Here is a 55,897-nt window from a genome sequence, read left to right on the forward strand (position 1 = left end):
CGTCGCCATCACCCTGGGGTGCGGTTCGATCTCGGTTCCATGACGGACCTCGCCTTGGCTGACGCCTCGGTGACCGGCCTGGTCGCCTGGTACTCACTGATTCACATTCCTGACGACGAGATCAGCTCGGTTCTTGCGCATTTCCGTCGAGTGCTTCGGCCCGGTGGGCCGTTGCTGCTCAGCTTCCATGTCGGCGATGAGTCGCGGTTGAAGACCGAGGGCTATGGCGGGCACCCGATGAAGGTCTATGTCCATCGCCGGCAGCATGACCAGACGATTGAGTGGCTCAACGAAGCCGGCTTCGCCGTCGAGACGCACAGGACTCTCACTTCTGCCCAGAGCAAGCTGGGAGGGATTATCCTCGCGCGTCGTCAGCCTTGAGCGTCTCCGCCGGTCGCCTGACGGAGACGGGGATCAGGTGGCTCGTACGGCGATCTTGAGGAAGGCCGGAATCCCAAGGTTGACGGTCGTAGCCCGGCTTCGGCGGTCGTCGAGCTGCGCGACCTTGTTCTTCGTGGCGGCAAGGCTGACGCGCGAACCTACGGCCTCGCCGAGCCATCCTTCGCGTTCGGCTTCAGCGATCCGGTCGTCCAGATCGCTGCGGATCTTCCAGACGGAGCCGCTGAGCAGGGTCGATGCGGAGAAGTGGGCAGCGGGCGCAGCGGACTTCGTGAACTACTACAAGCACGAGCGACCACACGCCGCGCTCGGCGGCCGACCGCCGATCAGCCAGACCGCCGCGAGCGACTTCCGGCTCACCTTCGACAACTTCGTATAACCAACGTCCCGAGACACCACACCTAGGGTCTTTCGTTTGGATCAGGCCGGATCAGGGAGCGGGGTCTGGTGGAGGGGGTCCCTCCCGTGCCGTTCAGGCTACGGGGGAGGATCGCAAGGCTGCCTTAAGCGTGCGCATCACGTCACCCCCGAAACTGAAACGGCGTCCGCTCGCCCCCGCCCCCGCAACTCCCGCAGCACAATACCCGCGTGGGACACCCCGGCCGCCTCCAGCACCGCAGCCGCTCAGAGCCGGTGCGGGGTCTGCTCTTACGGGACCGCACCGCGCGCCGGGAGCACACGGACTGCCCCACGGGTACCGACCGGCAGGACGGCGCGGCGTCCCGACCCCCTGACCGCCCGGCTCGCATGAAGGGCACGGACCGGCGAAAGCCGACCACGTCACCCGGTTACCGGTCTTCAGGCGGGCCGAGTACGCCACGCTCACGCAACAGCGCGAGGCCTTCCAACTCGCCGGGCCGCGACAGCGGGGCCGTCTCAACAGCGGCTTCGGCTTCGGCTGCCCGGACGCGGCGGCGACCCGTGAGATCTGCCGGAGTGGGCGCTGAAGGTACGGGCCGGGGGCCGCTCCCCAGCTGACGGCGCACAGTGCTCATGCGCTGACCGTAGGCCGGTGCCAGGCGCTCCAGGGCACGGATGACGTCGGCATGCCTGCCGCGTTCGGCGCGCGCGTCGAGGGACGTCACGAACCTGCATCGACGGCCATTCGTTCCACCCACTCACGCACGCTCACTGCTCGCTCGATGTGGCTGCCACGGAGGACCGTGCTGTTCGTCGTCGGCCGACCGCTTCCAGCTCGGGCACATTCAGCTCGTCCAGGGCGTGGGCGTAGTTCGCCACCGCCTGCTGGAGTTCTGCGATCATGAGGTCACCGTCAGCACGATCTTGCCTTGGAGGTGGCCCCGCGCGGCTCGCGTGTGTGCGCTGCCCGCCTCGGGCAGCGGGTAGGTGCTGTCCACGCCGACCTGGAGCTTGCCCTCGTCGAACAGGCGCCCGATCTCGGCGAGCTGGGGGCCGTTGGAACGCACCTGGATGTTCGAGACTGTGATGCCCAGACTCACCGTCTCTTCGGGGTCGTACCGGGCGAAGAACACCGGAAGCATGGTGCCGCCGCGCTTGAGCACGGTCAGGAAGCGTGAGCTGTCCGGGCCACCGACGGTGTCGATCACCAGGTCGACACCGCTGACCACGTCCGCGGCCCGCGTCCTGGTGTAGTCGATGAACTCATCGGCGCCGAGCTTGCGCAGGAACTGCTCGTGCCGGCCCGAGGCCACCGCGATGACGTGTGCCCCCTTCCATTTCGCCAGCTGCACCGCGAAGTGGCCCACTCCACCGGCGGCCCCGTTGACCAGCACGGTCATCCCTGGCGTGATCGGCACCGGCTGGTGCACCTGACCGGTGAAAGGAGACGGCACGTCGTGGCCGAGATCAACCAGGTACTGCCAGGCCGTCAGCACGGCCATGGGCGCCCCAGCCGCCTGCACATGGTCGATACCGGCCGGCTTGTGAGCCAGGTCCGAAGCCGGCGCGGCCACGTACTCGGCGTACGTCCGGCCGTCGAATCCGGGGAACCGCAGCATGCCGAAGACCTCGTCACCGACGGCGAATCCCCGCACGTCCGGAGCGACCGCCTGGACCACGCCCGACATGTCCGTTCCGGGGATCAGGGGGAACTCCAGCGCCGGCCTCATCTCGGCCGGCATGACCTTCATCCCCTCACGCAGGTACCAGTCCGGCGGGTTGATGCCCGCCGCGTGCACCCGGACGAGCACCTCGCCCGGGCCGATCTCGGGAACCGGCACCTCGTCATACCGAAAAACTTCCGGCCCGCCCGCTTCGTGGAACTGGATCGCCTTCATCGCGCCTGTCGCTTTCTCGGGGAAACGTTGCTCCTTCAGTCAAGGCCCAGGACGGCATGGCCGTCCAAGACCGGTTCGGCAACCTCATCATTCCGAAACGGCATGACGCGTACGCTGGGAGAGTGAACGATCTCGGACAGGACCTGGAACTGCGGCTGGTGCGCTACTTCACCGTGGTGGCGGCGCACCAGCACTTCGGCCGGGCCGCCGCCGACCTGCACGTGGCCCAGCCGGCGTTGAGCCGCCAGATCCAACGGCTCGAGAAGTATCTCGGCGCACGGCTGCTGGACCGCGAACCCAAGGGCACCCGGCTCACTCCGGCCGGCCAGAGGTTCCTCCCGCGGGCCCAAGCCCTGTTGCGGACCGCCCGCCAGGCCGAGCTGGCCGTGCGTGAACAAGCCGAGACCGAACGAATCGCCATCGGCTACGTCGAAGACCTGGTGATCACTGCCGCCGTACGGGAACTGCGCCGCCGTTACCCGGACGCCGAGATCGCCACCCGGTACCTGAGCTGCCGCGACGTCGGGGCACTGTCCGACAAGCGCGTCGACGCCCTGATCGCGCGGGCCCCGCTGCCGCTCGCCGCCGACGACGTGTTCACCACCCCGCTGTACGAGGAGCCCCGGATGCTCGTGGTCCCGCGCGGCCATCCCTTGGCCGACCGCGCGTCGGTGACCGCGGAAGAACTGGCCGGCGAGGAGGCGGCGCCGTGCGCGTTCGAGACCGCGGACTGGACTTCCTACCGGATCCTCGGGGCCGGCGTGCCGCCGATCGAGAGCTACGAGGACAAGCTCGAACTCGTCGCGAGTGGCAGGGCGATCGCCGTGCTACCGGTCGGCGATCGGCGTAGCTCACTGCGTCCCGACCTCGTCACCGTCCCGATCGAAGGCGCTCCCCCCAGCCAGGTCGTCCTGGTCAGCCGTAAGGGCGACCAGAATCCGATGATCAGGCATCTCCGGCGGGCGGCCAAGGCCGTCCTGACCGCCCCGGCACCCTGACCGGGGCCGGCCGAGCCGCTTGGCTCCGAACTGCACCGAGCGGTGCTCACGCGCGCCGTGTTCGTCGCGCATCTGCCGGTATCGCTCGGGGTCAGGTTGTGCCGGCTCAGCGTCCGGCCCTATGGAACGGCGATCAAGCACGCCGTCTCGACCAGGAACCGTCGCCGTATCGCGTGGGAGCGCTGCCTGTCGCGAACTGCGGCCCGGCAACGCCCAGATCAAATTCCTGGCGTTGGTTTTCGCTGGAAGCTCCCGGGCGCCCTGGGGTGCGTTTCGAAAGTGGATCAAGCTAGTGTGCCCCGGTGACAGAGACGCGACAACGCCGCGACATAGGCCCTCCTGACAGCGGATCCGACGAGAAGTCGACATTGCTTGCGTTCTTGAACTACGTCCGCGAAGCAGTGGCCGGAAAGGCACAGGGCCTTGACGACGGGCAGGGACGAACGCCCGGAGTACCCTCTGGCACCAGTGTTTTCGGCCTGGTCAAACATCTGACGGCGGCAGAGCTCTACTGGTTCGCCTGGGCCTTCGAGGGCGCCGATGACGAGCATCCGGACTTCGGCATGGATCTCTCCGAGAGGGACAGCGCGGACAGTCTCCTCGCTGCCTATCGCAGTGCCATCGAACGGTCCAACGAGATCATCGAGCGCTGTGCCGACTTGAGCCATCCCTCTGCTCGGGCGGCAGGCAAAGCGGGCACCGTGCGATCGATGCGGTGGGTCCTGGTGCACATGATCGAAGAGACGGCTCGCCATGCCGGCCACGCCGACATCCTCCGTGAGCAGGCTGACGGCTCCGTCGGCAGGTAACGCACTGCTTCGCTCACCGGATCGAATCTCGGTGGCCGACCACCGGAGGAACCCTGCTTCTTCCGGTTGCGCGCCTGGCCGGCCTTGATCGGGATGGTGCACGGATCCCGCGACGGCGCAGGCAGGCGCGGCCCTCGCGGGAGGCGTACGTCTCGTCAGCCCGCACGCGATGGGACGGACGCGCGGCCGGCCCGCCCCGATCCGAGGCACGCGGACCTCCTTCAGAACGGGTTCGAACTGCGGTGAGTCCCCGCACTGCCCTGCCGTGATGACGATCGACAAGAGCTTCCGGCCCAGCTCGACGGCCAGGTGCACCTTGGTGGCAAACCCACCGCGCGAACGTCCCAGCCCGTGATCTCCAGGCTCGGTGAACACGCCGCCCGGCGGTTCCTTCTGCAGGTCACCGTGCTTCCTGGCTCCCGCCGAGAGCTTCGACGAGGAGACCGGACCCCTCCACCTGCGGTCCGTATCCCCCGCCTACCGCACCCAGATCGACCTCTACCAGCGGCGGATCACCGCGAAGAGCAACGCCATCGTCGGCGACGACACCGTGCGCCACGCGTCCCCGCAGCCGCCCGGACGATCCCGGCTGAGGAAATGCCAGGACGGTGAGAGGAAACACCCATCCACGCCGTGAGACAGCGGGAAGCTGCTCAGCGCCTCGTCTCGTACCTGGTCAGGACCACGCCGCCGGGAACCGTCCGCGTCTCCACCAGGTGCAGGTTCACCCAGCTGTCCAGCGCGGTGAAGAACGGCGTGCCGCCGCCCACCAGGACCGGATGGGTGGCGATCACGTACTCGTCGATGAGCCCGGCGCGCATGGCCGCCCCGGCGAGCGTTGCGCCGCCGATGTTCATCGGGCCGCCGTCCTCGGCCTTGAGCCGGGTGATCTCGGCGATCGCGTCGCCGGTGACCAGGCGGGTGTTCCAGTCGACCTTGTCGATCGTCGAGGAGAACACCACCTTCGGCGTGTCCCGCCAGTTCCGCGCGAACTCGATCTCCGCCGGAGTGGCGTTGGGCTGCTGGTCGCCGGTCGGCCAGTAGGAGCTCATCGACTCCCATAGTTTGCGCCCGTACAACGACAGGCCACTCGCCTGCTCGTGGCCGAGCCACCACTGGAACAGCTCGTCGCTCGGCGGTCCGCTCCAGCCGATGTCGTCGCCGGCCGTGGCGATGTAGCCGTCCAGGGTCAGGTTCATGCCGTAGATCAGTTTCCGCATGGCGCAGCCTTCCGTCCGTGGGTGTCCGGCGTATAGACCAGCGCGGCGCGGGAAACTCATCGGTGCGCGATCCGGGCTCGCCGGTAGTCCTCGTGCTCGGGGCTCAGCGTGGTGTACTCGGCCGACACGGGCAAGCCGCCTGATCCCGCCCTCGCCCTCGCCCTCGCGAGGAATGCGCCGGAGTTGAGACTGATCATGGATGACAAGGCCGTGAGACAGCCGATGTCCTGTCGCATTGGAACTGTCGGCTTCCCACCCGTTCTCGTTCGTGGGGTCCGATTCTCATCCGGGCACGTACCGAGGGCCGCCGCCCGCTCCGTTCGTAGAACCTGTACTCACTTCGCCGGGACCTGACGAAACGCGGACGGCGACGGCGGCAGGTCGGCGAATGAAGTCGGCCACGCGACGCCGTCGATCGCCAGCCATGGCGCAGCGGCCAGGGCGGTGGGCGTCACCCCGGTAAACGCCTTGACCTCGCGGTGCAAGTGGGACTGGTCGGCGTAGCCGCTTGCGGCCGCCACCCGAGCGGTGGCCTCACCCGCCGCGAGAAGGTGAGCGGCGTGGTCGAAGCGCACCAACTGGGCGGCGCGCTTGGGAGTGAGGCCGATCTGGGACCGGAAGCGGGACCACAGGCGCTTACGGCTCCATCCCACCTCGTTCGCCAGGCCGTCGACCCGCACTCGTCCCCGGCTGGTGAGCATCCGCCCCCAGGCGGCAGCGATCTCCGGATCGAGCGGTGGCCGGGCGTCCAGCCGTCGGCCAAGGACATCCGCCGCGATCGTGAACCGTTCGTCCCATGACGTGGCGGCGCGCAGCCTGTCCTCGGCTCGCCCGGCGTCGTGACCCCAGACGTCTTCCAGGGAGACCACTGTCCCGACGAGCTCGGTCGATGCGCTGAGCATTGCTGCCGCCACGACCGGCGACAACCGAATCTGGAGGCACTGGTCTCCCTCGGCCGTCCGGCCGCTGACCCGAAGGTCGCCCGGGATCAGTCCTACGACCACGCTGCCGCGTTCACGCCGGCCGTGGACGTCGTAGACGAGGCCGTTTCCTTCGCTGAGGTCTACGAGCAGGGTGACCGATGGGTGCGCGACCATGGCGATGTCCGCGAGCGCCGGGGCACGTTGACCGAACCCGGCCATGCTGATCCCGGGCAGCCGCTGTGACTGCCGCGGGACTGCGACCTCCACCGCCGTCCAGTCAGGTGATGACTCCGGGGCCCGCACAGCGCCAGGGTAGCGATCGGTGTCAGCGGCCTGCCCTCGCGAAGGCCAGCAGCAACTCGCTGGTCGTCTCCGGTGCTTCGAGCATGGGGAGGTGACCGACACCGGGCAACTGCTCGACGCGCGCGTTCGGCACCGTGCCGTATTGGTGTGCCGAAGACGGATCCCAGCGGCGGTCGGCAGCGCCGAAGATCACCAGGATCGGGACGTCAAGGGCGGTGAGGCGCTCGGGCACGCTCCGCTCGGCGATGTATGCGGTGTTTCGGTGCAGCACCGTCCTGAACGTGCGATAGCCGATGCCCCGGACCCCGGCGACCAGGTCGTCCGGGACGTCCACCGGGCGGTTGCACACCGCGGTCACTCCCCTGCGGAGCATCGCGTCCGAACGGATCGACCAGAGGAGCGGGCCCAGCGGCGGGGCAATCAGCGCGCGAAGGAGGACGGGCTGCGGAAGGAGTGCGTCGGGACTCGGGCCGCTGCTGATCAGTGCGAGCGAACCGACCAGGTCAGGGCGCTGCTCGGCAAGCGCGGTGGCGATGTATCCACCGCTGGAGTGCCCGACCGCGGTAACCGGACCAAGGCCCAGACCGTCGAGTACCGCGGCCAAGCGGCCCGCCTGCCCGGGCACGTCGTACGACGGCACGGGCGAGGACTGGCCGTGACCCGGGAGGTCGACTCGGATGACGTGATATTCGTCGGCGAGTGTCGGCACCACCGGGTTCCAGGAGCCGCCCGAGGATCCCGATCCGTGGATGAGCACCAGCGGCGGCGCCTGCCGCGGGCCGTAGTGGACCACGTGCATCCCGTGCATGTGCGTGACGTCGTCATGTCCCATGTACGGGACGATGCCTGCGCTGCCGGCTATCGGTCTTGTACAAATGTCGTCGTGAGCTGACGCTCGCCCGACACGTCCGTCTCCACGGCGAGCGGGACTTCCGCGAAGGCCAGACCGTTTGAGAACGTCAGCCATCGGCAGCCTCCAATCGTCTGGCGGTCAGGCCCTCTCGCGATCCGATGGGGTCACCGAGTGTGTTGTGGTCGATCTGGGGCCTGTCCGGCGGATCAGCCCAGAGCCGCGCGTCAGACCTCGGCGTGCACCCCGATGGCTCGCAGCAGCCGGACGGCCGCGACCCGCTGGTGGCGCGGACGGTCCTTGGCCAGGAGCCCGCGCAGCAGATCGTGCGGTACGCGGTCGGCCCACGGCAACAGGGCCGCGGTCGCCTGCCGGACCACCGCCGCCGAGGAGTCGTCCAGGAGCGGTCGTACGTCGTCGACGTGCGCCGACTCCAGAGCCCGCAGCCCGGCCACCGCGCGGGCGCGCACGCCGGCGACCGGGTGAGTGAGGAGTGCCCGGACCAGGCCGACGTCCTCGCGCATCCCGCACTCGCCGAGGCCCACCGCGGCGGCGGGCCGGGGCCCGGGGTCGGCGCACAGCGCGCGATACAGCGGCACAGGGTCTGTGCCACCCCGCCGCAGTACCCACCGAGCGCACGCCCGCACCACGGCGGACTGATCGGTGAGGTACGGCTCGGCGTCGGCGTGCCGCCCGACCCGGCGCAGTGCGGTCACTCCCGCCGACCTCACCCGGGAATGCCGGGATCCCAACAGCACCGGTGAACCCGTCCGAGGCGCCCTCGACGAGGGCTGCCACGGCCGCTTCGGCGCACAGGTCCTGCACTACGACATCGCGGTGGCGCGCGGCAGTCCGAGCGAGCCGCTCCGCGGGGAGCAGCCTCCGCTCGACGGCGACGCGGTGCGCGAGGCGGGCCGTGGACCGGTCGCCGCTGTCGAGCAGCACCTCGACGTGCGCGGCCGGGCCCGCGCGCAGCACCCCGGTCAGCAGCTCCTGGGCGAATCCGCCTCGGGAACGGCGGCCGACCCGCAGGATCAGCGCGGCGTGCGCGGCAAGCAGGGGCGGGGGCGCCTCGGACAGGAGTGCGCGGGCCCGTTCACGTACCGGCTCCGCCCAGTCCGCGCAGCGGATGATGACGAGCGCAAGCAGCGCGGGCCGCTCCTCGGCGTGGTCCAGCGCCGCCTCGCGGATCCGGCCTTCGGGGTGGCAGAGGGCAAGGGCGAGTTCGGCGTCACCGGGCTTCCGGCGCCAGACGACAGTGGGCAGCGACGCGCCCCGGTCCCAGCTCAGCCTCCGCCCGGACGGCGACGCGTTGGAGTGGAACAGCTCCGGCCGCTGCCAGGCCAGTTGGCGTACCCCGAAGTCGAGGCCGATCCAGGATTCCGGGTCCGTCACATCGAGCGCCTGGCCCGGAGCAACTCCGGCGGCCAGTTGCCTGACGGCCTCGTACGACTCGTCTTCGCTGGTCAGCATTGGTAAAGCCTCAAGTAAAGCCTCATAACTGTCCGGCGGATCGCACCGGACGCGCCGCGGTGGTCAAGGCCGGACGGCGCCTCCGCCGGAGGACGGCGAGCCCCGACGGCCTGCTCTGGCGGTTTCCGCGATGCGCGGCCTCGGGGTCAGCGCCGCGCGCAGTGCCGGGGCAAGGACCTGCCGGGTCTCGGCCCGAGTGAGGGCGGCGGGGGTGGGAAGGGGGTTGAGGTAGCGGGTGTAGATGAGGCCGCCGAGGATCGTCACCACGGCCGTGGCGCGGGCGGTCGCGTCCCGGCCGCCCAGAAATTCAACAAGCCGGGCCAGCAGTTCGTGTTCCAGGTATTCGCGGATCACCTCGGCGGCCTCGTCGCCCTGGGCGGTGAGCCGGCGGAAGTCGGCGTCCTCCCACAGGTCCGTCACCGCGTCGATCAGACGGTCGGGGAGGGTGGCCGGGTCGCCGCCGAGGACGTCGTCCACCGCCAGCGCGTTGGCGCACTGGAACTGCATCACGTCCGCGAACAGGCCCTTCTTCGAGCCGAAGTGGTACGCGATGAGCGCCGGGTCGACCCCGGCGGCCCCGGCCACCGCGCGCAGGGTGGTGCGCCGGTAGCCGCGCTCCAGGAACAGTGTGCGGGCGGCAGAGACGAGCGACTCGCGGGTCGGCGGCTTGCCTCGTGGGCGGCCTCGGGTACGGGCGGGGGCAGGGGCGGCGTTATTCATCAGCGTTGAGCCTGCATTTCGTGATCGGCAAGGTCAAGGGCGTTCCGCACACCACTCGAAGGGATGCCCCGACATCATGCGTATCGCAGTCTTCGGCGCCAACGGACCGACCGGCCGCCACCTCACCGGCCAGGCCCTCGCGGCCGGCCACGAGGTCGTCGCCGTGACCCGCCGTCCCGGCTCCCTCCCCGCGCGGGCGGGCCTCACCGTGGCCGTCGCCGACGCCACCGATCCGGCGGCCGTCGACGCCGCGATCGGCGGGACGGACGCCGTGCTCTCCGCGCTGGGCGCGCGCTTCAGCAAGGAGACCGTCACCACGTACTCGGCGAGCGCCACCGCCATCACCGGGGCCATGGCCCGCCACGGCATCACACGGCTGCTCACCGTCAGCTCCAGCATCGCCGACCCGAACTGGCGGCCCACCGGAGCGCACTTCTTCAACCACGTGCTCGACCCCCTGGTGAACCGACGCCTCGGCCGCACCCTCCACGAGGACATGCGCCGTATGGAGGGCGTGATCCGTCGGACGGACCTCGACTGGACCCTCGTGCGGCCCTCGGGCCTCTTCGAGCACTCCGCCATCACGGACTACCGCACCGCCGAGACCAGCGCCGACGGGGTCTTCACCGCCCGCGTGGATCTCGCCGCGAGCATGCTGCGCGAGCTGGAGGAGGAGCGGTACAGCCGCACGGCCATGGGCGTCATCACCACGGCCGTGAAGCCGAACATCGCCAAGCTGATCTGGAACGAGGGCGTGAAGAAGAGGTGAGCCGGGCCACCGTCGAACTCCCCCTCGGCACACGGACGTTCCTCGCCCGCCTCCACACAGCCACCCTCACCACGCTTCGTTCCGACGGCACCCCGCACGTCACCCCCGTCCGCTTCACTTTCGACGCGGCCACCGGCCTTGCCCGGGTGACCACCAGGGCCGGGGCCCGCAAGGCCCTGAATGTGGCGGCGGGCGGCCCGGCGGCCCGCGTCGCGCTCTGCCAGGCGGACGGCTTCCGCTGGGTCACCCTCGAAGGCCGGGCCGCCGTCACCGACGACCCCGCACGCCTGGCCGAAGCGGTCCGCCGCTACGCCGCCCGCTACCACGCGGCCCCGCCCACCCCGCCGGACATGGTCGTCGTCGAGATCTCCGTCGAACGCGTCCTGAGCCTCAATCTCTGATCATCCCCCTGTACGAAAGCGACGTGACACCGCGATGCCCACCCTCCCCGTCCTCGACTCCACCCTCCACTACCGCGAGTCCGGCGACCCCGACGGGCTGCCGTTCGTCTTCCTCCATGGCAACCCCACCTCCTCCCACCTGTGGCGGAACGTCCTGCCGGGCGTGGCTGCGCCCGGCCGCCGACTTCTGGCCCCCGACCTCATCGGCATGGGCGACTCCGGCAAGCCCGACCTCGCCTACTCCTTCGACGACCACGCCCGCTACCTCGACGCATGGTTCGATGCCCTCGGTCTTGCCGAGGCCGTGCTCGTCGGCCACGACTGGGGCGGCGCGCTCGCCTTCGACCGCGCCGCGCGCCTCCCGGGCCGCGTCCGCGGCCTCGCCTTCACCGAGACCATCATCAAACCGCTGGTCGGCGACGAATTCCCAGCGGCCGGAAGGAAGTTGTTCGCCCTCCTGCGTACCCCTGGGGTAGGTGAGGAGATGATCCTGGAGAAGTCGCTGTTCATCCAGGGGCTCCCGGACACGCTCGCCACCCCACTCGACCCCGTTGACCTGGAGATCTACCATCGCCCCTTCCCGACCCCGCACAGCCGCCGCCCGGTACTGGCGTGGACGCGCATGATGCCGCTGGACGCCGAGCCCGCCGACGTCGTGGCCCGTGTCGAACGCTACGACGCCTGGCTGGCCGCCAGCCCCGGAGTCCCCAAACTCCTCGCCGCGTTCGAGCCGGGCCCCGGTGCCATGACCGACCAAGGAGCCGTGGCTTGGTGCGAGGAGCACATCGCGGGCCTGGAGGTCTCCCGCCACGGCCCGGCCGGCCACCACTCCCCGGAGGACCGTCCCGAGGAACTGGCCGCAGCGATCACCGCTTGGGCCGACCGTCACGGACTGACACGCCGATAGGCGCCCTCGATCACGGCGATGCCGCTCGCCCCGGGCCAATCACACTGCCACCGACGGACGTACGGACGACATCCGGTCCGTGCTCGGCTTCATCGCGCCCACCGCCGCGACCTGGGTCGCCGACGCCTCCCCCATCGACGACGTCCTCGCCCGCCGCCCCTGCCCCGGTGTCGTCACGAGAGGGGGGAGGCCGCGGCGGCCTGGATCCGTTGGTTCAGTCGACGGCGTCGTGCAGCAGATCCCGCAGTGTCAGTGCCGCCGGTAGTGGGGCAGCGGGCAGCGCCACATGGACGGTCCGGCGCAGGGCCGGGTCGGTGAGGCGGCACAGGACGAGTTCGTCGGGGACCGCCCGTGCGGCTAGCGAGGGGACCAGCGCCACCCCCAGTCCGGCGGCCGCGTAGCCGAACTTGGCGGACCATTCCGCGATCCGGATGATCTTCCTGGGGGTGAAGCCCGCCCGTGCGCAGGCGTCGGCGAGCATCGTAGGACGGTCGCCGTACGCGCTGTGAAGCCATGCCTCGTCGTGCAGTTCACGCAGGTCGACCGTCAGGGCTCCGGCCAGGCGGTGCGCGCGCGGGAGGGCCACGAACAGTTCGTCCTCGCACAGCTCGGTCGTCGTGACACCGTCGGCCGACGGCAGACCGGACGGGTAGTCGCTGACGACAGCGAGGTCCAATGCCCCGTCCGCGAGGCGTTCCATCAGCGTGTCGGTCGTGCCCTCGACCGCGATGACCTCGACATCCGGCCTGGCGTGCTGGAGTGCCCGCAGGGCGGTGGGCACGAGCGAGATGTTGGCGGTGGCGAAGGCTCCCGTGTGCAGCAGTCCGCCGTTCCCCGCATTGAGCGCGGCCAGCTCCCGTGCCGCCCGCGAGAGCCGGTCGAGCACCTCCATGGCGTGCCGGTGCAGCGTACGGCCGGCGGGATTGAGCCGTACGCCCCGAGGGAGCCGTTCGAACAGCGGTCCGCCGGCCTGCTGTTCCAGCGCGGCGATACGCCGGGACACCGCGGACTGCGTGTAGTTGAGCCGGACCGCCGCCTTGGTGAACGATCCGGTCTCTGCAACGGCCACGAGCAGCCGAAGCGCGTCGACCTCGAACACGTCCCTCCCCCTTCACGATCCCCCGGGCGCCGCCAGTCGTCCCACGACCCACGACCCACGACCCACGACCCATTCTCCAGCTGCATGGATCCTATGCAATCCAGTCGCTGGTGGAATGCCTTGGCCCGCCCTAACGTCGTTCACACGGCGGGACTTCGCAGGGGGAACGGCCCCGCCGCACCGCTGCCCATGAAGACCGAGGGGGAAATGTGTCGTCACGACGGGAAGCACGCCGGGGAGTTGGCATGGGACGGGACCGATGACCCGGGGAGCCGCTGTCACGCTGCCGGCGATGCTGGCCGATCTGGAGGAACTCGTGCGCTGCGAGTCCTTCTCGGCCGACCACGCGGCGGTGGCGCGAAGCGCCGAGGTCGTGGGCGCACTCGGGAGGAGGCTGTTGGGAACCGGGCCGGAGACGATGGTGATCGACGGTGTGACCCATCTGCGGTGGACGTTCGGCACCCCGCGGGTCTTGCTGGTGGGACACCACGACACGGTGTGGCCCATGGGCTCGATCGAGAGCCACCCCTGGTCGGTGGCCGACGGGATCGCCCGCGGCCCCGGGGTCCTGGACATGAAGGCGGGCCTGGTGCAGATGTTCCATGCCCTGGCCTCGCTCCCGTCCCTGGACGGGGTGGGCGTACTGGTCAACGGGGACGAGGAGGTCGGCTCGGCGACCTCCCGGCAGCTGATCGAGGACTCCGTGCGAGGGTGCGCGGCCGCCTTTGTCCTGGAAGCGTCCGCGAACGAGGAGGGTGCGCTCAAGACCGCCCGCAAGGGCACTTCGCGGTACGAGGTCGTCGTGCACGGCAGGGCGGCGCACGCGGGTCTCGAACCGCGAAAGGGGATCAACGCCGCGGTCGAGGCCGCTCACCAGGTGCTGTCCATCGCCGGTCTCGGGGCCGCGATGGGTGACGTCGACGGCGCCGACTCCGTCCTGGGCTCCGCGACCGTCACGCCCACCCTGCTGTCGGCCGGCAGTGCGCGCAACACGGTGCCCGCGCTGGCGCGGGTGTCGGTGGACGTGCGCGTGCCGACCGCGGTGGCGCAGGACCGGATCGACGCGCTCATGCGGGGGCTCACACCGCGGGCGCCCGGCGCCCGGCTGGAGGTGCTGGGCGGCAGCCAACGGCCGCCCATGGAGCCGGAGTCCTCCGCCGAGCTGTTCGCCCTCGCCTCCCAGATCGCTGCGGAACTGGGCCAGGAACCGCTGCGGGGGATCGCCGTCGGCGGTGCCTCGGACGGCAACTACACCGCGGCTGCGGGCTGTCCGACGCTGGACGGCCTGGGCGCCGTGGGCGGTGGAGCTCACGCGGACAGCGAGTACGTCGAGGTCGGGCAGATGGTCCCCCGCACCCGTCTGCTCGCTCAACTCATCATGCGGACGCGGCTCATCATGGGGACACGGCGCCGGCCCGGCCGTGACCGGCGTGGCTCTGTGTGAAACGCGGCTGGGACTTTCTCTCAGCCCCTCGAATCCGGTGATGCCGTTACCGCTGCTGCTGCCGTCCCGTCAGCCGCACCTTGATGGCTGATGGCCGGTCCGAATCGATGGGGAGATCATGGCTGTGCTCCAGGGGAGACGATTCATCGTGCGACAGGGTGTGGGCGGGCTCGGCCTCGGCGAGAAGCTCGGCAGTTATCCCATAGCGGGGGTGGGAGGCGGCCTGGCGCAGATGGCGCGGCGGGTCGGCGTGATGTTGTACGTCGTCATCATCGTCTGCTTGATAGCCATCACGCCCCCGGCGGCGTTCGCCAAGGGCGCCGTCATGACAGCGGTGGTGGTCGTCCTGTTCGGCCTCATGCTGGCATGGCGTCGTACGTCCGCCAGATTCGGACTGAGGCGGTGCTAGCTCTACACGGACGGCCTGGTCGTCACCAATCTGTTCGGCGGCGTGCAGGACGCGGTGGCGTGGAGCGAGGTGACCGAACTGAACCGGCTCAGCGGCGCGTCCGTCTTCATGACCTTCCACCGGGTCGAGATCGCACGGCACGGCCTCAGGCCCCTGGCGTTCCTGGCGCCGGGCGTGAAGCCACCCCTGGTGGAGGCTCTGCTGAACCAGCTGGCCAAGAACGGTATTCGCTGAGAGCGGCACGTGCCGACCGAGTCGACGCCCTGGCGGACCTCGATGAGACGTGGCCGCAGCCGCTGCGCCCGCAGCCTTGTCGCCGGACAACGAGTTCGTCCCACCGCGCTGTCCCTTGGGCCGGACAAAGGCCACCGTCAACGAGAAAGGGACAGTGGGGAAGCGACCCTACAGCGCGGCAGGAACCGTCCATGCGCTGCGCTCTGCTCACCCGTCCGCCGTGGGCCGGGGCAGACGCGGTGTGGGCCAGGCCGGCTCCCACTTCCAGGCAGCCCACCGCTGCGCGTGCGCGAAGACACCGGCGCGGTCGTCGAGCATCGCCAGGACCTGGGCGCGGGCATCGTCGACGGCCCGGTGCTCGGCGTCGGAGACGATGCCGAGACGCCGCACGTGCGCGTACTCGTCCTCGTCCTTCCACTCCCAGCGGGTGAGGTCGGGCGTGACGACCAGGTCGACGGTGAGGTCGAAGGTGTCGAACCCGGCCTCGCGGCGACGGGTGGGGTGCTCGAAGTTCACGTACCAGTTCCGCAGCCGGCGCCCCTCACCGTCGGGGACGAAGAAGGCGTTGATGCTGAACCAGGCCGCCGGCGGCTTCCACAGCAGCAGGTCGGTCTCCTGCCACACCGTGGCCGCCAGCTCCCACCGGCCACTCGCCATCGCCTCGAACGCCTCCGTGCGCACCGAACGCTCCCCGTCCGCGCGGGCCTTCGCGTACAGGGCGGGCCACCGGGCCTCCGCTCCTGGCGTGCACGCGGTCACCAGCGCCTGGTCGGTGTCGGCGACGACGCGCAGGGCCAGTTCGGTCCACACCCGGCCGCTGCGGTGCACATCGCGCCGCACGACCGTTCGCCCTGCCTCGAATGCATGCACCGTCTCCTCCTCCATCCCGGCCGGGACACCCGGCACGGCAGCAGCTCAACGCGATCCCGGACCCTGGGCAAGCCACCACGCGCGGGCCTGCCCAGGAGCACCTTGGGCTTGCCCGGGTCAGGCGCGGAAGCGGGAGAACCGGCTGCCTCGACCGGGACTGCTGCTTCGCGCGGGCTTCGGGATGTGGCTACTGACTGTCGATGACGCGCCAGTAGTGACGGCCGCGTTCCTTGTTGACCGCGAGCCCGACCGTGCTCAACCAGTCGGAAGGGAAGGCGGTAAGCACCTGCCCCGGGTACATCCTGCTCTCGATCAGGGTCTCCCCGCCCGGCGTGGCGTTCAGTTTCCACCTCTGCGGCTTACCGGGGTTGGCCGTGCAGGGCACCAGTTCGGCCTTGTCGGCGGCCACCGCCTTGAGGCAGTTGTCGGTCCCGTCCCGTTGGATCTGGTACACGACCCCTCCGGTTCCCGCCATCGGCTTCAGTCGCCACGCATCCAGCACGCGGGCCTCGGTGAACAAGCCGTCCTTGGCGGTCCCGGCCAGATACTGCAGGTTCGCCTGATTCTGGAACTGGCGAAAGAACGGAGCCTGGGCACCGGCCGGAACGCCACCGAGGGCACCGGCCGGAACGCCACGGCCGCAGCCGCTGCCACCCAGGCCCTCTTCAGACCGCCCATTGTGTCCACCATTCCCCTCGAAAGAGTCCCCCGCCGCTACCGGCGGCCCCGGCCGGGCCGGGTGTCCAGCCGCCCAGCCAAATACCCCGCACGCGGCGCCTCCCGCATTCACCCGGTCGTGGGCGCGGCGGTAGAGGGCCCACGTCAGGCCCGGCCCGGTTTGAGAACGTGACCTTCTCGCGCGTCGTAGACGATGCCGCATGGTCAGCTCGAGGCCCTCGTGGCGGGGGATCGGCACGACTCGCCTCTCCCCGGCTGGAGTGGGCTACGGCGTAGCCGCGTGGGACGTGCGGAGGGTCCGTACGGGAAGGCGGCACGGACCCTCCGCGTGGTCGCTGTCCTCAGGTGCTGTCGTGCTCCATGGCGTACAGCTCGTAGGAAATGGCGGTTCCGTCGTCGCTGTGGCGGTCGGACGTGCCGACGTGGGTGAATCCGGCTTTGATCAGGACGCGGCCGGAGGCTGGGTTGTCGGGGTGGTGCATGGCCTCCAGCCGGTTGAGACCGGCGGTGGTGAAGGCGACGGAGACGACCTGGTTGGCAGCGTCGGTGGCATAGCCGTGGCCCCAGCTGTCTTCCCTGAGGATGTAGCTGATGGTGCCCATGGACCGGGTTCGTCGTCGCAGGGCGATCAGACCGATCAGGCCGGCTTCGTCGAGGATGCCCCAGCTCCACTGCGCGCGCGGGGTTTCGGTTGCTCGGGCGAGGGCGGTGCGGATCTTCTCGTGGGCCTGGTCAAGGGTGAGAGGTTTGCCGGTGGTGTGCCGGATGGAGGCCCCGCGGTAGATGCGGGTGAGGGCTGGGGCGTCGTCGGGGCCCAGGGCGCGCAGGGTCACCATGCGGTGATCAGCTCCTTCGCGGTGAATCGGTCAGCAGGGATCGGGGGCCGGGCACGCGGTGATGGCGTCCTCGAAGCCGGGGAACGGCCATGGCCTGCTCCCGGGCGATGAGAGGCCGGATGCCGGCCGACGGCGGCCTCCTGGAGCTCCGCATACACCGGTCTCCAGCAGACGAGTTGCCCACCCGGCAGCGGGCCGAACCGGAAGCACATGGTTCGGGCTGGGGTGACGGTCGCGGTGTACGGGGCTTCCTCCGACGGTGGTGTCTTCGTCCAGGGACGGGCGACCTGCCAACCGTCCTTCAGCAAGGCACGGTTCGCGGTGTCGCTGTCGAAGGGTTCGTCGGGGCCGACGCCGACGGACACCGTAGGACGCGCGGCGCTCCGGGAGTCGCTGTTCGGGCGGTTCAGGCCCGTCACCAAGCTCCCCGTGGCGGTCGGCAGCGACGTACGTACGCGATGAGCGCTCCGGGTCGCCGGACATGGCAGGTCCAGCAGTGCTCACGGGCTGTCGCCTTCCCGTTCCCACCGCTGCGGAACTGTTTACGGTGGGGTCATCACCACACCCTCCGACGACGCAGCGGCACCGGTGCCGTGCCGGCCGGTCGGTCGGTCGGTCGGCCTAAGAGGGCGGCACCTTCCGCATCTACCACCGGATGCCGGCCGCCAACGGGGAGCCCGAGCTGGTCAACTGGGGTGACTTCAAGGTCGATTGCCTGACCAGCGGTGGCCCCACCGCCACCGTGACCGGGCGCCTCGTGCGCACCGGAGGGAACGCCGGTGCCTGGGACGACTACCTGAAGCGGCATGTCCGCATGGGGATCAGCTTCTACGTGGCAGAGGGCAAGGGCAGCGGTCCCAGCCGCATCGGGCTCTCCGGAGGCACCGAGGACGGCGAGCCGCTGCTGAGCACGTGCATGACGCCGGCCGCCGACGCCGAGGTGATCAAGGGCGGCTACGACCTCACGGACAGAGCGCCGGCCCGATAACAACCGTCCGTGGCAACGGCTGGGGCCACGACGCTGATCCGCCGGACAGGCCTGTATGGGTCAGAGTTCGCTGCGGATCGTATGTGGACTCTGGCATGGGCGCGTCGGTCACGGAGTCGCTGCACGCAGAGCAGGCGTTGTGCTCCATCGCTCCGATGAAACCATCGTCCCCGACGACGACCTCGGTCTGCGGCGAGCAACTCGGTCCCCCCGTAGCCGACTTCGCCGCCGACTTGGACACGAAGTGCCTCGTAGCAGATGAATCGGTGTGGTTCTCGAGGTCATCCACAGCTGCTGAGGACTCCGAGGGTTCCCACCATGATCCACACTGCGCGGAGGGCAATGCCTCTCGTCCAGCTCAAAGGAAGACGCTGGTCAAGGCAAGAAGTGGCTTGTCCCGAGGCAGAGTTGGGTGGCCCGCCATTCGGCATGCGGTGGGCGCGTGGCTTTGTCTGAGAAGGCTCTCGGGTCGACCATGGGGCAGCCAGGGCGACCGCGGGCCGCTGCCTGACAAGGCGGCGGCCCTCTGCTGTCACAGGAGGCCGCCGACGGTGGTGAATCCGGTCTCCCACGAAGGAGCCTTCTTCATGGACCAGGCTAGGGCGGACAACGAGGGGCGCCCACCCCAGCTGGGCTCAGGCCGTGTTTCAGGTCCCGGGTGAGTCTTGGGCGGAGAGGTCTTCGGCCAGTTCCATACAGCGCAGGCGGGCCGGGGAGAAGTCGTAGGGCATCTTGCCGATGGCTTCGAACGCGCTCATGGAGTCAGCCTCCCGCCTGCCGGAGCTGAGGTCGGTCTCGTCCTCGCCGTCATCGGCGGCAGCGGGGTGCAAAGTGTCCCAGGCGTCGAAGAGGGCATCGTCGTCCTTCCCCAGGCCGGACTCCTCGATGACGGCATGCAGGGCGTTCTCGAAGGCGTGCCGCTCGACGGCCACTTGAACCACCCGCGGATCGTCGACGGCGACGCTGTCATCGAGTGCATCCTCGGCGTCATCGATGCGGTCGGAGTCCTCCCGCAGAGTGGGATGCGTGGCCAGGACGACGAAGCGGGTGGCCTGGACGGCCGCACCGAGCGGGCCGAAGATCCGCTCGGTGACCAGCAGACTGTCCAGGTCCGCCTGACGCAGGGAGCCCTCGGGCAGGCTCTTGAGGCGGTCGGTGACGAAGTCGGAGAGCAGGCCCATCCGGCTGCCTTCGGTGCGCATCCGCTGCACGGCGGTCCGCTGCCGCCGCAATTCCGCCTCCTGCTCGGCGAGCGTTTCCTCCAACCGCTCCAGGATGCCCGCGATACCGTCTGCGCTGTCCGCACCGGCACCGTCTGCGCTGTCCGCACCGGCGGAAGCCGTGCCGGGGGTAAAGGCGTCACGGATGTCGTCCAGGGCGATCCCGGCGTCGGCCATCTTGCGAATCCACAGCAGGCGGATCATGTCCTCGTACCCGTAGCGGCGGCGGTCATCGCCGCCCCGCTCAGGCTCGGGGAGCAGGCCGATCTCGTGGTAATGGCGAATCGCCCGCGGCGTGCTGCCGACGAAGGCCGCCGCGTCACCGATCTTGACCTGGCGGGGTGGCATGAAGGACGAATGCATGAGCAGGGACCTTTCCTCAAGGGACCGGGACGTAGGTCCACAGGACCACATGCCGCTACGGAAGGTGCAACCCCATCCACACCGCCCGCGCCAATGCCAGGAAACGCGCCCTTCCTCCGCAATAACCCCAGGCCCGTCCTTTCCTGCCGGGGCATCCACACGACGGCAGACCGAGGGTTCACAGCCACTGACGAATCGCCGCGACCCGAACCGTCGCCTCGAACCGAACCGCAAGTCTGTCGAACCGGGTCGCCTCCCCATCCAGTCAGGAACCTTCTCTGCACCATGTCAAGCGGAACCAGCAGCCGAGGTGGCTTGGTGCCCAGTTGTCAGTGGCGCAGGTTGTGTCCGGCCGAGCGGTGTAGCGGATCACACTCCGCTTTGGGGTGGTGCTGACCGGGCCTGAGGACCGTCACAGCCCCTGAGGCCGTCGAACAATCCCGTGCCGTGCCACCGGTGGACGGGCCGACTCGCCCCATGGCGGACATGAGAGCGTTCCAGGATGCGGTCACCAGCCGGGCGACGGGCGGTCCCGACGGGCCGGCGCGCGATCTGGCGGAAAGCCTGGCGGCACGGACCGCGGTACTCCTGGAAGGGCTGAGCGATCTCGCGGCCATTGTGGCGCTGGCCGCCCGACGTGGCCGGGACCTGGCCGCCGGGGGAGTATGTGTCGTGCCGATGGGCGGGGCGATGAGCGTCGGCCGCTATGCCGGCCTCCTCGGGCCAACCGGCCTCGGTCTGCGCGACAGGACTCTGTGACGAGGGCGAACAGGGCTTCTACAAGCGCGGCCTGACACGGGCCCAGGCACCGCTCCAGGACATCTACGTATGCACCGCGGATCTGGAGGACGAACTCATCCGCGCGCTCGGCACGGCAGGAGTCGAGGAAATCCTCCGCGCCGAGGGCGACTTCCGCGCCTGGCAGACCTTCCAGCGCCAGCCCGCACAGCACGACCGGCGTCGGCATCAGCAGGTGAGGCGCTTCCTCGGCACAAAGAAGGGCCGCAAGATCCGCTACGGCCGTCTCCTTGTGGAGGCCCCTCGCACCCGGACCGGACACCGGCCCCGCTCGACGGCCTCTTCGCGAACTTGTGAGGGCGTATACGGACTCCCGTTTCGAGCGTGCTCGACGGCAGACGAGCGCGGGGCTTAATCAGTTGACCGGGTGGCAACGGCTGGGCAGGCTCCAGCACGACCCGCCTGCCCCTACCGGGAGATCTACGGATGACTTCTCACCTGCACGCGCTCTGCTTCGATGCGTACGACCCGCTCCGTCTCGCGCGCTTCTGGGCGGACTTTCTCTGCTGGGAGACGTCCGATGACACCTCCGACGGCATCACACTGCTTCCCAGCGATGACACCGGGTTCCGGCTCCGCTTCCTCCCGACCCAGGAGCGGAAGACAGGCCAGAACCACATGCACTTCGATCTGACGAGCACGTCCCTCGACGACCAGAAACAGGTGGTGGAGAGGGCGATCCAACGCGGCGCCCGGCACATCGACATCGGCCAACGCCCGGAGGAGGGACATGTGGTGCTCGCCGACCCCGAGGGCAATGAGTTCTGTGTCATCGAGCCGGGTAACAGCTTCCTCGCCGAGTGCGGATTCATCGGAGCGCTGGCGGGCGATGGTTCGCAGGAGACCGGGTACTTCTGGAGCCGAGCGCTGGGCTGGCCGTTGGTCTGGGACCAGGACCAGGAGACCGCGATCCGCTCACCGCACGGTGGTCCGAAGGTCACGTGGGGTGGTCCACCCCTGATGCCGAAGACGGGGAAGGAACGGCTGCACTTCGACCTCGCTCCACCGGCCGGCAGTGACCAGCAGACGGAGGTCGACCGGCTCGCCTCCCTCGGGGCAACGCGCATCGACATAGGCCAAGGGGACGTCAACTGGGTGGTGATGGCCGACCCCGACGGTCACGAGTTCTGTGTGCTGACCCCCCGATAAGCCCCGGAGCGGGGGCACGTCGCCGGGACAGCGAGCTGCGTCCCTGCTCCGCCCGAAGGACACTCCATCCACCGCGACGAGCAGTTGTGACTGAGCACTCCCGTCGGAGAGTTGAGCGGTGTGGTTGGCGAGCGAGCTGATCGCGACCCGACACACAAGCTCTCGCCGCCCGGATCGACCGGGACTCCGCAACCCGCCCACCCGGAGTGGTGGCGCATGAGCACACGAGGTTCAGGTGTCGGGGTGTGGACAAGGCTCCGCGTCAGGACCGGGCGAGGACACAGAACTCGTGGCCCTCCGGGTCGGCAAGACACGTCCACGGGACGTCGCCCTGGCCGACGTCGAGATCGGTCGCACCGAGAGACCCCAGCCGGGCCACCTCCGCTGCTTTGTCGTCACCGGGCTCCGGCACCAGGTCAAGATGGACGCGGTCCGGCACAGTCTTCACATCGGGCGAGCGGAGGAACTCAAGATACGGGCCGACCCCCTTGGCGGACCGCCACACGGCATGGTCGTCGGTCACCTCGTGCAGGGTCCAGTCCATCGCCTCGTCCCAGAACCGGGCCATGGCCCGCGGATCCGCGCAGTCGACCACCACCCGGGCGATCGGCCCGGTGTCCCGGTAGATCTCCCGAGGCTCCAGCACGCAGAACTCATTGCCCTCCGGGTCGGCAAGGACCATCCACGGCACATCGCCCTGGCCCACGTGGGCAGGCTTCGCACCGAGAGCCTTCAGACGTGTGACCAACTCCGTCTGATGGGCCGCGGAGGTGGTGGCGAGATCGAGGTGCACACGGTTCTTTGTCGTCGTCTTGGGTTCCGGAACGGCAACGACGTCAACGCAGACACCGACCGGGTCCAGCCAGTCGAAGCCGACGGGTTCGGCGGCGGTCGCGCCCGACCCCTCACCGGCGACGCTCCAGCCGAGCGCCCCCGCCCAGAACCGGCCGACCGCCGAGTCGTCAAGCGCCTTTATGTTCACCAGGACAGGTCGCAGTGTCATGCCGGCGATCCTATGCACCGCTCGCAACGACATCCGCAGGCACCGTCGCCACACAGAGGTCAACCCGCCCACCAGCCGCAACGCTCAGCTCGCCAACTCGGTGCTGTCCGGCCGGTCATGACCGGCCGACCGCCGGACGGCCTGACGGGCGTGGGGTGATCATGGTCGCGGACCAGCCGACGGAGACACAGCCGACGAAGACACAGGGATAAGGGGTAGGGGAATCATGGTCGCGTTCCACATGTCCGCGCTGGACGGAGTCGCCCGCAACGCGGCGCTGCCGACACCGCTGCTGCTGCGCTTGCTCGCCTTCGACGGCGGCGGTGACGGCCCGCCCCGTCACGCCCTCCAGCGGGCCGGACTTCCCGAGCCGGCCGTCGCGGTGATCCTGGCACACCCGAATCCTGGCGCGCGGATCGACTTCGCGATGAGCGCCAGGGCCGAGCCCGCGCAGCGGGCCCGGCTCGCGGACGACCCCTCCGCCGAGGTGCGGGCCGCTCTCGCGTACGGACCCGAGTGGCGCGACCCGCGTACGACGGTCGCGCCGCTGCCGGACGACGTGTGCGCCCGCCTGCTCGACGACCCCGACCGTTCCGTACGGGCGGCCCTGCTGGACTCGCCCCATCTGGTGCCGTCGTTCTTGGCCTCGCTGGCCACGCACCGCGACCCGGCGGCGCGCCGGAGCGCGGTGCGCGCGTGGGAGAGACTGCCGCCGGGCGAGCGGTCGGCGCTGCTTGCCGACCCCGACCCCGAGGTGCGGCAGGCCGCCGCGCTGAGGGAGTGCCGGGGGGACGCACGCGTCACCGCCGAACTCCTCCGCGATCCGAAGTCCGCCGCCGAGGCGCTGCGACGTGGGCTCCTCCACCGCGCCGACGCCGAACGGTGCGTCGCCGAGCGGACGCACCTGGCCGCCCTCGCCGAGAACCCGTCGCTGCCCACCGACCTCGTGGAGCGGCTCGCCGTCGACCCCGAGGAGGCCGTACGGCTCGCGGTCTCCCTCAGGCCGGAACTGGACGAGACACGACGCATGTCGATCGACTTCACAGTGGAGGCCTTCGCCAGGGGGGACGTGGAGTGGGTACGGGACGGCCTCGCCGACCCCGAGGTGCTGCGACGGGCCGCGACCTCCGCCCACCCGCTGCTCCGGCGCACCGTCGCCCAGAGCCCCCACCTGCCACCCGACCTCATGCACCTGCTCGCACGCACCGAGGACCCGCTGGTGGAGGACCTCCTGGGCATGTACCACCCCGTTACCCCGGAGGAGGTCCTGATGCGTGTGTACGCGCGGCTCGGTGGCACGTTCTCCGCCTGGATGGCGGAGACGCACCCCCGCTTTCCCCGCGAGGGTCTCGCCGCGCGCTACGCGGACCACCCGGACGGCAACTACCGCCGGCTGGCCGTCCGGGATCCGGCCGCCTCGCCCACGCTGATCGAACGGCTCAGCCATGACCCCGCGGTCTGGACACGCCAGGCGGCGGCCGGTGATCCGCGCCTCCCGTTCCACCGGCTCCGTGAGGCGCTTCATGTCCCTGAACTGGCCTCCAGCGCGGGAGCCAACCCGGCGCTCCCCGAGGACGAGATGGCCGCTGTCCTTGACCGGGCCGGCGTTCCCGACTGACCGCCGAGCAGAACGCCCGGCCCCTGCACCGCCCGCCGACACGACGGCACGCTGCGGCTGATCGTCTTCATGGGAGGGGCCACCTGCGCCACACTCACCCTCGGTGGTGGCGCCCGGCTCGCGGGTCTGCTGTAGCGATGCTGAGGCGCGATCCAGAATTTTCGGAGTCCGGCGGTCCGCGGATGTCGAGAACGTGCCACCGGCTCCGTCCCAGGGACATCAGCGGCCACCACCGGCCGCACGAGGAAGAAGAGGAAGAAGGAGAAACCAGCATGGCGATTCAGCGGATGGACAACGTCGGCATCGTCGTCGAGGACATGGATGCCGCCATCGCGTTCTTCGTGGAACTCGGTATGGAGCTGGAGGGCAGGGCGGAGGTCGAGGGCCTCTTCGCCGACCAGTGCACCGGACTCGACGGCGTCCACTGTGACATCGCGATGGTCCGGACCCCGGACGGTCACAGTCGGCTCGAACTGGCGAAGTACCGCAGCCCCACGGCGATCAGCACGGGGCCGCGCAACCGGCCGCACAACATTCTGGGCACGCACCGCGTCATGTTCGCCGTCGACGACATCGAGGACACCGTTGCCCGCCTGCGCCCCCACGGCGCCGAACTCGTCGGCGAGATCGCCCGGTTCGAGGACAGCTATCTGCTCTGCTACGTCCGCGGCCCGGAGGGCATCATCATCGGACTGGCCGAGCAACTGCGCTGAGAACGAGGAACCGAACCTTGCGGCCGTCCTGGCATCACCTCGCGCACCGTGCGCCGTGACATCGACGGCCCCAAGGCCACCCTGTTACGGCCGAGCTACCGAAACCTCCAGGCCCGGCCCGGGGCACACCTGCTCAAACCCGTCCGCCGGCTCATCGAGTAGGTCAACGACTCCCTCAAAGGCAAACTCGACCTCCAACGCCACGGATCAGCGAAGCTCTTGGTAGGTGACCGCGCTCACCGAGTGCGGCGGCTCCGACGGCCTCTGTAGCCTGACATCACTGACATCGCTGACGTCCGGGGGGAACCGTCCGTGGGGACATCCTGTCCGTCGCCATCGGGGCCGCTATCGGCCTCGTAGGGGTCCTGTTCGGTTCGTGGTTCACCGCGCGCCGACAGGACCACATGTGGCTTCGCGAACAGAAACTCAAAGCCGGAATCGGCTTCAACACGGCCGTGGTTCAGCTACTGGACTACCTCAAGGAAGCACAGCTGAGCGACGACGGTCCCGGAGCCAATGAGTTGGCGAACCGGATGCAGGAAGCACGCTCAGCCCTCTATCTGCTCTGTGCCGGCGACACCGTCGACCTCGCCGATGCTCTCGCGCGTCGGGTCTGGAGCACCCGGCCCGCCGACGGCAGGGACGATCGCAGGGCCGAGTTCCGAGAGACGTTGGACCTTCTGCATCGCTTCACCCGTCAGCTCCGGCAGGAAATCGCCAGATCGTAGTCCCCATCGGATCACCGGGCGGACTTGCAGGCGACCCGGCCGCGGGAGCGGGCAGGTACGGGGTGATGTTGCGCCGGGCGCGCTCGATGTACTCCTCCTTCTCGCCGACCGGGGCGACATAGTGCAGCGCGCTGTCGGCGGCGTCGTTGCCCTTGAGGCGGGCGATGATCCATGCGGCGAGGTAGTGCGAGGCCAGGCAGCCGCCGGCGGTGGCGATGTTGTCCCTGGCGTAGAAGGGCTGGTCGAGCACCTCAACGCCCGCGGCGACGACCCAGGGCCTGGTGATCAGGTCGGTGCAGGCGGGGATGTCGTCGAGCAGGCCGAGCCTGGCCAGCACGAGCGCGCCGGAGCACTGCGCCGCGAGGAGCTGGCGCGAGGAATCCAGGTCGCGCAGGATGCTCATGACCGCCGGGTCTTCGACGACCTCGCGGGTGGCGATGCCGCTCCCGACGATGACGGCATCGGCGGCGCACGCCTCCTCCAGAGTGGACATCTGCTCGATGACCACCCCGTTCATCGACGTCACCTTGGGGCTGGGGGTGGCGATGGTGACACGCCAGTCGTCGGTCTTGACGCGGTTGAGCACACCGAGCGCGATCAGGGAGTCGAGTTCGTTGTAGCCCTCGAAGGTGAGGATGGCGATGTGCACGGCGGCTGTCCTTCGGTATGAGTGGGGTGGGTCCTGACGGCAAGGACCCACGAAACGGTAAGGACCCACGAACAGGACAGTCAAAGAATTGTCATGGATACAATTCGGCGCATGGCAGCCCCGCGTTACAAAACGCTGGTCGACGCGTTCGCATCCGACATCCGTACCGGACGGCTCGCCGCGGGCGTGCGGCTGCCGACACACCGCGGGCTCGCCGCTCGTGAGGGCATCGCCGTGGTGACGGCGACCCGGGTGTACGCCGAGCTCGAAACGATGGGTCTGGTGAGCCGGGAACAGGGCCGCGGCACCTTCGTGCGTGATATCGCGGTTCCCGCCGGTCACGGCATCGATCAACAGGTCGTCGCCTCGGACGCGGTCGACCTCAACTTCAACTATCCGTCGCTGCCCGGGCAAGCCGATCTCCTCCGGCAGACACTGCGAGAGGTGGCCACCTCCGGGGATCTCGACACGCTGCTGCGGTACCAACCACACCGAGGCCGTCCCCAGGACAGAGCCTCGATCGCACGACACCTGAGGCGTCGAGGAATCACCACCGACGCGGATCAGGTCCTCATCACCAACGGCGCACAGCACGGCCTGGCCGTTACCGTCATGGCCTCGCTCAACGCCGGCGACGTCGTCGCGGTCGACGCACTCACCTACCCGGGTTTCAAGGTGCTCGCGCATGCCTTTCATCTCGACCTGGCGCCCATACCCGCAACCGCCGACGGGCCGGATCTCGATGCCCTGGAGAGGCTGTGCGCGACCCGCCCGGTGCGCGCGATCTACACCATGCCCACCCTGCACAACCCTCTGGGCTGGGTCATGCCGGCAACCGACCGAGCCCGCCTGATCGAGCTCGCTCGACAGCACGGACTGCTCATCATCGAAGATGCCTCCTACGCCTACCTGGTCGAAGACCCTCCACCGCCTCTGGCCGCGACCGCGCCGGACATCACCGTCTACGTCTCGGGACTGTCCAAGAGCGTCGCCACCGGCCTGCGGGTCGGCTTCGTCGTCGCCCCGTCTTCTGCGGTGCCCTCTCTCGAACGCGCGATCCGGGCGACTACCTGGAACACCCCCGCCCTCACCACCGCGATCGCCTGCCGCTGGCTCGAGGACGGCACGGTGGACCGCTTGGAAGCGCAGAAACGAGACGACGCCAGGACCCGCCAGTCACTCGCCGGACAAGAACTGGCGGGCCTACCACTCGTCAGCCACCCCTCGTCCTACTTCACTTGGCTGCCGCTGCCCGACGACGCACGCGCCGATCGCCTGACCGCCGCCCTCGCGCGCCGGCAGATCTTGGTGACCACGGCCGAGCCGTTCTCCACCTCGACGCACACACCGCAGGCGATCCGCCTCGCTCTGGGCTCGACCGACCTGGACAGTCTCCAGTCGACGCTGCGTACAGTGCGACGATTCGCCATCGAGGACGCCTCCACCTGAACCCCTCAACACGCGCGAGACCCTCGTCCTCGTGCACGACCTCACCGAGCTCGGCGTCTTCCCGGGCACGCTCGGCGGGAAGCTCGCCATGGACACCGGCGGCGCTCCGACCACGTGTTCCGACGGCTTCTCCTCGCCCGCTTCCCAGAGCTCGGCGAGGATCTCCTCGCGTTCCGCGGTCTGGACAACCAGGTCGTACCTCGCATCCGGGCAGCCCGGTTCGAGCAGCCAGATCACTCCCGCGAAGAGCCCACCGCCATACCTCTGGACGAGCCGCTTGTAGTCGGCCGGCAGGGCGATGCCCAGCGTCTCCTCCACGGCGGCCCACTTCACGGTTCGGCCACCGCCGGGCGGCGGGCAGAGACGCGCCAGCGGTTCGGTATGGCGCAGGCTCCGGGCCATCTGTATATCGCTCGGCAGGGTGCTGAACCGCGGCGAAGTCCTCGCGGCATCCAGTACCACCGCGCGCATCCGGTCGCCGACCGCGGCGCGGGGCGTGTCCGACCACCATGAGGAGTGTTTGGTCCGGTCGATGAAACCTTCGTACCCGTCCGCGTGAACAAGGGTCCCCGCGGCGGCTACGGCCGTGACGACCACGTCGCACTCTTGATGATCGGCAAGCATGGCATCCACCCTGCACCACGTCGGCCGGGAGGAATGCAGCGGGTGGACGGGCCACTCCCGACCCGTCCGTTCTCGCCGAAGCCAGCCGCCGTCTCCATCAACCCAGTCGACACTGTGCGCCGCTGCTCCAAGCCGTCCCCGGAGACGATCGCCGAGGTGCCCTGCCTCCGCACACCCTGCGCCCGTAGATCCTGAACTCTGCCGGTCGTGAGCTGATCCGGCACGGGTTCGAAGACCTCGGGCTGCTCCGGATCTTCGCCATGACAGCGGCGGACAACAACGTCTCCCGGGCGACGATGGCTGCCGGCGGGTTGCAGTGCGTCCGTACATTCCATGCGGACGCCGGTGACTGGCCTCCGGGCACCGATCTGCGCGCAGTCGAGTATGCGATCACCCAAGAGAGGTGGAATACCCAGAGATCCACTTGATCACCGAGCGGACCGGTCCGCCCCTGTCCGTCGGCCTATCGAGTGGCTTGCTCGGTGACCGGGCGCCCCGGTGCCGGCTCAGTGAACGGAGAACCCGCCGTCGACGAAGATCGCCTGCCCTGTGACATAGGCGGAGGCTCGGCTCGCCAGGAACACCGCCGCGCCCGCGAAGTCATCGGCCAGACCGTTGCGCCCCACCATGGTGCGAGCGGCCAGTGCCGCCACCTTCTCAGGATCAGATGACAGCCGTGCGTTGAGCGGGGTCATGACGAAGCCCGGCACAAGGGTGTTGCAGGTGACGCCGTACGGCGACCACGTCTCGGCCTGCGAACGGGCCAGTGACTCCAACGCCCCTTTGGAGACGCCGTAGGCGCCGCTCTGGACGAACGCCCTGTGCGCCTGCTGGGAGGTGATGTGGATGATCCGCCCGAAGCCCCGTTCCGCCATGCGGGGCCCGAACCGCTGTCCCAGCAGGTAGGGCGCCTCCAGGTTCACCGCCATCGTGGTGTCCCACACCTCCACGCTCAGCTCACCCATCGGGGGCCGCAGGTTGACCCCGGCGGAGTTGACGAGGATGTCGGGCTCCCCGAATGCCTCCGCCGCCTGCTCGGCCGCTGCGCGCACGCCCTCGCGCGTGCCCAGGTCGGCGCTCACCCAGGCGGACCGGCAGCCGTCGGCCGCCAGCTCGCCGACCGTCGCGGCCAACTCCTCCTCCCCGCGCGCCACGACCACGACACTCGCCCCCGCACGTGCGAGGGCCCCGGCGATAGCGCGGCCGATACCGGAACTGCCGCCGGTCACCACGGCGACCCGTCCGTCCAGCGAGAAGAGTTCCGAGAGATAGGTCTGCGAGGTCATGCCCGGGACCCTAGACGGCGAGTCCCCGGCGCCAGTGGTCGGGGCAGTGTTCAGATCCAGCAGTCACTTCCGCGACCGGATGTGTCGGCCGCCTCAAGGACTGGACGGTGCGTACGAGGTCTCTGTCGGGGCACCGCAGCTCGACGCGGCCAATCGGCCCAGCCTCTGCTTGCACCTCCAACAGCGGTACATCTCGCCCCCATTGCACGAGCCGGCTATCGATACCGTTGCCGGAGTTGCTGCACTCCACGGTTCTGGCCCAACTTCTGTGGACGGTCCGTGAGTACTTCCGTACGCGAGTCCAAGTGCGGGGCGGCTGCGGTGGCGACGGGATTCGAACCCGCGGACGGATACGGGCAGGCCCGCCCCGTCTCCGTCAGTCGACCTGAGGGGGCCTCCCCACGCCGATCGCAATGGGCCGCTCTGCCACACCACCGCAGCCTGCGGGAACGCGCGCTGACCCGTTCCGCTCAGAGTAGAGATATCGACCTCTGCAGACGAACCCTTATCCGGAACTGGAAGGCCTCCTGCCTCCGGCCTCCTGCCACGGGCCAACCGACCCCCTGACCGCCCGGCTCGCATGAAGGGAACGGACCGGCGAAAGCCGACCACGTCACCCGGTTACCGGTCTTCAGGCGGGCCGAGTACGCCGCGCTCACGCAACAGCGCGAGGCCTTCCAGTTCGCCGGGCCGGGACAGCGGGACCGACTCGACGTCAGCTTCGGCTGCCCGGATACGGCGGGGACCCGTGAGATCTGCCGGAGTGGGCGCTGAAGGTACGGGCCGGGGGCCGCTCCCCAGCTGACGGCGCACAGTGCTCATGCGCTGATCGTAGGCCGGTGCCAGACGCACCGGAGTCTTGGGGCGGACTGTCCGCACTCGCCGCCGGCAGGGTCTGGCGCGGTCGCGCCCCCGCCAACGCCTGGTCGTGGCAGGCGCTCTGGCGCAGGCGGCGGCAGTCGCGCTCGCACCATCACGGGTGAACTGCCGAACTCAGATCCTCCAGCCCACCAGCGGAAGGCGGATGCCGGTGAGCAAGCCCACGAACATCACCGCGGACAGGAGCACGACCGCGACAAGGCGCAGGGCGATGACCGAGTCTGCGGCGGTGCGCAACGGGTACCAGGGGACCAGGCGCAGCAGCCAGGTCAGCGCAACCGAGAGCCCGAACAGCAGCGCCAGGGCCGCGATGTCGTCGTCGCCTGTCACCTGGACCGGGGCGCTCTCGTCGAGGTCGTAGCCCTCCGCGTACATCGCGAAGGCGAGCGCTCTCCAGCAGAGGGCGGCGAACAGCGTCACGCCGGTTTCCAGGAGTGCGAAACGCGGTCCCTGCCGCGACGGGAGAAGCGACAGAAGCACGACCGGTCTCCGGGATTCGTGAGGGCCAGCAGGCCGCTGTCCGGGGCGGTCCAGATGGTCGACGTCTTGGTGCGTTCCGACAGGGCCGCCACGCGCTTCTCGGTCAGGTCCGCCGCGACGCGGGCGCAGGCGATGTCCCCTCGTGTCCCTGAGAACGGTTTTCCTCACACGAGCTGTGACCCGCGGCCGGAGCGGATGGTTGTACCGGGCTTCAACGTTCGTCGCTCAACGGCCCCTCGCCTGACGGCTTCTTCCGCCGATGAAACCGGACCGGAGTGGTGCTCTTCGTCCGCGACCAGCTCCGCCGACGCATCCGTACGGGCAAGGGGCACTGCCCGTTCCCCGTCACCCTTCACGCAGGTCCGAGCGGACTCCGCCTACGCGCGGGACCTGTTGCCGGGCTGGACCGCCGATCGTCCGTCGATATCCCCGCGTCCGTCTTGCGGCGCCGGGGAGCCAAGGCTGCCGCAGCACAGCGAAGCCCGCTGAACCCCCGCACCGACAACTGGACCAAGATGCAGCGGCCCGTCGGCTGACCATGGATAACACGCCGCGAAATTCACTTGCAGTGCCTGCCTACAGTGCGGACATGCCCATTTCGCTGCACCTACAAGAGATCACCCCTGACAACTTCGGGGCCGCGATCAACCTGAGGGTCCGCTCCGACCAGGAGCACCTGGTGGCACCCGTGGTGAAGTCGCTCGCCGAGGCATACGTCCACCCCGGCATCGCCTGGCCCCGGCTCATCTGCGAGGGCGACGAGACAGTCGGGTTCCTCATGGCCTTCTTCCACATCGACTGGACCGGCGAAGGCACCGACTTCCGCTCCGGACTCTGGCGTCTCAACATCGCGGACGGAAAGCAGGGCCGAGGCTACGGACGCTTCGCGGTGGAGTCCGTAGCCACCGAGATCCGGCGCCGAGGCGGCACACGCCTGACCACCACCTGGCATCCCGGACCCGATGGCCCCACAGGCTTCTACCTGGCGCTCGGCTTCCGGCCAACGGGCGAGACCAGCGGAGACCAAACAGTGGGCACGCTGAAACTGGACTGAACCCGGGTTTCGGTCGTCGCGTACCGAGACCGGCGGCCGGCAGGTGCAGGGCCGGCTCTCGCTCCATGACGGTGCCGAAATCCGAACCGTCACCGGAGAAGGTTCGAGTGGGCGCCTCGGCATCTGGGGAGGCTGAGGTCCTCAGCTGGGGAGTGATGCCCAGAAGCGGCGCAGCACGTCTGCTCCCCGTTCGGGGTCCTGGAGCATCCAGTAGTGGGTGAGGCCGTCCAGTTCCGTCAGCTGGGCCCCGAGCCGTTCGGCCATGTCCCGGTCCTGCGAGGGCTGCGCCATGGGGTCACCGGTCGGGGCCAGTATCAGTCCCGGGGCGGCGGCGGGACGGTCGAAGTCCTTGCCCCAGTCGGCGTGGAAGTTGGGCCAGGCCGAGCGGTAGAGCGCCAGGATGGCGGCGCTCATCTCCTTGTCGTGGACCTCATCGATCTCTTTCGCGAGTTCGGCACCCAGGCCTCGGGGGCGGAGGAGGTCGCCGAAGGTGGGGCCGCTGGTGGTGGGTGACTTGCGCAGTCCGGCGAGCGACTCCTCACCCTCCGGGCTTTTCTGCCAGAAGGTGGCCGCCTCGTGCCACTGGTAGTCGGGATGCCAGCCGTGGGCGACGTCGGACACCCAGGTGCGTACCGGCACGTCGTAGGCGGAGACGACCCGCATCGTGAGGTGCGCGCCCCAGTCGTGGCCGACGATGTCGACCGGCCCCTCTATGGCACGGAGTTCGCCGGCGAGCCAGGCCGCGTAGGTCTCCTTGTCTCGCACATGGGCCGGACGGGGGCTGCCGAAGCCGGGCAGCCGCAGGGCCACGGTCGGCCGCTCGATCCGTTGCCGGATGTCGTTCCAGATGGTCGGTGTCTCCGGCACTCCGTGCACGAATACGACGGTCATGACTACTCCCCCAACGAGTAACTGGATCGGTTATCCACTTCACCGTAACATCAACCTGATAACCTATCCACCTAGCGCTGAGAGGGAGGACGAATGCGGGCCGACGCCGCACGGAACAGGCAGAGGATCTTCGACGAGGCCCACCGCGCCATCGCCACCGGAGAGGTCACACTCACCCTCAACGAGCTCGCGCGCCGGTCCGGCGTAGGGGTCGGGACGGTCTACCGGCTCTTTCCGACCCAACGGGCGATGCTGGAGGCCATCCTGGAGGACTCCGTACGCGGCCTCGTCGCCGTGGCGACCGAGGCGGAGCAAGACCCGGAGCCCGTCCGAGCCCTCATCGGGTTCCTCCATACGGCACTCTCGGCCGCCCTCGCGCAGCCCGGCCTCATCGACATCCTGATCACCGCGACCGACGAGACGGACTCCCTGCGCCAGGCCAAGGCCGAACTGGGCGCGGCCGCTTCCCGCCTACTCGAACGCATTCAGCCGGCTCCCGCTCTCACCGGCGAGAACCTGCTCAAGCTCCTGTGCGGACTGATCCACGCCGTCAACGAGCATCCGGCGGACCGACAGGACGCCGCGGCCGATGCCTACCTCCGCATCCTCCAGGGCGGCCTCTCTCTGAGCCCCGGCCCGTAGACGGCGCCGACTGCTCACGCCCCGCGTCTCGCGTGGCCCAGACGAGTTTTCGAACTCCAGGAGGTGGTGAGCTTCTCTCACAAACGACGGAGTTCGGCCGGCTCGATCAGAGACCTACAGTGTCCGCGAGGCCATTGGTGTGGGCACGCAGGAACTCTTCGGGATCGCTCAGCGTATCCGCCGCGTAGTGGCCGAAGGCGTCGAAGAGAATGGCGCCGATGACCGCGGACCACAGACCGTAGGCGCGGGAGACATTGCCCACCGGCATCTCGAAACCGAACACTCCCCGCAATCGCTCCATATCCGCGCGGACAGCCGGGTTGAGCGGCGCCTCCACCGTTCTCAACTCGCCCGCTTGCCAGGCGTCCTCGACCAGTCCGGCGAGAGCGAGGGCAAAACGCGTGCCGGGCTCCACGGTCTGGTCGCCGGGAGCCGCGTAACCGGGCACCGGTGTGCCGTAGAGCATGGCGAACCTGGACGGTTCACGAACGGCCCAGGCGCGCGCCGTGAGTGCTGCCACCTCAAGCCGCTTGCGGTACGACAGGCTCGACGCCGCCGCGAGGGCCGCGTCGACCTCGTCGGCGAGTTCGTTGTACGCGTCGACGATCAGCAGGGTGATGAGCGCTTCGCGGTCATGGACATAGCGGTAGAGCGCCGACGGGACGACTCCGATGTCCCGGGCCACGGCCCGTAGGGACAGGTCGGCCGGAAGTACCGTTGCCAGGTGCTCGCGTCCCACACGCACGATGTCACGCATCATCTGCTCGCGTGCTACTTGCCGTGAAGTGACCATGCGCCCACCCTATAAGTCAACGGTGCGCCCTCTTGAACCGACAGTGCTCCCTGCTCAGAGGCGGGGGCGGAGCCGCAGCGCAGGGCCGGCCGTGGCATCCTGGCCGGCCCTGCGGACACGACGGCTCAAAGCGCGTTCGCCGGAGCATCGTCACGCTTGATGACCCGCCACGACTGCCACCCGCGGCAGACGATGTACGCGAAGATCGTGAGTGCCGCGACCGTGGTGTCGGTGACCGAGGACTGCATACCCTCGGTGGTGTCCAGGATTGTGAAGGCGAGCACCGTTGCCGCGGCCTTGTGGAAGATCACCATTTCCCAGATCGCCGGAACCCGGCGCGGCCGGTACGCGAGCATCGCCCACATCGCGCTGAACACGAGGTATCCGAAGGTTCGCCAGCCCTCCACCATCATGCGGTCGTCGCTCGCGTCCGCCATCAGGAAGAACCCGTTGATGAACACCGCGAAGGTGACTGCGGAGTTGAGGGCCATCAGGCCGCGGCCGATGCGGTCCCAACGCCGGGACGGGGCACTGCGGACCGTGATGGTTGCTGTGGTCACGACGGACATCCTTTGAGCGAGGGAGCAAGAAACGAGAACACTGTTCTCTGTTGAGAAGGACGATGCCCCATCCTCCGGACAGAGTCAAGAACAGTGTTCTCGTTCAGTCGGGGCCGCGGGTGCAATACCAAAGACCCCCAGGAAGCCCGGGACGCCGTTCACACGAACACCTCCCCGGTGCCGTGCACGGCGGTGAACCGTGCGCGCGGCGAGGCCGGGTCGTCGAGCTTCTCGAACCCCCGCCAGGGCCCGTCAGCTGTCGGAGCGGAATGCGCCGTGGACGCGCAGGTTGCCCTGGATCGCCACCTGGTCGTCGTTGACGTGCATGAGCCAGTCGGTCCCGTTGCGGACCGACAGGTGGCCGTTGGCGTTCACCTTCCCGATGAACAGCGACTCCTCCTGGACGCGCAGGCCGCCGTTGACCGATATCTTGTCGTCGTTGGTGTGCAGGATCCAGTCGCCGCCGTTGCGGACCGACAGGTGCCCGTTGGCGTTCATCTTCCCCTCGAACTGCGACTCCCCGTGGACGACGAGGTCGAACTGGTCGTCCTCGGTGGTCAGTTTGCCCCTGACCGTCAGGTCGCCCGCGCGGACCGCACCCCCGACCTCCAGGTTCCGCATCGGCCGCAGATCGCCGTTGACGGTGAGGTCGCCCCCGGCGACGACGTTCCCGGCGGCGTTCACCTCACCCTGGGCGTCCAGCCGGCCGTGGACGACCAGACGGGGCGGACCGTCCTGCGTCTCCAGCACGTTGTCGACGGTCAGCCCGCCCTGGAGGGTGAGGCGTTCTTTGACCTGGGCGCGGCGGGTGACCAGGTCGTCCAGGTCCGCCTTGGCGGCTGCGACGGTTCCCCACTGATGGTTTCCGGCGCCTTGGTACACGTTCAGGCCGGCGGAGGGGAAGGCGATCCATCCGTCGTCGGCTGTGCGGCCTTGCACCCACGCGGTGTTGATGCCGTTCAAATCCGCCTTGTCGCCGGCGACGGTGCCCCACGCCTGCTTTCCGTCCTTGCGCACGTTCACACCGGACTGCGGGAACTCGGCCCAGCCCTTGCCGCCGTCGCGGTCGCCGACCCACGGGGTGTTCACGCCGTTCGCGGCGCTGACCTTGTCAGCCGTGACGGTACCCAGGTCGCTTCCCGCGCCATGGCCGACCGTGATCCCGGTGGGCGGGAACTGGATCCACCCGGCGTCGTCGCCGCGGCCTTGCACCGAGGTGGTGGTGACGCTGTCGACAACAGCCTTGGCGGCCGCGACGGTGCCGGGCGCGTGGGAGTCGTTGTGGATCTGCGCACCTTGTGCGGTGAAGGTGATCCGCCCCTTGTCCGTGGTGCCCTCGACCCACGGGGTGTGGAGTCCGTCGGTGGCGGTGACGCTCTCGAACTCGGGGCTGCGCAGGTGGACGGTGGTGGTGAGGATGTGCTCCGGGGGCTGCTGCTGAGCTGACGAGGCGGCTGTCAGGGTGTAGGTGGCGTCCCGCTTCGGCTCCTCGTCCGCCGCCGGCGTCCACTCCCAGCCGGTCCCGGCCTTGTGCGGGGGGTTCTTCGAGGGGCCGTCCGGTCCATGGATCTGGTAGGTGAAGGTATCGGATCCCTCCCACTGCAGGACGACGCTCTTGCCCGCGGCCACCAGAGACTGCTTCGGACGGAAGTTGCGCGGCGCCTTGGGAGCCTGCTTCAGCAGGCTCAGCGTCACCGGAGAGTCCTGCTTCCAGGGACCGTTCCACACCGTCTCCGTCACCCGCAGCAGAACCGGTCCCGGCACACTGGAGACCGGGAAGCCCTCCAGCACGAGGATCATGGAACCGCTCGCCTTGAAGTACGTGGTGGGCTGGGGGGTCACGGTGAAGACACCTGTCGTGGCGTCCCAGTTGGTCAGCGGCTCTTCCCCCGGCTGCCTCGCTTTGTCCGGCAGGACCCGAGCCGTGATCGCCTTCGGATCGGGCGTCAGGGCATCCTCCTGTTGCCCGAAGGGCACATGCACCGTGAGGGAAACCCAGGCCATGTCCTGGTCCTTCGGGTTGGAGACGACGATGTAGACCGCTCCCTTGGACGCTCCGCCCGCCGCCGACACCTGGAGCGGAGCCGGGTCGGTGAGGATGCTGTAAACAAGAAAAGCCACCGCTGAAAACCCCCCTGGATTCTGCTGCGCGTGCGTCCGTCCTCACGGGCTGGTCCCCGTATGGTCCATACCGCTGTCCCGCCGGACAACCCATGAATCCCGATGCGCCACAACCGGCGCGAACCAGACCCACGCTGGCCGAAACAGCGATTACCGACGTTCCGGTGCAAGGTCGTCAGGGCAAGCCCGGTCGCGAGCGCCCTTCGACCGCGCCGGCTGGAGAAGCCCCGCAGCAGGTGGCGGGGTCCGTGAGGAGGGCGAGGGCGGACTTCTTGTGGGCGAGATGGCCGCCGGGGAGCCGCCGGTTTCCCACGCGTGCGGGAGGGGGCGGCGGCGCGGGGGCCGGTGGCAACGAGATGAGTGGGTCATTCCTGGGCGAAGGCGCGCATCGCGGGGGTGTCGGTGTAGATGTCGGCCGTGACCAGCGAACGGCCACGGTCGGAGTTCGGCGGTCCGGACTCCCCCGGGCCGGTTTCGTCCTCGGAACCATCACGCGTGCCGGCCGTTCTGCGCATTTTCGATGGCCGTCGGGTGTTGACGCCGCATCAGGTCGCGTTCAGCGCCACCGTCGGGTGGAGGCGGGAGGCGCGGATCGCCGGATAGAGGCCCGCGGCCACGCCGATCAGGAGGGTGGCGGCCAGGCCGCCGGCCAGGGACCAGGGTGGGATCACCGCCGTCCACCCCTGGACCCGCGCGAAACCGTACGTCGCCACGGCGCCCAGCAGCGCGCCCGTCACCCCGCCCAGCGCCGACAGCAGCAGCGACTCGGTCAGGAACTGGAGCCGGATCGCGTTGCGGGTCGCGCCCAGCGAGCGGCGCAGGCCTATCTCCTGGCGGCGCTCCAGGACGGAGATGACCATGGTGTTGGCGACGCCCACACCGCCGACCAGGAGGGCCACCGCGCCCAGGCCGAGCATCAGGGTCGTCAGTCCTTTGTCGGCTGCGGCCTTGGCGGCCAGCGCGTCCGAGGGGCGGGAGATCTTGATGCCCGCCTCGTCGCCGGGGCTGATGCTGCGGGCCAGGACCGCTCGTACGTCCTCCACCGAGGCGTCCGTGGAGCGCTCGAAGATGGTGGTGGGGTGGCCGTCGAAGCCGAAGTAGCGTTCGGCGGCGGGGAATCCGACCATGGCCGTCCGGTCCAGGGTGGGGACCAGTTCGAGCGGTTCGAGGATGCCCACGACGACCACGCGCGTGTCGTTCATCATGATCGTCTCGCCGGTGTGGGTGATGCCGAGACGCTCCGCCGCCACCGCGCCGAGGACTGTCGTCGGAAGGCGTTCGCGTACCGGGTTCAGCCAGCTGCCCTTGTCGACCGCTCCCCCGAGCGTGGACAGCAGGTCGATGCGGGCCGCCTGGGTGGTGACGCCGACGGTGCGCTCCTCGGGCACCACGTCGCTGCGGCGGATACGGGCGTCGACGTTGCCGGTTGCCGTGGCGTGCCGCACCGGGCCGATGCGCTCGACCATCGCGACCGCGTTCTTGGGGAGTTTGACCGGCTTCCCCAGGTGGGTCTCGCCCGCGTCCGCGGTGAGGAGGTTGGTGCCGAGGCGGTCGAGCCGGGCCATCAGGTCCGCTCGACTCGACTCGGACAGGCCGACGACCGCGACCATCCCACTGTCCGAGAAGGCCCTCAGCGTCCTCGCCAACGTTACCGGAGGGACCATCCGCTTACCGGGTCCAGGGGCGCACCACTCCCGGGCCGGTTGAGCATGCGGTGCATGGCGTGGACACCGAGCCCGAACATGGCGAGTTCAGGCGCGCCGTGAGTGTGGGCGCGCTAACGGCTGCGGCCGCGCAGGCGGCGTATGCGCGACACAGCCCAGATCCCGATCCCGATGACCGGGAACACGATCAACGACATCCTCGCGATGGCGTAAATCCCCCCGAAGAGGAACACGAACAGCAACTCCCATATCGAGGGGTCCGGTTCCATGCCCTGCCTTCTTGACGTGGTTGCTCAACGTTGGCTCTCACGATGACGCATGTGCCGCACCCTCCGGTTCCGCCGGTTCCGCCACGCGCGGCACCCCGGCAGCGCGTCGACCTCCGGGGCGAGTTCGCGAGGCCGGCCCTCCTGTTCACTCACCAGGGAGCCCCGCCCGGTGGGGCTTCTCAGCCCACGGCGTGCCGGGAGCGGCTCATGACGGCGATGCCGACCGTTGCCACCAGGCCGTACAGGGCCGGTGCGAGGAACACGTGCGGCAGCCCGAACATGCCTACGCCGAGGCTGCCGGTCAGCCCGCCGAGGGCGCTGGCGATCGCGGGGGAACTCATGAAGATGGCCGAGGCGGTCGCGACGGCTTCGGGCAGCAGGCGTTGCGCGACGATGATTCCGAGGCCGGCGAAGACACCCCACACCCCGCCCATGAGGATCTGCCCGGCGAACATGCCGGCGGCGCTGCCGGTCAGGGCGAAGCAGAGGTTCGCGACGACGCCGAAGGCGGCGCCGAAAACCATCAGGCGCAGCGTGCCGATCCGGCGGGCGACGACCACGGCCACCGGCATGAGGATCAGTTCTGTCAAGGGCTGGATGCCGATCACCGCGCCGCTGACCGCCGTCGGCAGGTGCATGTCGTTGTTCATGTAGATCGTCAGGTAGCCGTACTTGATCGGCTCCCCCGCGTAGACGAGCACGTACAGCCCGGTGAAGGCCAGCAGGGGCAGCATTTCCCGTACCCCCGGGTGCCCGCCGGGGGTACGGGAACCCGGTGCCTCCGTCTTCCCTTCGGGCGTGGCCGCGGTCTGTGAGCCGGGGGGTGCCGAGCGGGTGCGCGCGAAGCCCATGGGGACGATCTGTGCGAGGGTGCACAGTCCGGTGGCCACGAGCATCGCGCGCGGGCCGGCGGCGGTGGCCAGCAGCGAGCCCGCGACGGGGCCCACGATCCATCCGCCGGTCATCGCCATGCGTGCGATCGAGACGATCCCGTCGCCGACGGGGCTGGCGGTGGCCTTCAGGTCGTCGTGCAGCGCGGCGAACAACTGGGAGCCGGCGGCACCGGCGAAGGCCAGGACCACGGCACTGATCACGAACGGCATCCATACCTGGTCCGCCAGGGCCATGGCGCTCCAGCCGAGGAATCCGGCGACGGCGCACAGCCGGAAGAGGCCCAGCCGTTTTCCCGTGCGGTCCGAGCGTGCGCCGATGAGGTATCCGGCGACCGGGGCTGTGATGCTCGTGAGGTAGTAGAGGCCTGCCGTGGTCAGCGAGACATGGAGGTCGTCGACGAGGAACAGGGTGATCTGCGGCGCGGCGGCCGAGGCGCCCAGCCCGGACAGGAACAGCGCGACGGTCGCGCCGCGGTAGAGCGGCGAACTCCACACCGACCGCATTGCGGACGGGCTGGCCGCAACGCTGCCGGCGGTGGGTATTCGTGACACGGCATGCCCCCCGGGAGATCAGGCTCAAGACGCCCCACACCGTATCTTCGAACAAACAGAACATCAATAGTGTTCATAAGTATGCTCTCAGATCAGATTCCCTGTTCACTCCGAGCGGGGTGCCTTCGCGTCGTCCGATGCGTGTCACAGCCGCCGGCGTCGGGCGGCCGGGGCTGCCCGCGCGTGCCGGCGGTCAGGGCGGTCAGTCCTTGATGGTGAATCCCGCCCGCAGCAGCGACTCGTCACGGGACGACGGACCGACCAGGAGCTCGAAGGCTCCGGCCTCGACGACGCGCTCGCCCTGCGCGTCCACGAGCGTGCAGGCGGCGACCGGCAGATCGATCAGGACCTCACGCGACTCACCCGGCGCGAGCGACACCTGCTGGTAGGCCTTCAGTTCCTTCTCCGCCCACGTCACGGAGGTGACGGTGTCGCTGACATACACCTGCACGGTCTCCAGGACGGGGCGCGGGCCCGTGTTGGAGACCGTGAGCCGCGCGTGGACCGAGTCGCCCGCCCCGAGCTCCGCGGCGGCGATCTCCAGGTCGGCGTACTCGACGGTCGTGTAGCTCAGGCCCTGGCCGAAGGCGAAGGCCGGGCTCTGCGTCAGATCCGCGTAGCGGCTGCCGTGCTGGCCGCGCACCTGGTTGTAGTACGTGGGCTGCTGCCCGGCGTGGCGGGCGAACGAGATCGGCAGGCGGCCTGTCGGCTCGACGAGACCGAGGACCAGTTCGGCAACCGCCCGCCCGCCGAGCATGCCGGGGTTGAACGCGTACACGATCGCCGCGGCGTCGTGCGCGGACGGCGGCAGGACCGGTGGCTTGGAGCCGACGATCACGACCACCAGCGGCTTGCCGGTCGCGGCGAGCGCGTCGAGGAGGGCGACCTGTCCCCCGACCAGTTCCAGAGTCGCCGTCGACCTGCCCTCACCCACCAGTTCGATACGGTCGCCCACGACGGCGACGACGTAGTCCGCGGCCTCGGCGTGCGCCACGGCTTCGGCGATCAGTGTCTCGGAGGGCTCCGCGGGGATGACGACCTCGGGCCGGGGCTGCCCGTCGGGGAAGAACGCGCCCTCCGGGTCGGCGTCGACGGTGAGGATGTCCGCGCCGCGGGCGTACGACACGCTCCAGCCCTCGGGGACATATGCGCGAAAACCGTCGAGCACCGTCGTGATCATCGCGCGTGGCTGGCCGTCGGGGAGCCAGTCCGCCTGGCCGGAGGAGCCGGCCCAGTCGCCGAGCTGGGTCTGGGCGTCGTCGGCGTTGGGACCGATGACGGCGACCGTGCGCGGCGCGATCCCCGCGTCGGCGACGGCGCGTCCTCCGGCATCCGCCTCGAATCCTCCCGCCAGGGGCAGGGTGCCGTCGTTGGTGAGCAGGACGAGCGAGCGACGGGCCGTCTCCAGGTTCAGAGCGGCGTGCTCCGCGCTGCCGATCACCTCGGCCTGGCGGGCGGGGTCGGGACGGCGCGGCCGCTCGAACAGCCCGAGTTCGAACTTGAGGGTCAGGACGCGGCGGACCGCTTCGTCGATCTCCGCCTCGTCGAGCATGCCCCGCTCGACCGCGTCCTGCGCCCCGCCGTAGAACTTCGGCGTCGTCATCACCATGTCGTTGCCCGCGCGGACCGTCGCCGCTGCCGCGTGTGTGTAGTCGCTGTGGATTCGCTGCTCCCACACCATGCGGCCGACGTTGTCCCAGTCGGTCACGAGCGTGCCGGTGTAGCCCCACTCACCGCGCAGCACGTCGTTGAGAAGCCAGTTGTTGACCGTGATCGGGACGCCGTCCATGGACTGGTAGCCCAGCATGAACGTACGGCATCCCTCGCGGGCCACCCGTTCGAAGGGCGGCAGGAACCAGGAGCGCAGCTTGCGCCGTGAGATGTCGGCCTCGCTGGCGTCCCGGCCTCCCTGGGTCTCGGAATACCCCGCGAAGTGCTTGGCGCAGGCGAGGATCGCCGTGGGGTCGGAGAGCCCGTCTCCCTGGTAGCCGCGGACCATGGCGGAGGCCAGCTCGCCGATGAGGAAAGGGTCCTCGCCGAAGGTCTCGCTGACGCGGCCCCATCGCAGGTCGCGTGCGATGCACAGCACAGGTGAGAACGTCCAGTGCACACCGGTCGCCGCAGCCTCCACCGCCGTCGCCCTGGCGACCCGCTCGACAAGGGCCGGGTCCCAGGTCGCGGCCATGCCCAGCTGGGTGGGGTAGATCGTCGCGCCCTCCCAGAAGGAGTGTCCGTGGATACAGTCCTCGGCCACCAGCAGCGGGATGCGCAGCCGCGACCGCTCGGTGAGTTCGGCCGCTTCGAGGACGCGTTCGGGCGAGGCGTGGACGACGGAACCCGCGTGCATGTCCGCGACGACGTGCACGCCCTCTTTGGCGTTCAGCTGCAGCATCTGGCCGACCTTCTCGGGCAGTGTCATACGGCTGACGAGGTCGTCGACCCGTTCGGTGACGGTCAGAGCGGGGTCGAGGTAGCGCGGGGAGGACGGCACAGGAGTTTCCTTTCACAGCTTTCGGTGAGAGGCGCGGGGAACGGCCCCGCGCACGGGGGCGCGTCGGCGGCCGAGCGCGCCGATGGCCGTGCGAGGCGGCTCGCCCGGCGAGGAACGGGTGCCGGGCCGTGGGAGCGCCGCTTCGTGGGCGCTCCGGGGCCGGACGTGAGCTCCGGGGCGGGCGCGCGGCGCGGCCGGGCCGAGGGGTGCGTGTCAGGACCGCGTACGGGACGCGGTCCCCGCGAAGGGCCCGCCGCCTATCAGCGGCAGGAGCCGGCCCAGCGCGGCGTGGCCGGCTCCGGCGCGCTCCTCGATGCCGGGGATGTGTACCGTCCACACCCCTGGGAGGAAGCCGTTCGGGGCGAGGCAGGCGAAGGCGGCCGGTCGGCCGGCCCGGATCTTTCTGTCCACGGCGTAAACGTAACGAACAAGCCGACGTTTCGAAAGGTTGTCTTTCAGACGACAATTGTGTTCAATATGGGGGTGGCTGGCACTGATCGACTGAGGCACATCACCGAAGCTGTACGTGAGGCGGGCCGCATGGGCGTCGCGGAACTCGCCGAGTCCACCGGGGCGTCGGAGATGACGATCCGCCGCGACCTGGAGGTTCTGGCCGCCCAGGGAGTTCTCGAGCGCTACCGCGGCGGGGCCAGGAGCCTGCTGCTCCGCGGTGAGGAGCCGCCGTTCGCGCTGCGGACCCAGGACGGCCTGGAGAACAAGCAGCGCATCGCCGCCGAGGCCGCGCGGCTGATCGCGGACGGCGAGTCCGTCGTCATCGACAGCGGCACCACCTGCCTGGAAGTGGCCCGCGCGCTGACGGACCGTCGGCTGACCGTGATGCCGCTGTCCCTGCATGCGGTGAACACGCTCACCGGGGCCCCGCAGTTGACGCTGCTGGTGCCCGGAGGCCGGCCGCGGCCGGGCGAACTGGCCCTGACCGGCCCGCTGACCCTGGCGTCGCTGGCCGCCCTCCGCTTCGACACCGCGGTGATCGGCTGCTGCGGACTGAACGCGGTGGACGGCCTGACCGCCTACGACTTGGACGACGCCGCCGTCAAACGCGCCGCGATCGCCTCGGCCCGCCGCGTCATCGCCGTCACCGAGGGCGCCAAACTCTCCCGCACCGCCCTGGCCTTCGTCGCTCCCGCGTCCGCCCTCCACGCCCTCGTCACCGATACCGACGCCCCCGGCGATCAGACCGACACCCTGACCGCGGCAGGCGTCGCGGTACACCAGGTCTGACCCCGGGCGGGGCTTCGCCGTACGCGGCACGGGAGCAGCTCTGCACTCCCCGTTCGTCACCCCCTTTGCTCTGCCGGACCGCCGTGCGGCTAGTTTGTGTACAGGACAGGCACGCGGGCCCGTGGTGGCAGAGGTCCACGGGAGACGGGAGGTCGGGAAGAGTGTCGCTGCGCGTAGGCGATCCAGCCGAGATCGGCGGTTACCCGCTTGAGGCGCGGCTCGGCTCGGGCGGCATGGGCACGGTCTTTCTGGCCCGTACGAGTTCGGGGCGGCCTGTCGCGATCAAGCTGATCCACCAGCAGTTCGCGGGGGACGACGAGTTCCGCATCCGTTTCCGGCAGGAGGTGGCGGCTGCGAGACGGGTGAGCGGAGCGTTCACCGCCGCCGTGGTCGACGCCGCCCCTGAGGCCGAGCAGCCGTGGATGGCGACGACCTATATCGAGGGGCACACGCTCGCCCAGCGCATCGCCGCGAACGGCCCGCTGAACGGACCGGAGCTGAGAAAGCTCGCCATCGGGCTGGCGGAGGCGCTGCGCGACATCCACCGGGTGGGCGTCGTCCACCGTGACCTGAAGCCCTCGAACGTCGTGCTCTCGCCCGAAGGCCCGCGCGTCATCGACTTCGGCATTTCGCGTGCCGTGGACCAGCAGACGCTGACGATGACAGGACGGGTCATCGGTACGCCTCCTTTCATGTCGCCGGAACAGTTGCAGGCGCCGCGTGGGGTGGGGCCGCGGTCCGATGTCTTCTCCCTGGGGACACTGCTGGTCTACGCGGCGACGGGCCACGGGCCCTTCGACGCGGACAGCCCGTATCTGACGGCGTATCAGGTGGTGCACGAGGAGCCGTCGCTGGGTGCCGTGCCGGAGGCTTTGCGCGCGGTCGTCGAGTCGTGCCTGGACAAGGATCCCAAGGGGCGCCCCTCGGCGGACGAACTCCTCGTGCTGCTGCGGGACCTGTCGGCCGACCTGGGCGGCACCGACACGAACGGAGTCGGCGCGGGCCGCACCCGCGACATGATCACCCAGCATGACTTCGCGGTGCCGGCCACCCCGGCGCCGACTGCCCCGGCCGGTCCCGGTACAGGGAGCGCCGGCACCGCCATCGGCCGCCGCCTGCGCGGCCGATGGCGGCCTGTGCTCGCGGCCGCGGTCGCGGTGGCGGCGATCGGCGGAGGAGTCGCCGCGCTCCAGACGGGCGCCGTCGGGGGGAACAGCGGCGGCGACAACGGCAGCGACGGCGAGAAGGGCAGCAGCGCTGCGGCGCCGGGCGCCGCGCTTCCGAACGGCTTCGAGCCGTGGCGCGAGACCGTGCCCGGCGGTCGCGAGGACATCCCCGACGAGCTGCGTTGCGTCGCTCGCGACGACGCGGTGTTCTGCGGGGGCGGCAGTGTTGTCGCGACCCGTATCAGGGCCCAGGACGGCTCGCGGGTGTGGACGGCGAAGAGCCCGGGCGTCCCCGTCCAGGGCATGCACCTGGTGGGCGCCACCGACGACACGGTGCTCGGTTACCGTTTCGCCGCCGAGGACGCCCCGCAGGACCCTTCCAGCGAGGTGGTGGCCGTCGACGCGGACACCGGCCGGGAGCTGTGGTCCGTGCCGTCCGGCGCCCAGTCGATGGCCGTCGCGGGCCGGACTCAGGACGCCCTCGTGGTCGGCTCCGCCGTCGTGACGGTCGACGCTTCCAACTCCCGTTTCGAGGCCCGGGACGCGCACAGCGGTGAGATCGCCTGGAAGAGGCCGTTCCCCGCGGGTACACAGTGCGCTCCCGTCCCGGCGGGCTCCCAGCTCTTCGCGATGTGCGCGACGAATACGGAGGTGGACGCCCTGGAGGTGCGCCACCCCACCCTGTACCCGGTCGACCGCGCCTCGGGGGCACTGGGCAGGCCCATCGCGGTCGACGGCCCCGCCGTGCCGATGGGCGTCGCCGACGGCAGGCTCGTATTCCTTCTGGGACGCATGGAGGGAACGGCGCTGGCCGGGTACGACGGGGTGGCGCGGGTCGACCCGGCCTCGGGAAAGGTCACGTACTCCCGGCTGGGCAGGACATACGCGGGGACGCCCGGCATGGCGGGCGGCACGGTCTACGTGAGCGGGCAGACCGGTCTCGTCACGGCGTTCGACCCCGCGACCGGCCGGAAGAAGTGGACGCGGCAGACGGGCGTGGAGGGCGCGTCGGGCCCCGCGGCGGGAGCCGACGCGCTGTATTTCAGCTCGGCCACCGGCCGGGTGGTCGCGCTGTCGCCGCACGACGGCGGAACCCTGTGGACCACAGATCCGCAGGCCGAGGGTCTGACGGGCCAGGAGAACGCAAGCCCGCGCGTGACCGTCGTAGGGCGCGCGTTGATCGTGGCCGCGGACAAGAACACCCTCTTCGCCTTCGACACGCAGAAGCCGCCGAAGTCGGACTGACCCCGGCGGCACCGGACGCCTTCCCCGCCGTGCGGACACCTCAGCGGCTCACCCGGTCGTCTACGCGGCGAGGTCGGGGTCTGAGGAACATCCGTGTCAGATCGTGCGCTAAGCGTTCGCCGGGCTGGTTGGCGCTTTGACCTGGGGTGATTGAGCGTCGGAGCCTTCGAGGGTCGTTGTTGTCGATCTTCGGAGAGCTGTTGTGGCGGTCGAGTTCCTGACGGATGAGCAGGCGGTCCGCTGGACGCGCGGGCGTGGACGACGGGTGACCGGCCGAAGGCGTTGTTCGACGCGGCAGCGGGGTGGCTGCGCGAGGGCCGGGTGCTGCTGCCGGGGGCAAGCCGTCTGGCCCGACTGGTGGGCTCGGTGCGGGAGGCGGCGAACCAGCGGCTGTGGGACACCCTGTATCGGATGCTGAGCGTCGGGCAGCGGGCGGTGCCGGACTCCCTGTTGACGGTTCCGCCGGGTGAGCGGGTGTCGGAGCTGGACCGGCTGCGGCGCGGGCCGGTGCGGGTCTCGGGTCCGCAGATGAAGCGGGCGCTGGAGCGGGCGGAGGAGATCGCCGCGCTCGGGATGGGTGCCCTGGACGTGTCGGGGATACCGCCGCGGCGCCTGGCGGAGCTGTCGCGGTACGGGGTGGACGGCAAGGCGTCGCTGCTCCGCCGACACTCGGACGCGCGGCGGCCGGCGACGCTGCTGGCCACCACGGTCTACCTCACCTCGCGGGCGGTGGACGACGCGCTGGACCTGCTGGAGGTCCTGATCGCGACGAAGCTGCCGGCCAAGGCGGAGCGCGAGAGCTTCGAAGGAGAAGCTGAAGCCCCTGCCCCGGGTGGAGCGGGCGTCGGCGAAGCTGGCGACCGCCTTCCAGGTCGCGTGGCCGAACCCGAAGTACTTCGGGCGCCGGGGCGACAAGCACGCCACCGACGGCGAATGACCGGGGCCGGGCCGGGGAAAGCCGCACTGGGCCTTCCCCGGCCCGGCTCGTTCGACCAGCACGGTCGACACGGTGAACCGGTGTCGGTGAAAGGGCGGGGAGAGGGAGATGGCGGCAGCGTTTGCCCCGGAGGTCCGGCCGCGTAAGGGCAGATCGTCAGCACGATCAACGGCAGAACACCGAGACCGTCGAAGTCGCCCGGGTCGGAGGTGAGACCCATGGGGATGGACGCGTCGCCGGGGCAGGTCTTTGAGCGCTTCGCTCAGGCGGGAAGTTCGGTGATGCCGAGGGCGAAGTCCAGGTTCCCCACCCCGTGGTTGGCGAGGCCCACCGTGACCACGCCCGCTCCTTCCAGCCAGTGCGCCATGGTCAGGCCGCCGACGTCCAGCGGGCGCAGCCCAAGGGTCTCGATGAACGCCTCGACACTTGCCTTGGCCTGCGCATTGTCGCCGGCGATGAAGACGTCGGGCCTGCCCTTCTCCAGGACATGGCGGAAGACGGTGTTGAACGCCTTCACCACGCTGGCGCCGGCCGGGGCCGCCTTGGCGACCTCCTGCGCGATGGAGGTCTCCTCGTGGTGGGCCAGCCCGTCGAACGTGGAGTTGAAGGGGTTGCTGATGTCGACGATGACCTTGCCCGCGAGAGCGTCTCCGTACTGGGTGACGGCCGGCACGACGCCGTCGTACAGCAGGGCCACGATGACGATGTCCCCGGCCGGGGCGGTGCCCCATTCTCCCGTCGTGGTGCCGCCGCCGAGAGCCTTGGCCAGGTCAGCGGCCTTGGGCTGATCGCGGCCCATGACTTCGACGGTGTTGCCGCCCGCTATCGCCCGTGCGCCGATGGTGCGGGCCATGTTGCCGGTGCCGATGATGCTGATCCTGCTCATGAGATGTCCTGCCCTGGTTGTGTGTTGTCCGGTTCAGATGGCGGTGGTGCCGCCGTCGGCGACGAGTTCCATGCCGTTGACGTAGCTGGAGTCGTCGGAGGCGAGGAAGAGGGCGGCGGTGGCGATCTCGTCGGGGCGGCCCATCTGGCCGCGGGGGATGAGGGACTCGAACTGGCGCTTGGTGGCCTCGTCGAAGAGTTCTTCCTGCTTGGCGGTGGCGACCTGGCCTGGGGTCAGGACGTTGACGCGGATGCGGCGGTCCTTGAGTTCGTTGAGCCAGATGCGGGCCCAGGCCTGCTGGACGGCCTTGCTGCCGGCGTAGACGCTCCAGCCGGGGAAGGCGCCGAGGGAGGCGTTGGAGCCGGTCATGAGGATGGAGCCGCCGTCGTTGAAGAGCGGAAGGGCCTTCTGCACGGTGAACAGGGTGCCGCGGGCGTTGAGCCCGAACCAGGTGTCGAACTGGGCCTCGGTGATCTCGCCGAGCGGGGCGGGCTCGCCGCCGCCGGCGCTGGCCCACAGTACGTCGAGGCTGCCCTTCTCCCGCTTGACGGTGTCGTACAGGCGGTCCAGGTCGTCCAGGTCGGCGGCGTCGCCCTGGACGCCGGTGACGTTGCGGCCGATCTGCTTCACGGCCTCGTCCAGGGCCTCCTGGCGGCGGCCGGTGATGAAGACGTGCGCTCCCTCGTCGACGAACAGCTTCGCGCCGGCCAGCGCCATGCCGGTGGTGCCGCCGGTGATGACCGCGACCTTGCCGTCGAGCTTTCCCATCGTCATTCCCTTGAGTCGGTGGTGCCGTGTGTACCTGGGCCGACGGCGTTATGTACACCGTCCTGTGTGCTTACGCTACTGGGCAGGTGGGCCAGGACGCAAACTATGTACACCGGTCGTTACCTAGCTGCGGTAGGATGGAGCCATGACGGAGTTGGAGAAGGGCCCCACGGGCCGCCGCCGCGGCCGGGGCGCCCGCGAACGCATCATCAGCGCGGCCCGGCAGCTGTTCCGCGAGCAGGGCATCAACCGCACCGGCATGGACCAGCTCTGCGCGACGGCCGAGGTGTCCAAGCGCACGGCCTACCAGCACTTCACCGGCAAGGACGAACTCGTCGCCGAGTACCTGCGCCGGTTCGACCCCTCCGTTCTGTCCGGCGTGTTCGACCGCACCGACCTCACGCCCCGCGAACGGCTCCTCGCCGCCTTCGACGTCTCCCCCACCACCCCTCTGTGCCCCTACATCGCCGCCGCCGTCGAACTCCACGACCCCCAGCACCCCGCGTCCCAGTACGCGCGCGACTACAAGAAGGCCGTCGCCGCGCGGCTCGCCGACACCGCCCGCGAAGCCGGCGCCGCCAGCGCCGAGCAGCTCGGCGAGCAGCTCGCGCTGCTCATCGACGGCGCCGCGGCCCGCACCCGGGTCCTCAACGCCGACGCCTTCCCCGCCGCCGCCGCCATCGCCGCCGTCCTCATCGACAACGCCATCCCCGCCACAGTCAGCGATGACCGGTGACGGCGGCGGAAGGATGTGTTACTCCACGCCGGACGATGTGCATGAGCTTGCCCTGCGCGCGCGTTGCACGTCCTGGTGTGGGATCTTGAAACCCTTGTGTCCGTGATCAGGACAGAGACTGAGGGTGCCGAGCCGATGGGCTGGGACCTGCACGAGTACCGGCACTCCGCTCTGACTCACCCCTGCTCCTGGGATGAAACGCAGCGCCCACTCCACCCCGTCGCGCCAACCGGCCCCCGCCTGCGGATAACAGGGGCGCTTCACGTAGCGGCCGGAGAACGTCACAGCGGGTGACGGGTCAAGCTACCGCAGATATTGGGGTGTTATCCGTGGAACGACTTCAGGCCGGCCCCGCGGTCGACGCTCCGTCAGCCGCCCACCAGGGCCAACGAACGCTCAGCGCACGATCTGGCAGGGATGTTCCTCAGACACCAGGTCGCGTCCGGTGCGAGTGTGTCGCACCCGTAGCGGCCCCGGGCGCTGGTCACGGCCGGCTTTCGGAGGGCGGCACGGGGGTTTCACCTGACGCTCCCCCAGCGGTGAGTTCCTCGGAGAGCCAGGTGTCGATGGCGAGGGCGGTCGTGCGGGAATGATCTTCCAGAACGGTGAAGTGGTCACCGGGCACGGTGATCTCGGAGTGCGGCAGGCTCCATGGCTCTGCCGCTTCGATGCCGGGCAGCCGGTCTCCGGCCCGAACGTAGAGGGTGGGGGCCGTCAGGGCGGCCGGCTTCCAGCCGGCGTAGAGCTCCAGATAGCCGGCCATCGCGGTGAGCCGGTCGGCCTCGGCCGAGGCGAACTGCGCGGCCTTGTCCAGCATGCCCGCGGTCATCGCCGAGAGCGCGGGCCCGTCGCCACCGCGACCGCCGAGACGGCCGCTTTCCTCGCCGGGGTAGGTGTCGATCAGGACGACGGCGGACGGAATCAGCCCCGCGCTCTCCAGTTCCCCGGCGACCGCGTGTGCCACCCATCCGCCGGCCGAGTGCCCCAGCAGGACGAACGGTTCGTCTCCCGCACACGCGCGCACGGCGGCGGCCTGCGCCGCCACCAAGGCGTCCAGCGTGGCGGGCAGCGGTTCCCGCGGCAGGAAGCCCGGGTTCGGCAGTACCGAAACCGGACGCCGGTCCTGGAAGGCCGGCCCGAAACGGGCGTACTCATGGGGCCCCGACAGTGCGCTGAGGGCGGGGAAGCAGATCAGACGGGTCCCGGAGCCCCCTGTCGCGAGGGTGACGGCCGAGGGCGGTGAGCCCAGGACCGCGGCGTCCTCGAACACCTCACGGAGACGTGACGCGATCGTCAGGAGGGCCATCCCGTCCCATGCCTTGCCGCGGGCGCACGCCGTACGGAAGAGCGTGGACAAGGAGTCGGCATCCGCGGACAAGGAGTCGGCATCCGTGCCCATCGGGGCCGACGTCCTTTCGTCGCACCGTCCTGCCGCCGGGGAGCTGCCAAGTGGCCGGGTGATTCAGGCGCGTTCCGGGACCAGAGTTCCTCCAGGTGGGCGGCGACCCCGCGCGGCGTCGGGTAGTCGAACAGGAGCGTGGCGGGCAAGGCGAGTCCCGTCAGCGCCGCGAGCCGGTTGCGCAATTCGACGGCGGCCAGTGAGTCGAGGCCCAGCTCGGCCAGCGCGCGGTCCGCCTCGACGGCGGAATCCCCCGAGCCGTGGCCGAGTGCCAGGGCGGCTTCCGCTCGGACCTGCGGGAGGAGCAGAACACCGCGTTCACCCGCGGGCGTGGCGGCCAGCCGTCGGCGCAGAGAGTCCTCGCCTTCGACGCGGGGCCCGTGAGCGATGCGGAGGCCCTCCGTACGGGCCCTCGGCCCGGTACGCGGGAGAGTGGCGCCCCCGGCGCCCCGAATGCCCTGGTTTCCGCCGGGTCGAGACGAGCGGTCACGAGAACCGCGTCCTGCCCTTCGACAGCGGTGTCGAAGAGCGAGAGGCCCTCCTCGATCCGCAGCGGGACGAAACCGGAACGGGCCATCCGGCGCAGATCGGTGTCCCGGAGTCCGGCCGTCATCCCCCCGCTCTGCTGCCACGGTCCCCAGGCGAGGGAGGTGCCGGGCAGCCCGAGCGCCCCGCGGTGCTGTGCCAGCGCGTCCAGGAACGAGTTCGCCGCCGCGTAGTTGGCCTGGCCACCGGAGCCGAACACCCCGGCCACCGACGAGAACAGGGCGAACACCGCCAGGTCGCCGCCCCGGGTCAACTCGTGCAGGGCGAGGCCCGCGTCCACCTTCGGTCTCAGTACGCGGTCCAGCCGCTCCTGGGTGAGCGCCGGGACCACGCCGTCGTCCAGGACCCCCGCGGTGTGCACCACGCCGGTCAGCGGGTGCGCCTCCGGCACGCTCGCGAGCAGAGCGGCGAGCGCCGTACGGTCGGCGACGTCGCAGGCCGCCACCTCAACCTCCGCGCCCAGTCCGGTGAGTTCCGCGCGCAGTTCGGCGGCACCCGGGGCATCGGCTCCGCGCCGTCCCACGAGCAGCGGATGACGTACCCCGTGCGCGACCACGAGGTGACGGGCGAACGCCATGCCCAGGGAGCCGGAGCCTCCGGTGACCAGGACGGTGCCGTCCGGGTGCAGCCGACGCGGCGCACGACCGGCCGTTGCTGTTGCCGTTCCCGTCGCCGCTGCCGCGTGGGAGGCGCGGACCAGCCTCGGAACGTACGCGACACCGTGGCGTAGGGCTGTCTGCGGCTCGGAGCTGGTCAGGGCTCGGGCCAAGGCTCCCGCGGACGCGGGATGGTCGTCGATGTCGATCAGCGAGAAGCGGCCCGGGTTCTCGGTCTGCACCGAACGGAGCAGCCCCCACACACAGGTGCGTGGACAGGAGCGGCATCGTCGTCGCCGATCCCTCCCGGCTCGGCTCCGGTGGCGACGGCGCCCGAGGTGAGGACGACGAGACGTGAGCCGGCGAGCCGTTCCTCGGCGATCCAGTCCTGTACGAGCCGCAGCGCCCAGCCGACCGTACGGTGTACGGCCGACGCACGGTCCGGTCCGTCCGCCCAGGTGAGCGGAGGGCAGGCGACCAATACGGCAGGTGCGTCGGCCGCCGCCGAGGCCGGGGCCGCGTAGACCGTCGGCCGGACGCCCGACTGCCTGAGCATGTCGCTCAACCGCGGGCCAGGCCCGCCCAGTAATGGTCGAGGAACGGAACCCGGCAGACCTCCTCGAAGGCCCGCTGGAAAGCGGGAGAGGCGGCGGCGCCCCCGCTGACGCAGCCACGCAGCGCGGGCGCTCCGAGTCCCTCGTCCCCCACGGAGTCGAGGAACTTGCCGTACGTCGCCGGTACACCGGCCAGCAGCGTGAACGGGTCTTCGGCCCGGCGAAGTTCACGCAGCACGTCCGTCACGGAGAACGGCGGCAGGAGCATGGCGGACGCTCCGGTGGCGGTCACCCCGAGGACGCAAAGGAGTTGACCCATGGCGTGATGGAGGGGAAGGGGCCAGAGCAGGCGGTCGTCAGCCGACAGGCCGAGGACGGCGACGAAACCGGACGCCACCGACGACAGCCGGTTGCGCTGGGTGGACAGCACCCCCTTGGGCAGGCCGGTCGACCCGGAGGTGTACAGGAGCCAGGCCACCTCGTCGAGCCCGAGATCATCCGGAGCCGGCACGGGCGGCTCGGTGGCGGCCAGGGCCGCGTAGCGGAACATGCCCGCTTCGTCGGCCGAGCCGTCACTCGTCCCCGCCGCCGGGGACCCGTCTCGCGTCCCGGAATCCTCGACGAGCACCACGCTCAGCCGGGGGCGCTCCGGCAGCAGCGGCAGTAACCGGCCCAGGGAACACCGGTCGGTGAAGACGACCCGGGCCCCACTGTCGTCCAGCAGGTGTGCCAGCTCGGCGGTGGTGCTCCGCGAGTCCATCGGCACGCCGACCGCGCCCGCTCTGGTGACGGCGAGGACGCTCTCGACGGCCTCCACCCGGCTGCCCAGGAGGATCGCCGCGCGTTCCCCGTGCCGCAGACCAAGACTGACGAGATGTCCCGCCAGCCGGCCGGTTCGCAGTTCCAGCTCCCTGTAGGTCACACGGGAACGGTCGTCCTGGAAGGCGGTCTTGGTACCGAGGCGCCGGGCATGCTCCCGGAGCAGATCCGGCAGGGGACAGAGGGCGGTCGTGTGCGCTGTCACCAGTGTGAACGCCTTCTCTGGACGCGGGAGTTGCCCTCATCACGATAGACGACCGGCGTGCCGGGCCGGGCCTGTCCCGCGCCCGGCATCGTCCGCTGCCGCTGAGCTGCTCAATGGCGCATGGACCGACAGCACCCTGGACATCGCGGACGGTGGGGGCCGGCTGCTCCGGGGTCGACGGCGGGCAGCGGGTGGCGGACGCGCTTAAGCTCGGACACATCAGTCACATCAGTGGAGGCTCTCCGAGAGGACGATCTGATGAGCGGCGAGCGCATCCTCGTCGTAGGCGCCGGTGCCACCGGTGGGTACTTCGGTGCCCGCCTGGTCCAGGCGGGCCGTGACGTCACCTTCCTGCTCCGCCCCGCGCGTGCCGAACACCTGCGCGCGCACGGTCTGCGCCTGGTCACGCCGGACGAGGACCTGACGCTGTCCCCCACGGTGGTGACCGCGGACAGGCTTGACGGCCCGTTCGGCCTCATCCTGCTGACCACCCGCGCGGATGCCATCGCCGATGTGGCCGATCAACTCGCCGTCGCCGTCGGCCCCGGGACACGGATTCTGCCGTTGCTCAACGGTGTCGCTCACATCGACGTGCTGACCGGGCGGTTCGGAACGAGCGCGGTGCTCGGCGGTGTGGCCATGATCGCCGCCGCCCTCCGGCCCGACGGCGCCGCCGCACAGCTGAACCCCACCGCGTCCCTCACGGTCGGCGGCCTCGACGGCACGCGGCCCACCACCGTCGCCGACCTCCTCGGCGTCGACGGCATCACTGTCTCCCTGAGCACGGACATCCTCGGCGAGATGTGGCGCAAGTGGTTCTTCATCGTCTCCATCACCGCGCTCACCACTCTGATGAACGCGCCCGTGGGCGAGATCGTCGCCGTGCCAGGAGGTACCGGCGTCGCCCGCGCCATCGTCGCGGAAGCCGCGTCCGTCTGCTCCGCGGCCGGCCATCCGCAGAGCGACGAGGCGATCACCTCCGTGGAAGAGGCCGCCACCCAGCCCGGCTCCCCGCTCACGACCTCCGTCTACCGCGACCTGACCGCCGGGCGGCCGACCGAAGTCGAGCCGATGCTGGGCGCCTTCCTCGACCAGGCCCGTCGCTCCGGCACGCCCACGCCCTGCCTCGACGCCGCGACCACTCGCCTGCGCGTCTACGAACACCTGCGTACCGCCACGGCGTGACACTGGTCCTGCCACAGGGACGGACGGGGCACCCGAAGCCGACGGCGGCTGGTTATCGCCCAAGTGGTGCCGTCGAGTTCGGCACGTGCCGGCCACTTCGTCGGCGCACGGGGTGATCCGTGTCAGGAAGATGCCG

59 protein-coding genes, 1 tRNA gene and 3 pseudogenes (2 of these 63 only partly in view) are annotated in these 55,897 nt (G+C 69.9%); 27 read left to right on the top strand and 36 right to left on the bottom strand.

What is annotated here, in order from left to right:
* On the top strand, positions 1-381 hold the 3' portion of the coding sequence (locus tag CU044_RS30680; protein ID WP_129772001.1) for a class I SAM-dependent methyltransferase. Its footprint begins 288 nt before the window's first position; the window shows 381 of its 669 coding nt (coding positions 289-669); the start codon falls outside the window, past its left edge; it ends in the stop codon at positions 379-381.
* A gap of 133 nt (positions 382-514) precedes the next feature.
* Positions 515-778 (top strand): transposase, encoded by a 264-nt coding sequence (locus CU044_RS38865; protein ID WP_165372013.1) that lies wholly within the window; start codon positions 515-517, stop codon positions 776-778.
* A gap of 749 nt (positions 779-1,527) precedes the next feature.
* Here CU044_RS38865 and CU044_RS40120 read toward each other — a convergent pair.
* Complete coding sequence (locus CU044_RS40120) at positions 1,528-1,662, bottom strand: hypothetical protein (RefSeq protein ID WP_275670238.1); 135 nt, start codon at positions 1,660-1,662, stop codon at positions 1,528-1,530.
* A complete protein-coding gene (locus tag CU044_RS30695; protein ID WP_129772002.1) occupies positions 1,659-2,657 on the bottom strand; it encodes an NADP-dependent oxidoreductase in 999 nt (332 codons plus the stop codon). The genes CU044_RS40120 and CU044_RS30695 overlap by 4 nt, the downstream gene beginning before the upstream one ends.
* A 122-nt stretch (positions 2,658-2,779) precedes the next feature.
* Here CU044_RS30695 and CU044_RS30700 point away from each other — a divergent pair, with 122 nt between their 5' ends.
* Both CU044_RS30700 and CU044_RS30705 read left to right on the top strand, forming a co-directional pair.
* Positions 2,780-3,655: a LysR family transcriptional regulator gene (locus tag CU044_RS30700; RefSeq protein ID WP_129772003.1), complete on the top strand. Its 876-nt coding sequence runs from the start codon at positions 2,780-2,782 to the stop codon at positions 3,653-3,655.
* Positions 3,656-3,957: 302 nt separating this feature from the next.
* Positions 3,958-4,464: a DinB family protein gene (locus tag CU044_RS30705; protein ID WP_129772004.1), complete on the top strand. Its 507-nt coding sequence runs from the start codon at positions 3,958-3,960 to the stop codon at positions 4,462-4,464.
* Positions 4,465-4,496: 32 nt separating this feature from the next.
* Here CU044_RS30705 and CU044_RS39870 read toward each other — a convergent pair.
* A pseudogene (locus CU044_RS39870) lies at positions 4,497-4,812 on the bottom strand (transposase); the annotation flags it as partial.
* Positions 4,813-4,831: 19 nt separating this feature from the next.
* Here CU044_RS39870 and CU044_RS30715 point away from each other — a divergent pair.
* A complete protein-coding gene (locus CU044_RS30715) occupies positions 4,832-5,101 on the top strand; it encodes a hypothetical protein (RefSeq protein WP_129772005.1) in 270 nt (89 codons plus the stop codon).
* A 16-nt stretch (positions 5,102-5,117) separates the two neighbouring features.
* Here CU044_RS30715 and CU044_RS30720 read toward each other — a convergent pair whose 3' ends face one another.
* The 4 genes from CU044_RS30720 to CU044_RS30735 form a co-directional block, all read right to left on the bottom strand.
* Positions 5,118-5,684 (bottom strand): dihydrofolate reductase family protein, encoded by a 567-nt coding sequence (locus CU044_RS30720; RefSeq protein WP_129772006.1) that lies wholly within the window; start codon positions 5,682-5,684, stop codon positions 5,118-5,120.
* Between the two features lie 335 nt (positions 5,685-6,019).
* Positions 6,020-6,826: a helix-turn-helix domain-containing protein gene (locus tag CU044_RS30725; protein ID WP_129772007.1), complete on the bottom strand. Its 807-nt coding sequence runs from the start codon at positions 6,824-6,826 to the stop codon at positions 6,020-6,022.
* A 106-nt stretch (positions 6,827-6,932) separates the two neighbouring features.
* Complete coding sequence (locus CU044_RS30730) at positions 6,933-7,742, bottom strand: alpha/beta fold hydrolase (RefSeq protein ID WP_129772008.1); 810 nt, start codon at positions 7,740-7,742, stop codon at positions 6,933-6,935.
* 245 nt (positions 7,743-7,987) lie between these two features.
* The gene (locus CU044_RS30735; RefSeq protein WP_129772009.1) at positions 7,988-8,359 is read right to left on the bottom strand and encodes a HEAT repeat domain-containing protein; all 372 of its coding nucleotides are present in this window, start codon (positions 8,357-8,359) and stop codon (positions 7,988-7,990) included.
* Positions 8,360-8,423: 64 nt separating this feature from the next.
* Here CU044_RS30735 and CU044_RS30740 point away from each other — a divergent pair, with 64 nt between their 5' ends.
* Positions 8,424-9,239 (top strand): hypothetical protein, encoded by an 816-nt coding sequence (locus CU044_RS30740; RefSeq protein WP_129772010.1) that lies wholly within the window; start codon positions 8,424-8,426, stop codon positions 9,237-9,239.
* Between the two features lie 57 nt (positions 9,240-9,296).
* On the opposite strand, the gene CU044_RS30745 is transcribed toward CU044_RS30740, so the two are convergent.
* Positions 9,297-9,953 (bottom strand): TetR/AcrR family transcriptional regulator, encoded by a 657-nt coding sequence (locus tag CU044_RS30745; protein WP_129772011.1) that lies wholly within the window; start codon positions 9,951-9,953, stop codon positions 9,297-9,299.
* Positions 9,954-10,029: 76 nt separating this feature from the next.
* Here CU044_RS30745 and CU044_RS30750 point away from each other — a divergent pair, with 76 nt between their 5' ends.
* The 3 genes from CU044_RS30750 to CU044_RS30760 are packed head-to-tail and all read left to right on the top strand — an operon-like array spanning position 10,030 to position 12,030.
* Complete coding sequence (locus CU044_RS30750; RefSeq protein ID WP_129772012.1) at positions 10,030-10,722, top strand: NAD(P)H-binding protein; 693 nt, start codon at positions 10,030-10,032, stop codon at positions 10,720-10,722.
* A complete protein-coding gene (locus tag CU044_RS30755) occupies positions 10,719-11,123 on the top strand; it encodes a TIGR03618 family F420-dependent PPOX class oxidoreductase (protein WP_129772013.1) in 405 nt (134 codons plus the stop codon). The genes CU044_RS30750 and CU044_RS30755 overlap by 4 nt, the downstream gene beginning before the upstream one ends.
* Positions 11,116-12,030, top strand: coding sequence for a haloalkane dehalogenase (locus CU044_RS30760; RefSeq protein ID WP_275670239.1), 915 nt, complete (start codon positions 11,116-11,118; stop codon positions 12,028-12,030). The genes CU044_RS30755 and CU044_RS30760 overlap by 8 nt, the downstream gene beginning before the upstream one ends.
* Before the next feature lie 214 nt (positions 12,031-12,244).
* On the opposite strand, the gene CU044_RS30765 is transcribed toward CU044_RS30760, so the two are convergent.
* Positions 12,245-13,129, bottom strand: coding sequence for a LysR family transcriptional regulator (locus tag CU044_RS30765; RefSeq protein ID WP_129772015.1), 885 nt, complete (start codon positions 13,127-13,129; stop codon positions 12,245-12,247).
* A gap of 259 nt (positions 13,130-13,388) precedes the next feature.
* Between CU044_RS30765 and CU044_RS30770 the strand changes: the two genes are divergently transcribed.
* The 3 genes from CU044_RS30770 (at position 13,389) to CU044_RS30780 (ending at position 15,216) form a co-directional block, all read left to right on the top strand.
* Positions 13,389-14,573, top strand: a complete 1,185-nt coding sequence (locus tag CU044_RS30770; RefSeq protein WP_240045956.1) for a M20 family metallopeptidase — start codon at positions 13,389-13,391, stop codon at positions 14,571-14,573.
* Between the two features lie 148 nt (positions 14,574-14,721).
* A complete protein-coding gene (locus tag CU044_RS30775) occupies positions 14,722-14,982 on the top strand; it encodes a hypothetical protein (protein ID WP_129772016.1) in 261 nt (86 codons plus the stop codon).
* Positions 14,983-15,024: 42 nt separating this feature from the next.
* Positions 15,025-15,216 carry a hypothetical protein gene (locus tag CU044_RS30780; RefSeq protein ID WP_129772017.1) on the top strand — a complete coding sequence of 64 codons (192 nt, stop codon included), beginning with the start codon at positions 15,025-15,027 and terminating at the stop codon, positions 15,214-15,216.
* Positions 15,217-15,423: 207 nt separating this feature from the next.
* On the opposite strand, the gene CU044_RS30785 is transcribed toward CU044_RS30780, so the two are convergent.
* From CU044_RS30785 to CU044_RS30795, 3 genes are all read right to left on the bottom strand, one after another.
* Positions 15,424-16,086: a DUF402 domain-containing protein gene (locus CU044_RS30785; RefSeq protein ID WP_240045957.1), complete on the bottom strand. Its 663-nt coding sequence runs from the start codon at positions 16,084-16,086 to the stop codon at positions 15,424-15,426.
* 187 nt (positions 16,087-16,273) lie between these two features.
* The gene (locus tag CU044_RS30790; protein WP_129772018.1) at positions 16,274-17,002 is read right to left on the bottom strand and encodes a hypothetical protein; all 729 of its coding nucleotides are present in this window, start codon (positions 17,000-17,002) and stop codon (positions 16,274-16,276) included.
* A gap of 103 nt (positions 17,003-17,105) precedes the next feature.
* Positions 17,106-17,600 (bottom strand): GNAT family N-acetyltransferase, encoded by a 495-nt coding sequence (locus CU044_RS30795; protein ID WP_129772019.1) that lies wholly within the window; start codon positions 17,598-17,600, stop codon positions 17,106-17,108.
* 225 nt (positions 17,601-17,825) lie between these two features.
* Here CU044_RS30795 and CU044_RS30800 point away from each other — a divergent pair, with 225 nt between their 5' ends.
* Positions 17,826-18,062: a hypothetical protein gene (locus CU044_RS30800; RefSeq protein ID WP_129772020.1), complete on the top strand. Its 237-nt coding sequence runs from the start codon at positions 17,826-17,828 to the stop codon at positions 18,060-18,062.
* 193 nt (positions 18,063-18,255) lie between these two features.
* Positions 18,256-18,588 carry a hypothetical protein gene (locus CU044_RS30805; protein WP_129772021.1) on the top strand — a complete coding sequence of 111 codons (333 nt, stop codon included), beginning with the start codon at positions 18,256-18,258 and terminating at the stop codon, positions 18,586-18,588.
* A 647-nt stretch (positions 18,589-19,235) separates the two neighbouring features.
* Here CU044_RS30805 and CU044_RS30810 read toward each other — a convergent pair.
* Complete coding sequence (locus tag CU044_RS30810; RefSeq protein WP_129772022.1) at positions 19,236-20,171, bottom strand: MerR family transcriptional regulator; 936 nt, start codon at positions 20,169-20,171, stop codon at positions 19,236-19,238.
* A 477-nt stretch (positions 20,172-20,648) separates the two neighbouring features.
* Between CU044_RS30810 and CU044_RS30815 the strand changes: the two are divergent.
* Positions 20,649-21,266, top strand: a pseudogene (locus CU044_RS30815) (TOPRIM nucleotidyl transferase/hydrolase domain-containing protein).
* Between the two features lie 129 nt (positions 21,267-21,395).
* Entirely contained in the window at positions 21,396-22,118 is a 723-nt protein-coding gene (locus CU044_RS30820) for a VOC family protein (RefSeq protein ID WP_129772023.1), read from the top strand.
* Between the two features lie 262 nt (positions 22,119-22,380).
* Here CU044_RS30820 and CU044_RS30825 read toward each other — a convergent pair whose 3' ends face one another.
* Positions 22,381-23,121 (bottom strand): VOC family protein, encoded by a 741-nt coding sequence (locus CU044_RS30825; protein ID WP_129772024.1) that lies wholly within the window; start codon positions 23,119-23,121, stop codon positions 22,381-22,383.
* A 226-nt stretch (positions 23,122-23,347) separates the two neighbouring features.
* On the opposite strand from CU044_RS30825, the gene CU044_RS30830 reads away from it, so the two are divergent.
* The 3 genes from CU044_RS30830 to CU044_RS30840 all read left to right on the top strand — a co-directional run bounded on the left by CU044_RS30830 (position 23,348) and on the right by CU044_RS30840 (position 26,180).
* Entirely contained in the window at positions 23,348-24,739 is a 1,392-nt protein-coding gene (locus tag CU044_RS30830) for a Mucin-2 (protein WP_129772025.1), read from the top strand.
* A 272-nt stretch (positions 24,740-25,011) separates the two neighbouring features.
* Positions 25,012-25,452: a VOC family protein gene (locus CU044_RS30835; protein ID WP_129772026.1), complete on the top strand. Its 441-nt coding sequence runs from the start codon at positions 25,012-25,014 to the stop codon at positions 25,450-25,452.
* Between the two features lie 320 nt (positions 25,453-25,772).
* Positions 25,773-26,180 carry a hypothetical protein gene (locus CU044_RS30840; RefSeq protein ID WP_345790163.1) on the top strand — a complete coding sequence of 136 codons (408 nt, stop codon included), beginning with the start codon at positions 25,773-25,775 and terminating at the stop codon, positions 26,178-26,180.
* On the opposite strand, the gene CU044_RS30845 is transcribed toward CU044_RS30840, so the two are convergent.
* Positions 26,143-26,829, bottom strand: coding sequence for a DJ-1/PfpI family protein (locus CU044_RS30845; protein WP_129772028.1), 687 nt, complete (start codon positions 26,827-26,829; stop codon positions 26,143-26,145). The genes CU044_RS30840 and CU044_RS30845 overlap by 38 nt on opposite strands.
* 111 nt (positions 26,830-26,940) lie before the next feature.
* On the opposite strand from CU044_RS30845, the gene CU044_RS30850 reads away from it, so the two are divergent.
* A complete protein-coding gene (locus CU044_RS30850; protein ID WP_129772029.1) occupies positions 26,941-28,278 on the top strand; it encodes a PLP-dependent aminotransferase family protein in 1,338 nt (445 codons plus the stop codon).
* A gap of 1,130 nt (positions 28,279-29,408) precedes the next feature.
* On the opposite strand, the gene CU044_RS30865 is transcribed toward CU044_RS30850, so the two are convergent.
* From CU044_RS30865 to CU044_RS30870, 3 genes are all read right to left on the bottom strand, one after another.
* Entirely contained in the window at positions 29,409-30,188 is a 780-nt protein-coding gene (locus tag CU044_RS30865; protein ID WP_129772030.1) for an SDR family oxidoreductase, read from the bottom strand.
* 319 nt (positions 30,189-30,507) lie between these two features.
* Positions 30,508-30,624 (bottom strand) — tRNA-OTHER (locus tag CU044_RS38870).
* 557 nt (positions 30,625-31,181) lie between these two features.
* The gene (locus tag CU044_RS30870) at positions 31,182-31,487 is read right to left on the bottom strand and encodes a hypothetical protein (RefSeq protein WP_129772031.1); all 306 of its coding nucleotides are present in this window, start codon (positions 31,485-31,487) and stop codon (positions 31,182-31,184) included.
* A 649-nt stretch (positions 31,488-32,136) separates the two neighbouring features.
* On the opposite strand from CU044_RS30870, the gene CU044_RS30875 reads away from it, so the two are divergent.
* Positions 32,137-32,601, top strand: a complete 465-nt coding sequence (locus tag CU044_RS30875) for a GNAT family N-acetyltransferase (RefSeq protein ID WP_129772032.1) — start codon at positions 32,137-32,139, stop codon at positions 32,599-32,601.
* Between the two features lie 141 nt (positions 32,602-32,742).
* On the opposite strand, the gene CU044_RS30880 is transcribed toward CU044_RS30875, so the two are convergent.
* Entirely contained in the window at positions 32,743-33,492 is a 750-nt protein-coding gene (locus tag CU044_RS30880) for an alpha/beta hydrolase (protein WP_129772033.1), read from the bottom strand.
* A gap of 93 nt (positions 33,493-33,585) precedes the next feature.
* On the opposite strand from CU044_RS30880, the gene CU044_RS30885 reads away from it, so the two are divergent.
* Positions 33,586-34,134 (top strand): TetR/AcrR family transcriptional regulator, encoded by a 549-nt coding sequence (locus tag CU044_RS30885; RefSeq protein WP_129772034.1) that lies wholly within the window; start codon positions 33,586-33,588, stop codon positions 34,132-34,134.
* 106 nt (positions 34,135-34,240) lie between these two features.
* Here the strand turns inward: CU044_RS30885 and CU044_RS30890 are convergent, their stop codons facing one another.
* From CU044_RS30890 to CU044_RS30925, 9 genes are all read right to left on the bottom strand, one after another.
* Entirely contained in the window at positions 34,241-34,927 is a 687-nt protein-coding gene (locus CU044_RS30890) for a TetR/AcrR family transcriptional regulator (RefSeq protein WP_129772035.1), read from the bottom strand.
* Positions 34,928-35,052: 125 nt separating this feature from the next.
* On the bottom strand, positions 35,053-35,496 hold the full coding sequence (locus tag CU044_RS30895; protein WP_129772036.1) for a hypothetical protein: 444 nt from the start codon (positions 35,494-35,496) through the stop codon (positions 35,053-35,055).
* Between the two features lie 243 nt (positions 35,497-35,739).
* Positions 35,740-37,608 (bottom strand): polymer-forming cytoskeletal protein, encoded by a 1,869-nt coding sequence (locus CU044_RS30900; protein WP_129772037.1) that lies wholly within the window; start codon positions 37,606-37,608, stop codon positions 35,740-35,742.
* Between the two features lie 365 nt (positions 37,609-37,973).
* Positions 37,974-38,123: a hypothetical protein gene (locus CU044_RS38875; protein WP_165372014.1), complete on the bottom strand. Its 150-nt coding sequence runs from the start codon at positions 38,121-38,123 to the stop codon at positions 37,974-37,976.
* A 30-nt stretch (positions 38,124-38,153) separates the two neighbouring features.
* Positions 38,154-39,218: an ABC transporter permease gene (locus tag CU044_RS30905; RefSeq protein WP_193564117.1), complete on the bottom strand. Its 1,065-nt coding sequence runs from the start codon at positions 39,216-39,218 to the stop codon at positions 38,154-38,156.
* A 167-nt stretch (positions 39,219-39,385) separates the two neighbouring features.
* A complete protein-coding gene (locus CU044_RS39255) occupies positions 39,386-39,541 on the bottom strand; it encodes a hypothetical protein (RefSeq protein WP_205124123.1) in 156 nt (51 codons plus the stop codon).
* A gap of 179 nt (positions 39,542-39,720) precedes the next feature.
* Positions 39,721-40,986 carry an MFS transporter gene (locus CU044_RS30915; protein ID WP_205124124.1) on the bottom strand — a complete coding sequence of 422 codons (1,266 nt, stop codon included), beginning with the start codon at positions 40,984-40,986 and terminating at the stop codon, positions 39,721-39,723.
* Positions 40,987-41,188: 202 nt separating this feature from the next.
* Positions 41,189-43,477, bottom strand: coding sequence for a glycoside hydrolase family 3 N-terminal domain-containing protein (locus CU044_RS30920; RefSeq protein WP_129772039.1), 2,289 nt, complete (start codon positions 43,475-43,477; stop codon positions 41,189-41,191).
* 213 nt (positions 43,478-43,690) lie between these two features.
* On the bottom strand, positions 43,691-43,888 hold the full coding sequence (locus CU044_RS30925) for a hypothetical protein (RefSeq protein WP_129772040.1): 198 nt from the start codon (positions 43,886-43,888) through the stop codon (positions 43,691-43,693).
* Positions 43,889-43,960: 72 nt separating this feature from the next.
* Here CU044_RS30925 and CU044_RS30930 point away from each other — a divergent pair, with 72 nt between their 5' ends.
* From CU044_RS30930 to CU044_RS30940, 3 genes and pseudogenes are all read left to right on the top strand, one after another.
* Positions 43,961-44,719, top strand: a complete 759-nt coding sequence (locus tag CU044_RS30930) for a DeoR/GlpR family DNA-binding transcription regulator (protein WP_129772041.1) — start codon at positions 43,961-43,963, stop codon at positions 44,717-44,719.
* Between the two features lie 161 nt (positions 44,720-44,880).
* Positions 44,881-47,130, top strand: coding sequence for a serine/threonine-protein kinase (locus tag CU044_RS30935; protein WP_129772042.1), 2,250 nt, complete (start codon positions 44,881-44,883; stop codon positions 47,128-47,130).
* Positions 47,131-47,373: 243 nt separating this feature from the next.
* Positions 47,374-48,004 (top strand): annotated as a pseudogene (locus tag CU044_RS30940) (DUF4158 domain-containing protein); the annotation flags it as partial.
* A gap of 325 nt (positions 48,005-48,329) precedes the next feature.
* On the opposite strand, the gene CU044_RS30945 reads toward CU044_RS30940, so the two are convergent.
* Together CU044_RS30945 and CU044_RS30950 are read right to left on the bottom strand one after the other, a co-directional pair.
* Entirely contained in the window at positions 48,330-48,953 is a 624-nt protein-coding gene (locus tag CU044_RS30945) for an NAD(P)-binding domain-containing protein (RefSeq protein WP_129772043.1), read from the bottom strand.
* Positions 48,954-48,986: 33 nt separating this feature from the next.
* A complete protein-coding gene (locus tag CU044_RS30950; RefSeq protein WP_129772044.1) occupies positions 48,987-49,721 on the bottom strand; it encodes an SDR family oxidoreductase in 735 nt (244 codons plus the stop codon).
* 145 nt (positions 49,722-49,866) lie between these two features.
* On the opposite strand from CU044_RS30950, the gene CU044_RS30955 reads away from it, so the two are divergent.
* Complete coding sequence (locus tag CU044_RS30955) at positions 49,867-50,457, top strand: TetR/AcrR family transcriptional regulator (RefSeq protein ID WP_129772045.1); 591 nt, start codon at positions 49,867-49,869, stop codon at positions 50,455-50,457.
* Positions 50,458-50,941: 484 nt separating this feature from the next.
* Here the strand turns inward: CU044_RS30955 and CU044_RS30960 are convergent, their stop codons facing one another.
* From CU044_RS30960 to CU044_RS30975, 5 genes are read right to left on the bottom strand one after another with little or no spacing between them, the layout of a single operon-like run.
* Complete coding sequence (locus CU044_RS30960; RefSeq protein ID WP_129772046.1) at positions 50,942-51,856, bottom strand: thioesterase domain-containing protein; 915 nt, start codon at positions 51,854-51,856, stop codon at positions 50,942-50,944.
* Positions 51,751-52,131, bottom strand: coding sequence for an acyl carrier protein (locus CU044_RS39875; protein WP_240045968.1), 381 nt, complete (start codon positions 52,129-52,131; stop codon positions 51,751-51,753). The genes CU044_RS30960 and CU044_RS39875 overlap by 106 nt, the downstream gene beginning before the upstream one ends.
* The gene (locus tag CU044_RS30965) at positions 52,017-53,240 is read right to left on the bottom strand and encodes a beta-ketoacyl reductase (RefSeq protein ID WP_129772047.1); all 1,224 of its coding nucleotides are present in this window, start codon (positions 53,238-53,240) and stop codon (positions 52,017-52,019) included. Before CU044_RS30965 ends, CU044_RS39875 begins: the two co-directional genes overlap by 115 nt.
* Positions 53,207-53,554 (bottom strand): hypothetical protein, encoded by a 348-nt coding sequence (locus tag CU044_RS30970; RefSeq protein WP_129772048.1) that lies wholly within the window; start codon positions 53,552-53,554, stop codon positions 53,207-53,209. The genes CU044_RS30965 and CU044_RS30970 overlap by 34 nt, the downstream gene beginning before the upstream one ends.
* Before the next feature lie 5 nt (positions 53,555-53,559).
* On the bottom strand, positions 53,560-54,576 hold the full coding sequence (locus CU044_RS30975; RefSeq protein ID WP_165372015.1) for a long-chain fatty acid--CoA ligase: 1,017 nt from the start codon (positions 54,574-54,576) through the stop codon (positions 53,560-53,562).
* A gap of 258 nt (positions 54,577-54,834) precedes the next feature.
* Between CU044_RS30975 and CU044_RS30980 the strand changes: the two genes are divergently transcribed.
* A complete protein-coding gene (locus CU044_RS30980) occupies positions 54,835-55,761 on the top strand; it encodes a ketopantoate reductase family protein (protein WP_165372016.1) in 927 nt (308 codons plus the stop codon).
* Between the two features lie 122 nt (positions 55,762-55,883).
* On the opposite strand, the gene CU044_RS30985 is transcribed toward CU044_RS30980, so the two are convergent.
* Positions 55,884-55,897 carry the 3' portion of a helix-turn-helix domain-containing protein gene (locus CU044_RS30985; protein WP_129772051.1) on the bottom strand. The gene runs 343 nt beyond the window's last position, so only the last 14 of its 357 coding nucleotides appear in the window; its start codon lies off the right edge, out of view; it ends in the stop codon at positions 55,884-55,886.

The organism is Streptomyces sp. L-9-10 (assembly GCF_004151105.1).
Classification (GTDB): Bacteria; Actinomycetota; Actinomycetes; order Streptomycetales; family Streptomycetaceae; genus Streptomyces.

Excerpts from the sequence above, each read along its gene's own strand:
- CU044_RS30730 (WP_129772008.1), bottom strand. The coding sequence starts at position 7,742 with ATGGGACATGACGACGTCACGCACATGCACGGGATGCACGTGGTCCAC.
- CU044_RS30880 (WP_129772033.1), bottom strand. The coding sequence starts at position 33,492 with ATGACCGTCGTATTCGTGCACGGAGTGCCGGAGACACCGACCATCTGG.
- CU044_RS40120 (WP_275670238.1), bottom strand. The coding sequence starts at position 1,662 with ATGATCGCAGAACTCCAGCAGGCGGTGGCGAACTACGCCCACGCCCTG.
- CU044_RS30745 (WP_129772011.1), bottom strand. The coding sequence starts at position 9,953 with ATGAATAACGCCGCCCCTGCCCCCGCCCGTACCCGAGGCCGCCCACGA.
- CU044_RS39255 (WP_205124123.1), bottom strand. The coding sequence starts at position 39,541 with ATGGAACCGGACCCCTCGATATGGGAGTTGCTGTTCGTGTTCCTCTTC.
- CU044_RS30850 (WP_129772029.1), top strand. The coding sequence starts at position 26,941 with ATGGCAGCCCCGCGTTACAAAACGCTGGTCGACGCGTTCGCATCCGAC.
- CU044_RS30835 (WP_129772026.1), top strand. The coding sequence starts at position 25,012 with ATGGCGATTCAGCGGATGGACAACGTCGGCATCGTCGTCGAGGACATG.
- CU044_RS30905 (WP_193564117.1), bottom strand. The coding sequence starts at position 39,218 with ATGGTCGCGGTCGTCGGCCTGTCCGAGTCGAGTCGAGCGGACCTGATG.
- CU044_RS30805 (WP_129772021.1), top strand. The coding sequence starts at position 18,256 with ATGCCGGCCGCCAACGGGGAGCCCGAGCTGGTCAACTGGGGTGACTTC.
- CU044_RS30720 (WP_129772006.1), bottom strand. The coding sequence starts at position 5,684 with ATGCGGAAACTGATCTACGGCATGAACCTGACCCTGGACGGCTACATC.
- CU044_RS30945 (WP_129772043.1), bottom strand. The coding sequence starts at position 48,953 with ATGAGCAGGATCAGCATCATCGGCACCGGCAACATGGCCCGCACCATC.
- CU044_RS30795 (WP_129772019.1), bottom strand. The coding sequence starts at position 17,600 with ATGGTGACCCTGCGCGCCCTGGGCCCCGACGACGCCCCAGCCCTCACC.
- CU044_RS30885 (WP_129772034.1), top strand. The coding sequence starts at position 33,586 with ATGCGGGCCGACGCCGCACGGAACAGGCAGAGGATCTTCGACGAGGCC.
- CU044_RS30890 (WP_129772035.1), bottom strand. The coding sequence starts at position 34,927 with ATGGTCACTTCACGGCAAGTAGCACGCGAGCAGATGATGCGTGACATC.
- CU044_RS38875 (WP_165372014.1), bottom strand. The coding sequence starts at position 38,123 with ATGCGCAGAACGGCCGGCACGCGTGATGGTTCCGAGGACGAAACCGGC.
- CU044_RS30770 (WP_240045956.1), top strand. The coding sequence starts at position 13,389 with ATGACCCGGGGAGCCGCTGTCACGCTGCCGGCGATGCTGGCCGATCTG.
- CU044_RS30825 (WP_129772024.1), bottom strand. The coding sequence starts at position 23,121 with ATGACACTGCGACCTGTCCTGGTGAACATAAAGGCGCTTGACGACTCG.
- CU044_RS30865 (WP_129772030.1), bottom strand. The coding sequence starts at position 30,188 with ATGACCTCGCAGACCTATCTCTCGGAACTCTTCTCGCTGGACGGACGG.
- CU044_RS30820 (WP_129772023.1), top strand. The coding sequence starts at position 21,396 with ATGACTTCTCACCTGCACGCGCTCTGCTTCGATGCGTACGACCCGCTC.
- CU044_RS30725 (WP_129772007.1), bottom strand. The coding sequence starts at position 6,826 with ATGGCCGGGTTCGGTCAACGTGCCCCGGCGCTCGCGGACATCGCCATG.
- CU044_RS30830 (WP_129772025.1), top strand. The coding sequence starts at position 23,348 with ATGGTCGCGTTCCACATGTCCGCGCTGGACGGAGTCGCCCGCAACGCG.
- CU044_RS30970 (WP_129772048.1), bottom strand. The coding sequence starts at position 53,554 with ATGCTCAGGCAGTCGGGCGTCCGGCCGACGGTCTACGCGGCCCCGGCC.
- CU044_RS30980 (WP_165372016.1), top strand. The coding sequence starts at position 54,835 with ATGAGCGGCGAGCGCATCCTCGTCGTAGGCGCCGGTGCCACCGGTGGG.
- CU044_RS30895 (WP_129772036.1), bottom strand. The coding sequence starts at position 35,496 with ATGTCCGTCGTGACCACAGCAACCATCACGGTCCGCAGTGCCCCGTCC.
- CU044_RS30950 (WP_129772044.1), bottom strand. The coding sequence starts at position 49,721 with ATGGGAAAGCTCGACGGCAAGGTCGCGGTCATCACCGGCGGCACCACC.
- CU044_RS30955 (WP_129772045.1), top strand. The coding sequence starts at position 49,867 with ATGACGGAGTTGGAGAAGGGCCCCACGGGCCGCCGCCGCGGCCGGGGC.
- CU044_RS30875 (WP_129772032.1), top strand. The coding sequence starts at position 32,137 with ATGCCCATTTCGCTGCACCTACAAGAGATCACCCCTGACAACTTCGGG.
- CU044_RS30810 (WP_129772022.1), bottom strand. The coding sequence starts at position 20,171 with ATGCATTCGTCCTTCATGCCACCCCGCCAGGTCAAGATCGGTGACGCG.
- CU044_RS30750 (WP_129772012.1), top strand. The coding sequence starts at position 10,030 with ATGCGTATCGCAGTCTTCGGCGCCAACGGACCGACCGGCCGCCACCTC.
- CU044_RS30960 (WP_129772046.1), bottom strand. The coding sequence starts at position 51,856 with ATGGGCACGGATGCCGACTCCTTGTCCGCGGATGCCGACTCCTTGTCC.
- CU044_RS30695 (WP_129772002.1), bottom strand. The coding sequence starts at position 2,657 with ATGAAGGCGATCCAGTTCCACGAAGCGGGCGGGCCGGAAGTTTTTCGG.